The following is a 54,537-nucleotide window of genomic DNA, read 5'->3' on the forward strand; positions in this document are numbered from 1 at the left end:
CGTGGCAGGCAGGAGATCCCACGCGGGCAGCGCGCCGGCCAGCGCGTCGCGCGTATCGGCAGGCGCGGCGGCCGTCGCCGGGCCCGTGGCAGGCGCGTTAACCGGTTCAGCGGCAGGTACGGCGTCGGGCTCGAGCGTGGGGCCGGGAGAAATCTGGCGGATCATCATCATTCCTTATGCCTTGAGCATGACGCGGCGTACCGAATCATGGGAGGAGAGTACATGCTGTTCTGGGCTGATGCCCTCCAGCAGTTGGGTCACGCGAGCCGAAACGTCGTCCCGGATCGCAATATCGCGTCGCAGCTCAACGACCTCGGCCAAGCAGGCGCGTAGCGCATCGCCAGCCTGTTGACGCAATTTGGCGTAATGTGCTTTCACCTGCGCCCGTTTGGCCTCCATCTGCCGGTGAGAGAGGTAAGCCCACAGGAGGCCGGCGCCGCCCAGCAGCAGAGGCACAATACCCGCGCTGACGGCCCCCAAAATGAGCGCCGCGCTAAGCGCCACGCCCAACCAGTGTTTGGCGCTGAACTTAATGACCGCCAAATCCCGGGCTTGGCGTGCGGCAATTTCATCTTCCAGACTGCGCAGCAGATCGGCCTCGTTCGCGCCATCCTGCGTGACGCCTTGCCAGCCTTCGATCTCAAGGTGGACGTCCGCCGGTACCGCCATGCGCGCCTTGGCGGTTACATCCGCATGGCCGTCCAGAATCCAGTCTCGCGAGTGAGCCACGGCAAAGCGTTGGGTAGCGCGCGTCACGTGGGACACCTCCGGGTGCATGGCGGCGTTGGTCAGAAGCTGAGTGAAATCGACCTCTTCGTCCAACGCGGCGCTCTGCAGGTCAAAGCGATTCTGCGCCGCGCGGCGGTCGCCGCCTTCCTCGATAATCAGGCGGCACAGCTCTTCCTGGCGGCGCAGGGGCAACTCTTCGTCATCGAAGCGCGTGACCAGCTTGCTCAGCAGATCATCAACTGCCACGAGCACGCTGGCGGCGGGCCGGATTTCGCCCTGGAAGACGCCTTCAAAATGCGCCAGCACAGCCGCATGCATGGCTACACCATTGATTGCCTGGTTCAGCTCGGGCCAGGTGGGGCTCATGCGCTTGAGGTGTGAATAGCGGTTGCCGTGATCGTCATTCGGCGCCTTCGACAACAACGCGCGTCCCCATTGCGTGCGCTGCGCTTCCACGAAGCCAGCCTGGGCCGACAGCTCGTCAATCCAATCGGTGATGCGCTTGCTGCAATGCAGGGCAACATCGGCGCCGAACACGCCGTTGGCGAGCGCGTCCACCATGATCACCGTCTGACGATCGAGCTTGAACGGATTTTGCAGGCCGAAATAGCGGTCCAGCCACGTGCGATTGAGCTCGTTGCGACCGGCCCGGCGGGCGATCAGCGCAAAAAACAGTGATGTCTTTTCGTCGTCACGGCGTATGGCTTCGGCAAGCGCGCGTTCCGCGAGGGCACGGTTATCGCCCAGCCAGGCGGACAGGGCCACCAGCGCCGGAGCCAGCCAGTAGCGCGGCGCGGAAATCATGAGTTCTTCGGTGGCGCTGCGCAGCGTTTCCGTGCGCACAAGCTGGATATCGGAGGCCTGAAGAATGCCGGTTGCTTGGCGCCGCACGACCCCGTAATACTCATAGGTGGTGTCCAATTCCTGGCGCACTTTCACTTGGCGCGTCTCGGCCAGCGCAAGCTCCTTGGCCTTGAGGTCGGACGCCACGAAATCGGCGAACGCCTGCTCGAGTCGAGACAGCTCTTCCCGGGTCTGATTCAGTTCGCGGCCCACCGAACCCACCTGGTCCGACACCGTGCCAATATCGCCCTGCAAATTTCGCAGCGACCCGAGGATGTTGCTCAGGTCCGCGGTCTGGATAATGCGCTCTGCCATATGTCTTGATGCTCAGTTGTCGATGATGGCGGTCTGACCATTGCCGCCCACGGCGATCAACTTGTCGGTATAGACCTCTATAAAGGTGTAGTGGCCGCTACAAGCCAGCGACCGCGCGCGCTCCATGCCTTGCGGCAACGATTCGCCACGCTTGAAATGCTGGATGATGCTTCCGGTGGCGTCCAAGGTATGCACCTCGTACGGCGCACCCAAGAAACACTTGGCGATGATCCCCAGCGGCCAGGCGTCGATCTGCACATCCGGAAATTCCGCGCGGATCGCCTCCATGAGTGCCTCGGTGGCGGCCTTGCCGTGCACGTGGCCGCCGGCATCAAGCCGGGTCATTGCCTCGACATAGGCGGATGAGCGTTTTTTACGCAAGCGCGCCTGCAGCGCAAGAGGGCTCAGGCGGGAACGCGCTGCGGTATTAACGCTCACTTGGGTGTTGAGCGCGACTTTAGGGCTTGCCGCCCCAAGGATGGAACGCACCATTTCGACGAACAAGGCCAGAGCGGCCCCGATGCAAAAAATTGTGACGGATCGGATCTTATCCTGTTCTGGCGCACATTTTCATTGAGAACACGCGTCCAAACCTGCCTCAGCCAAGCAGAATGGATGGAGGCTTGCAGGGCGCTATTGAAGCGCGCAACAAAAAGCCCACCAAGACGGTGGGCTTTCGAAGCATTGCTGGTGATCAAAAGGGAATATCGTCGTCCATGTCCGCCAGATTGGCGCCGCTGCTGGCCGGGGCCGCTGCGGGAGCCGCCGGGCGCTGCTGGGGCGCGGGGCGCTGCGCCGGGGCGGCGCGTTGCTGGCGCGGGGCGTCATCGTAGCCGCCACCGCCGCCGTAGCTGCCGCCACCGCCGCCGCCGTCTTCGCGGCCGCCCAGCATTTGCATCTGGTCAGCGACGATTTCGGTGCTGTACCGGTCGGCGCCGGTGTCCTTATCTTGCCACTTGCGCGTCTTGAGGCGGCCTTCGATGTAGACCGAGCGGCCCTTCTTCAGGTATTCGCCGGCGATTTCAGCCAGGCGGTTGTACATGACGACGCGGTGCCATTCGGTTTCTTCGCGCTTTTCGCCGCTGGCCTTGTCCTTCCAGGACGAGGTCGTGGCGATCGACATGTTGCAGATTGCCGCCCCGTCGGGGCTGTAGCGGACTTCCGGGTCGCGACCCAGATTGCCCACGAGTATGACTTTGTTAACCGATGCCATGCCGATGTCCCTCTGTTGTTGACAGCCTGCGATTCGCGTTGCCGCGAGCGCGCCGGCAACAACATAAAAAAGCGATGTTGAAGACCGGCTTCATGAAAGTCGCCGGTCAGCGAAGCGATGACCGGCGATTGCTCAGGTGAAGCCTGTGTTGATGCGTATTATCGACGAAAGCGCTCGCCGCGCCAAACGGGTTCGGTGACAAATCGATCACCGTTGGCAAACCATTTCGGCGCTGTTGGACGCCGTTTGCGACCAGATCGGCGACTTTCCTCACGCTGCGGGAAAGTCCCAGCGATCACGCTAGAGGCCGCAGCGCCCAGGTGACCGCCAGCCAGATCGCCGACAACACCGCCGCGGCCACGAATACCGCGCTGGCGCCCGAATGCGCGGCCAGCCATCCGCCCAGGGCCCCGCCCGCAAACAGCCCCGCCGCCTGCGCCGTGTTGTAAAAGCCCAGCGCCAGCCCCTTGTAGGCCGCCGGCGCCACGCGCGACACGAGCGAGGGCTGCAAAGCCTCCAGCACGTTGAAGGCGACGAAAAAGCCGGTCAGGGCGATGGCCAGCGTGTAGAAGCCGTGACTGGCGGCCGGCAGCAGCGCGCACACCAGCACCAGCCCGGCCACCGACGCCCGCAGCGCGCCGCGGTGCGCGCGCCGCTTTTCCGCCACGAACACCACCGGCACCATCAGAACGAAAGACACCAGGATGACCGGCAGGTAGACCTTCCAGAGGTCGCGCGCGTCCAGCCCGCCGACCTTGGCCAGCAGCGCCGGCACCACGACAAAGAGCGACACCTGGATCAGATGCAGCACGAACACGCCGAAATTCAGCCGGAGCAGGTCACGATGGGTCAGGACCTCGCGCGGCCTGGCCGCCTGCATGGTGCGGGCCTGCGTGCGAGGCACCACCGGCACCACCCAGCGCGCCACGGCCAGGCAGACGACGCCCAGGCAGGCGATCGTCCAGAACAATCCCGACAGCCCCCACCAGCCTACCAGCACGGGCGAAAGCACCAGCGATACGGCGAACGACAGACCGATCGATCCGCCCACCATCGCCATGGCGCGCGTGCGCACCTCGTCGCGGGTGGCGTCGGCCAACCAGGCGGTGATGGCCGCGGAAATGGCCCCTGCCCCCTGAATGGCGCGGCCGATCGTGATCCAGAACACATCGGTCGCCTGCGCACAGACGACGCTGCCGATGACGAACAACAACAGGCCGAAAAGCACCACGGGGCGGCGCCCCCACCGGTCGGACGCGAGGCCAAAGGGAATCTGCATGAAAGCCTGGGTCAGCCCGTACATGCCCAGGGCGAGGCCGACGCGGGCGGGATCGTCGCCGCCCGGCATGCCGCTTGCGGCCACTGCAAAGACTGGCAGCAACAGGAACAGTCCCAGCATCCGCGCGGCAAACAGGCCGGCCAAGGCCACGCTGGCGCGGCGCTCGGAAGGGGTCAATTTCAGTTTGGTGTCTGCCGGCATGCGGAAATTTCAACGATGACTAGGGCGGCGCGCATGCATCTGACGTCATACGCTCACGGTCTGATTCTGGCGGTGCGGCGCCGGCCCCGGTTCCGTCCCACCAGATGGAGGACCTTGAACGCGAGGGGATTCGGCGCGCTATAGTACCAAGTTGGCCTTTGAAACCGCTTAAATGCGCCCAAAGGGTGCGCGGGATCAAAGGCGTCTTCGACGCAACTGGACGTTACCCATACAGACGTGAGCATACGCATCCGGGGTGCCCGCACCCACAATCTCAAGAACGTCTCGCTGGACCTGCCGCGCCACAAGCTGGTGGTGGTCACAGGTCTGTCCGGGTCCGGCAAATCCTCGCTGGCGTTCGACACGCTGTACGCGGAGGGCCAACGGCGCTATGTGGAAAGTCTTTCCGCCTACGCCCGCCAGTTCCTGCAACTGATGGACAAGCCTGACGTGGATCTCATCGAGGGGCTGTCGCCGGCCATCTCGATCGAGCAGAAGGCCGCGGGACACAATCCCCGCTCCACGGTCGGCACCATCACCGAGATCCACGACTACCTGCGCCTGCTCTACGCGCGGGTGGGCACGCCCTACTGCCCCGATCACGGCCTGCCGCTGCAGGCCCAGAGCGTCAGCCAGATGGTCGACGCGGTGCTGGGCTGGACGCCCGAGACGCGGCTGGCCGTGCTGGCCCCCATCGCGCGCGGCAAGAAGGGCAGCTTCGAGGACGAATGCGCCAGCCTGCAGGCGCAGGGCTATGTGCGCCTGCGCGTCGACGGCCAGATGATGGAAATCGACGGCATGGCGCCGCTGAAAAAAACCGAGAAGCACGACATCGACGTCGTCATCGACCGCCTGCGCATCCGGCCCGAGAGCAAGCAGCGCCTGGCCGAGAGCTTCGAAACCGCCCTGCAGCTTGCCGAAGGCCGCGCCCTGGCGCTGGACATGGACAACGAGCGCGAGCAGGTCTTCTCCAGCCGCTACGCCTGCCCGGTGTGCAGCCACAGCCTGCCCGAGCTGGAGCCACGCCTGTTCAGTTTCAACAATCCGATGGGCGCCTGCCCCAGCTGCGACGGCATCGGGCAGGTGGGCTTCTTCGATCCGAAGCGGGTCGTCGCCTTTCCGGAACTGAGCCTGGCCGCCGGCGCGATCCGCGGCTGGGACCGCCGCAATGCGTTCACGCACTCGCTGCTGACCAGCCTGGCCGCCCATTACGAATTCGACATCGAGGCGCCCTTCGAGGAGCTGCCCGAGGCGCTGCGCGACAAGGTCCTGTACGGGTCCGGCGAAGAAGAGATCTCGTTCCTGTACCTGAACGAAAAAGGCCGCAGCACCGTCAAGCGCCATACGTTCGAAGGCGTCATCCCGAACCTGGAGCGCCGGTGGCGCGAAACGGACTCGGCGACGGTGCGCGAGGAACTGGGCAAGTACCGCAACATCAAGACCTGCCCCGACTGCGCGGGCTCGCGGCTGCGCCCCGAAGCGCGCAACGTGCTCATCGGGCACGACCCGCGCGGCGGCGAGCGCCACGGCCAGGCCATCTATGAAGTCGAGTCCATGCCGCTGTCCAGCTGCCTGGACTGGTTCCGCAATCTGAACCTGACCGGCGCCAAGCAGGAGATCGCGCAGCGCATCGTGCGCGAGATCGAGGCGCGGCTCAGCTTCCTGAACAACGTGGGCCTGAACTATCTGTCGCTGGACCGCAGCGCGGATACGATCTCCGGCGGCGAAGCGCAGCGCATTCGTCTGGCCAGCCAGATCGGTTCGGGCTTGACGGGTGTGATGTACGTGCTGGACGAGCCCTCCATCGGCCTGCACCAGCGCGACAACGACCGCCTGATCGGCACGCTGCAGCACCTGCGCGATCTCGGCAACAGCGTCATCGTCGTCGAGCACGACGAGGACATGATCCGCATGGCCGACTGGGTGGTGGACATGGGCCCCGGCGCCGGCGAACACGGCGGCGAGGTCGTCGCCCAGGGCGACCCCGAGACCGTGCAGCGCGATCCGAATTCGCTGACGGGCCAGTACCTGAGCGGCGCGCGCGCCATCGCCATTCCGACGCGCCGTCCCGTCGACGACGAATTGCCGTGGCTGACGCTCACTGGCGCCACCGGCAACAACCTCAAGAACGTAGACCTGCACGTACCCGCCGGCCGTCTCGTGTGCGTGACGGGCGTTTCCGGTTCGGGCAAGTCCACGCTCATCAACGACACGCTGGCCGTGGCCGTATCGCGCCAGTTGCACCACGCGCAGAGCGAGCCCGCCCCCTACGTGTCGATGCAGGGGCTGGAGAACTTCGACAAGATCATCAGCGTCGATCAAAGCCCCATCGGGCGCACCCCGCGCAGCAACCCGGCCACCTACACGGGCTTGTTCACGCCCATCCGCGAGCTTTTCGCGGGCGTGCCGGAAGCGCGCACCCGCGGCTACGATCCGGGCCGCTTCAGCTTCAACGTGAAGGGCGGACGGTGCGAAGCGTGCCAGGGCGACGGCGTGGTCAAGGTCGAGATGCACTTCCTGCCGGACATGTATGTGCCCTGCGACGTCTGCCACGGCAAGCGCTACAACCGCGAGACGCTCGAAATCCGCTACCGCGGCCGCAACATCAGCGAGGTGCTGGATCTGACCGTCGAGCAGGCGCTCGAATACTTCGAATCGGTTCCCGCCATCTCGCGCAAGCTGCATACGCTGATCGACGTGGGCCTGTCGTACATCCGCCTGGGGCAAAGCGCGACCACGCTGTCCGGCGGCGAGGCGCAGCGCGTGAAGCTTTCACAAGAGCTGTCGCGCCGCAGCACCGGGCGCACGCTGTACATCCTGGATGAACCGACGACGGGCCTGCACTTTCGCGACATTGAATTGCTGCTTCAGGTGCTCAACCAGCTGGTGGACGCCGGCAACACGGTGCTCATCATCGAGCACAACCTGGACGTCATCAAGACGGCGGACTGGCTGGTCGACATGGGTCCCGAGGGCGGTGATGGCGGCGGCCGTGTCGTAGCGCAGGGCACGCCGGAAACCGTGGCGGCAACGAAGGCCAGCCACACCGGCCAGTACCTGGGTAAGCTGCTGCGCCGAAGCTCTGAAAGATGACGCAGCGCTTCGGCGCGGACAACCGGTCAGTCGTGCAGCCGCTGCGCCATGAATGCGCGCAGCAGCCCCATCGCGGGGGCTTCGGTCCGGCCCGTCAAGGTCACCAACGCGAACAGGGCATGGCTGAGCAGCGGGGGATCCGTGGGCAGTTCCATCAGTTCGCCGGCTGCGATGCCGGCCTGGGCTGCGCCCACGATCCCCAGGAATATCGCGTCGGATAGACGCACCGCTTCAAGCAGGCTGCCAATTTCGTCACAACGCAGGCGCAGCGACGTGCGCGGATCCGGCTCGAGGCCGAAGTGCTCGACCAGGATGCGCTCGGTGTCAGCCGCCAAAAAGGTGGATGCCAAGGGGTAAGCCACGATCTCGGCGAAACGCGGCGCCTGTGTCTGGCTGGCCAACGGATGCCCACAGCGGCAGATGAAGCCGGCACGCATCTGCGAGACCGATTCAATGCGCAGGTCTGCCGCAGGCACGATGCCCCGCGTATCGACCACCAGCGCGTCCAGGCGCCGCTCGCGCAACAGTTCCAGATGCGCCTCGAGCGATCCGCGCATGATTTCCAGGTGCAATTGCGGGTGGCGCTGAGCGACGTGCGTCAGCAACGGCGTCATCAACATCGCGGCGGGCCCCGAACCCAGGCCGATGACGAGCGTGCCCTGGTCCCCAAGAGTCAACAATTCCGCGCTGCGGCGCAGTTCGGCAGACTCGAACAGAATGCGCCGCGCGCGGCCGGCCACGGTCTGGCCCAGGGGCGTCAACTCCGTGCGCTTTCCCATGCGGTCCAGCAGCAATGCGCCCAGATCTTCCTCCAGCAGGCGTACGCTGCGGCTCAGCGCCGATTGCGTCAAATGCAGACGCTCGGCCGCGCGGCTGAATGAGCCCGCTTCGGCCACGGCCAGCAAGTGTTCCAGCTGCTTGAGATTCATACTCAACTATGAGTTTTTTTTCTAGCTTTCAGAATAATAATTCGTTAGACAACTAGCAAGGCCTGTCCCTAGCATGCGCATCACAACCACACCAAAAGGGGAAACTTGTGAGCATGCTTTCAGACCGGCTGCGCGTTGCGGCCTACACCCTGGCGCTGGGAGCGGCGATGCTGTGGGCGCCGGGCGCCCAGGCCGCCGACTATCCCAACCGCCCCGTCATGATGATGGTGCCCTACCCCGCCGGCGGCGCTTCCGATGCCATTGCCCGCCTGGTGGCGCCCCCGGTATCGAAGACGCTGGGGCAGCCCGTGCTGGTCGAGAACCTGGGCGGCGTCAGTGGTGCGCTGGGCGCGCAGAAAGTACTGGCCGCCAAGTCGGACGGCTACTACCTGTTCCAGGGGTCTCCCAACGAACTGATCCTGGCGCCCATCGCCAACCCCGCCGTCAAGCTCAAGAGTGAGGACTTCCGGCTGGTGCAGATGATCGGCATGGCGCCGCTGGTGATCGTGGCGCGCAGCGACTTGCCCGCCAACAGCGCCGACGAGCTGGCCGCACTGGCGCGCTCGCGCTCGGCGTCCCAGCCGCTGACCTTCGGCAGCGTCGGCGTCGGCTCCCTCTACCATGTGCTGGGCGAACACTTGGCCCTCACCCTGGGCGCCACCATGGTCCACGTGCCCTACAAGGGCGGCGCGCCGCTGATGCAGGATATCGGCGGCGGCCAGGTTGACCTGGCCATCCTGCCGTTGTCGCAGCAGCAGACGGCCTTGGCCGAACAGGGCCGTATCAAGCTGCTGGCCACGCTGGACCCGCAGCGCAGCCAACTCCCGTCCCTGGCCAGGGTGCCTTCAGTCAACGAAGGACAGCAATTGAAGGGCTTCAACTTCTCCACATGGACCGGCTATTTCGTCAAGCGCGACACGCCTGAAGAGGTCGTCCTGCGCCTGCACGCAGCCTTGAACGATGCCATGCAGGACCCGGCCGTGAAGCGCGGCCTGGAATTCCAGAACATCGCCGTATCGGCACCCATGGGCGCCGAAGAAGCAGAAGCGATGTACCGCGCCGAAACCGACCGCTTCCGCGAGATTTCCAGCCATGTGAAATGGACCGACAAACCCTGAGTGCCCCTGAATGCCGCGCTTGAAAACAAGGAGCCACCCGCCATGCATCCGATCCTGCAGACACTGACCGCCCAGGCCGACGAGTTCGTCGCCATCCGGCGCGATATCCATCGCCACCCCGAACTCGGTTTCCAGGAATTGCGCACCAGCGACCTGGTCGCCGAACGCCTGGCGCAATGGGGTTATGAGGTGGAACGCGGGTTGGGCGGCACCGGCGTCGTCGGGCAATTGCGCCGCGGCAATGGCGGCAAGCGCCTGGGGTTGCGTGCCGACATGGACGCGTTGCCCATCCAGGAGGCCACCGGCCTGCCGCACGCCAGCTGCAACGAGGGGGTCATGCACGCATGCGGCCACGACGGTCACACGGCGATGCTACTGGCGGCCGCGCACCACCTGGCCCGGCACGGCGAGTTCGATGGCACGCTCAACCTGATCTTCCAGCCTGCCGAAGAAGGCCTGGGCGGCGCCAAGCGCATGATGCAGGAAGGGCTGTTCACGAAGTACCCCTGCGATGCCATCTTCGCCATGCACAACATGCCGGGCCACCCGCAAGGTCGTCTGCTGCTGCGCGACGGCCCCACCATGGCGTCGTCCGACAACGTGACCATCGTGCTGGAAGGCGTGGGTGGACACGGCGCGGTGCCGCATCGCGCCGCCGACCCTGTCGTCGCAGGCGCCGCGATCGTGATGGGGCTGCAGAGCATCGTCGCACGCAACATCGATCCCTTGCACATGGCGGTGATCACCGTCGGCGCGTTCAACGCTGGCCGCGCCAACAACGTCATCCCGCAGACCGCGACACTCAAGCTCAGCGTGCGCGCGCTGGACCGAACGGTGCGCGACACGCTGCAGGCGCGCATCACCGAGCTTGTCCACAACCAGGCAGCCAGCTACCAGGTGCAGGCCACGATCGACTACGGCCGCGGCTATCCAGTGCTGGTGAACACCCAGGCGGAGACCGATTTCGCGCGGCAGGTGGCGGTGGAACTCGTCGGCGCCGACAATGTGGATCTCCAGACCAGGCCGCTGACCGGCAGCGAAGACTTTGCCTTCATGCTGGAGGACGTGCCCGGCTCCTACCTGCTGGTCGGCAACGGCGACGGCTCGGCGCAGGGCTTCAACAGCGGACACGGCGCCTGCATGGTCCACAATCCCGGCTACGATTTCAACGACCACAGCCTGCCCGTGGGAGCGGCGTACTGGGTGTTGCTGACCCAGCGCTATCTGGCGCGCTGACGCGCGCCCGCGCGCTTTACCCGCCCTATGCCATCTCAAACAGCCGCTTGTGTTCGCGGATGGCGTAGCGGTCGGTCATGCCGGCGATGTAATCCGAAATCGCGCGGGCCTGCTCGTTGAAGTCGGGCCGCCGATAATCGGGGGGCAACAGGCGCGGGTCATCCAGAAAGGCCGCAAACAGTTCACGCACGATGCGGCGCGCCTTGGCCGTCATGCGCAGCACCTGGTAGTGGCGGTACAGGTTGTCGAACAGGAACTTCTTCAACGCATCCGCTTCGCGGCGGATGTCGTCTGAAAAACCTGCCAGCGGCGGCGCGCGGCGCACATCATCGGCGCAGGCGGGCGCCGCGTCTCGAATGCGAGCCATCGAGGTCCGGGTCAGGTCCACGATCAGCGTGTTGATCATGCGGCGGATGGTTTCAGCGACTGCACGGCGCTGCGCCAGGCCCGGGTAACGATCCAGCACCTGGGCATGATGGCGCTCGAAGATGGACACGTCCTTCAACTGCTCCAGCGTAATAAGGCCAGAACGCAGGCCGTCATCGATGTCGTGGTTGTTGTAGGCGATTTCATCGGCCAGGTTGGCCAGTTGCGCCTCCAGCGACGGCTGGGTGCGGTTCAAAAAGCGTTCGCCCACGTCGCCCAACTGACGCGCGTGCGCGGCCGAGCAATGCTTCAGGATGCCTTCCCGCGTTTCAAAGCACAGGTTCAGGCCGTTGAAATCCGCATAGCGCTCTTCAAGCTCGTCCACCACGCGCAGGCTTTGCAGGTTGTGTTCGAAGCCGCCCGCCTGCGGCGCCAGTTCGCGCATGCAGGCATTGAGCTCGTCCTGCCCGGCGTGGCCGAACGGCGTGTGGCCCAGGTCATGCGCCAGCGAGATGGCTTCGGTCAGGTCTTCGGACAGCCCCATGCTGCGCGCCAGCGTGCGCGCGATCTGGGCCACTTCCAGACTATGCGTCAGGCGTGTGCGAAACAGGTCGCCTTCATGGTTGACGAAGACCTGCGTCTTGTATTCCAGCCGCCGGAAGGCGCTGGAATGCACGATGCGATCGCGGTCGCGCTGGAACTCCGTGCGGTTTTCCGGCGGCGGCTCGGCGTGGGTCCGGCCGCGCGATCGGGACGGGTGAGAAGCATAGGAAGCCAGTTCATTCATCTGCAACACCGTCCCTCACTGCGTTTACTGGGTGGTTCGGGCCAGCACGGCGCGCACCGCATCGTCGGGCGCCGGCCGCATCACGGCCTCGCCGATGCGCGGCATGAGCACGTAGCGGATCGAGCCCCCTTCCGTTTTCTTGTCCACCTGCATCAGGTCCAGCCAGCGGTCCGCACCCAGGTCGGGCGCGACGACCGGGCACCCGATGGCCTGCACCAGCGCACGCACACGCGCCACGTCGGCGCGATCGAAGCCCGCCACATCGGCCGAGAGCTCGGCTGCCTGCACCATGCCGCAACCCACTGCCTCGCCGTGCAGCCAGGCGCCGTAGCCCAGACCCGACTCGATGGCGTGGCCAAATGTGTGGCCCAGGTTCAGGATGGCGCGCAACCCGGATTCCCGCTCGTCCTTGCCCACCACCTGCGCCTTCAGTTCGCACGAGCGGCGGATCGCGTAGGCCACGGCGTCGCCGTCCAGCGCGCGTAGCTTCTGCGCGTTGTCCTCGCACCAGCTCCAGAACGCCGGATCCAGGATGAGGCCGTACTTGATGACTTCGGCCAGGCCGGCCGAGACCTCGCGCGCGGGCAAGGTGTTCAGCACATCGGTGTCGATTTCCACCGCGATCGGCTGATAGAACGCGCCGATCATGTTTTTGCCCAGCGGGTGGTTCACGGCGGTCTTGCCGCCCACCGACGAGTCCACCTGCGCCAGCAGCGTCGTGGGCACCTGCAGGAAGCGCACGCCGCGCATGTACACGGCCGCGGCAAAGCCGGTCATGTCGCCGATGACGCCGCCGCCCAGCGCAACCAGCACGCACCGGCGGTCCAGGCGGTTGCCGAGCAGCGCGTCGAAGATCAGGTTAAGAGACTGCCAGTCCTTGTAGGCTTCGCCGTCAGGCAGTTCGATGCGCAGCACGCGCTTGCCCGTGCGCGCCAGCGCCGCTTCGGCGCGCTCGCCGTACAGGGCGGCCACCGTGGGGTTGGTGACCACGGCGATCGCGGTCGCGTCCGCGGGAATGCATTGATCCAGGGAATCCAGGCGGCCGGGGCCGATGTGGATCGGATAGCTTCCACCCGGGGTGTCGACGTCAACAACGTTCATATGCGCTTCTCGAAAGCTTGTAATTGCGGCAGCAGCGCCTTGACCAGGGTGTGGATGGGCATTGACCCCGTTTCCACCACCAGGTCGGCCACTTCCTTGTATAGCGGCTCGCGCCGGGTCATCAGGTCGCGCAGCGTGCCGCGCGGATCGGCGGTGGCCAACAGGGGCCGGTTGCGGTCGCGGCAGGTCCGGCGGAACAATTCATCCACGCTGGCCCTCAGATAGACGACAATCCCGCGCTGACGCAAGAGCTGCCGGTTTTCGGGGGCCAGAATGGCGCCGCCGCCGGTGGCAAGAATTATGTTGCGCCGTTGGGTACACTCTTCCAAGGCGGCGGACTCTCGGCGACGAAAACCGGCTTCGCCCTCGATTTCGAAGATTACCGGCACCCGTACGCCGCAACGCGCCTCGAGCTCATGATCCAGATCCATAAAGTCGCGCCCCAGCGCACGCGCCAGGCTACGGCCTATGGTTGTCTTGCCCGCGCCCATCATTCCGACCAAGAATACCGGCAGGTCGTGCGGCAACGACACGGTCTTGCCCGTGCACTCGACGGCGCAGGGCTGGCTTTCAGGCGCTGCGTCGGCGCGCGCCGGGTCCGGGGCTGCCTCCGGACATGAGTTAGCGGCAAAGTTCATGCCGGCATTATCACATTTGCCGCAGTTGCCCGCGCACCACACTGACCTATTTTGTTACAGAAACCGATCCCCCGCGATAAGGCGGGACCGGAGATACCCGTAAAATCGCCGCGATGAGCAAGCCCCAGAATTCCTCCAAGAAAGACAAGCCCGCCAGCAGCGGCTCCCCGATACTGCGGTTCTTCGTAAAAACCGGCATTCTTTTCGCCGGCCTGTTCCTGTGCGGTGTGTTGCTCGCGGGCATGGCGCTGGCGCTCGCGTGGCCCAACCTGCCCGACCTGAACGCCATGACGGACTACCGGCCGCGGGTGCCGCTGCGCGTGTACACCGCAGACCGCGTCCTGATCGGCGAGTTCGGCGAAGAACGCCGCAACGTGCTGCGCTTTAACGAAATCCCGGACGTCATGAAGTCCGCGGTGCTGGCGGCCGAGGACGACCGCTTCTACCAGCACGGCGGCATCGACTGGATGGGTGTGGTGCGCGCCGGCCTGACCAACCTGATCAGCATGTCCAAGACGCAGGGGGCCAGCACGATCACGATGCAGGTCGCGCGTAACTTCTACCTGTCGTCCGAAAAGACCTATTCGCGCAAGTTCTACGAACTGCTGCTGACATTCAAGATTGAATCCGAGCTCACCAAGGACCAGATCCTCGAGCTCTACATGAACCAGATCTACCTGGGCCACCGCGCCTACGGCTTTGCGGCCGCCTCGCGCACGTACTTCGGCAAGCCGCTGTCGGAAGTCACGCCGGCCGAAGCCGCCATGCTGGCCGGCATTCCGAAGGCGCCCTCGCGCTTCAATCCCATCGCCAACCGCCCCCGCGCCGAACTGCGCCAGCGCTACGTGCTGGGCCGCATGCATTCGCTGGGCTACCTGACCGAACCGGAATACAAGCAGGCGATGGCGCAGCCGATCGTCATGAAGTCCGCGGAAGGCACGCCGGCTGGCGGCTATTCCATCCATGGCGAGTACGTGGCCGAGCTGGCGCGCCAGTTGCTCTACAACGTGTACCAGGACAACGTCTATTCGCGCGGCATCAACATCTACACGACCGTGCAGTCCAAGGACCAGGAAGCCGCCTACCGCGCCGTGCGCGAAGGCGTGCTGGAATACACGCGCCGCGCGCCCTATCCCGGTCCGGAAGAACAGCTCGACCTGCCCCCGGGCACCGAGAACAACCCCGCCGCGCTGGACGAATTCCTGGATGGCGTGTTCGACAAATTCTCCGACAGCGGCGACCTGCTGACCGCAGTGGTGCTGTCGGCCAGCCCCACCGAAGTGAAGCTGGCGCGCAGCTCGCGTGAAATCATCACCGTCACGGACAAGAAGGTGCTGGGCGTGGTGGCCCGCGCGCTGAACGACAAGGCCAAGCCTGAACAGCGCATCAAGCGCGGTTCCGTGGTCTACATCCGCAAGTTCGGCGACAACTGGGAAATCATCAACATGCCTTCGGTGCAGGCGGCCTTCGTGGCGTTGTCGCCGCAGGACGGCGCCATCCGCGCCATGGTCGGCGGCTTTGATTTCTACCGCGGCAACTTCAACCGTGTGACGCAGGCATGGCGCCAGCCGGGCTCGAACATCAAGCCCTTCATCTACGCCGCCTCGCTGGAACGCGGCTTGACGCCGGGCACGCAGATCTCGGACCAGCCGTTCGAGCTGACCGCCGCGCAAACGGGCTCCAAGGCCTGGAATCCCAAGAACTACGGCAACCAGTACGAGCCCATGCTGACGCTGCGTCAGGGCCTGTACAAGTCCAAGAACATGGTGTCGATCCGCATCCTGCAGGCCATCGGTCCGCAGTACGCGCAGGACTATCTCACCCGTTTCGGCTTTGACAAGGCGCGCCAGCCGGCCGTGCTGCCGCTGGCGCTGGGCGCCGGCTCGGTCACGCCGCTGCAGCTGGCAGGCGCCTTCTCGGTGTTCGCCAATGGCGGCTACCGCGTCACGCCCTACCTGATCGACCGCGTCACCGACAGCAGCGGCAAGGTCATCATGCAGTCCAAGCCGGTTGTCGCTGGCGACGCCGCAGCCCGCGCCATCGACCCGCGCACCGCCTGGGTCATGGACGACATCCTGCGCGGCGTCACCACGTACGGCACCGCGGCGCGTGCACGTGCATTGCTCAAGCGCGGCGACATCGCCGGCAAGACGGGCACGACCAACGAATCCGTGGACGCCTGGTTCTCGGGCTATACGCCCACGCTGGCCGCAACCGCCTGGCTGGGCTTTGACCAGCCCAAGTCGCTGGGTTCGCGTGAAACCGGCGGCGGCGTGGCCATGCCAATCTGGGTGGATTACATGCAGAGCGTGCTCAAGGGCGTGCCGGAAGAAAAGCAGCGCCCGCGTCCGGACGGCCTGCTCGTGGAAAACGGCGAGTTCTACTTCTCCGAGTTCCCGCCGGGACAGGCAGTGGCCCGTCTGGGACTGCCGGAAGCCGACACGCTGGGTGAATTCCTGAACGGCCTCACCAGCGGCTCCGGCGAAGATACCCGGATCAAGGTCGCGCCGGGCGTGGGCACGCAGACCGCCACGCCCTGGTCGCAGAAGATTCCCTTCTGATGCAGAAAGGCCGGCCCATCGGGCCGGCCTTTTTTTACAGCCGGATCGTCACGGGGACGCCGGCGGCAGCCGAGCAGATCTGGGACAGGGCGTCCGGCAACTGCGGTCCGCCCCGGGTATCGTTCCAGTGCTGGCCATCGTAGCGGTAGTGAAAGCCGCCGCTGCGCGCGGCGACCCACAGCTCCTGCATGGCAGCCTGGCTGTTCACCACGACGTGGGTGTTGTCCTCGAAAACCATGGTCAGCACATTGCCGCTGCGGCTGGTTTCCACATCGACGTCGAGCGAAGCCGCCCAGTCATCGGCCTGGCTTTCGATGCTGTCCAGCACCTGGTCGATCAACGCAAGAAATTCGGTTTCGGTCATAATCGAGCCTGCAAGAATTACGGAGTTCCCAGTGTTCCAATTGGCATACAGCCGCATGGCTCTTCGCATTGTAGCCACGCTCCTGGCGACCGGCATGGTAGCGGCCTGCGGGTACAAGGGGCCGCTCTTCATGCCCCCGCCCCCTGAAGGCAAGGCGCCGGCCCGCACGCAGCAAACGCCGCCGCCTGCGCAAATCCCTCCGGCCCCGTCCCTCCCATGACGCCCCCGTTCCCCACCCCGCCAGAATTGGCCGGCCATCCCTACTTCCAGTACCGCAATAATGCGTTGTACGCCGAGGATGTGCCGCTTGACCATCTGGCCGAACGGTTGGGAACGCCCCTTTACGTCTACTCCCGCGCGGCGCTGAAAGCCGCGTGGCAATCCTATTGCAGCGCCATCGGCCAGCGTCCGGTATTAGTCTGCTACGGCATGAAGGCCAATTCCAACCTGGCGGTGCTGGGCGAATTCGCCCGGTTGGGCGCCGGCTTTGACATCGTGTCGGGCGGTGAACTGCATCGCGCGCTCGCCGCGGGCGCGGACGCATCGCGAATCGTGTTCTCAGGCGTGGGCAAGCAGGCCTGGGAAATGCGCGACGCCCTCCTCGCCGGCGTGAAGTGCTTCAACGTCGAATCGGTGGACGAACTGCATCGCCTGTCGGACGTCGCGGCAAACATGGGCCTGCGCGCCCCGGTGTCGCTACGCGTGAATCCGGACGTGGACGCCCGCACACACCCTTATATCTCGACCGGCCTGAAAGAAAACAAGTTCGGCATCGCCATCGGGCAGGCGCTGGCTGCCTACCGCACCGCGCAGTCGCTGCCCGGCCTGCGTATCGTCGGCGTGGACTGCCATATCGGCTCGCAGCTGACCGATATCAGTCCCTACTTCGACGCGCTGGAAAAGCTGCTGGACCTGATCGAAAGCCTGGAACAGGCGGGCATCCGCATCGAACACCTGGACCTGGGCGGCGGACTGGGCATCCGCTACCAGGACGAAACGCCCCCATCGCCACGCGCCCTGCTGGACCGCGTCTTCGAGCGGCTGAACGCGCGCGGCCAGGGGCATCTGCATCTGGTCCTGGAACCGGGACGCTCGCTCGTCGGCAATGCCGGCATGCTGCTCACCACCGTCCAATACATCAAGCACGCCGAAGCCCGCAATTTCGCCATCGTCGACGCGGCCATGAACGACCTGCTGCGCCCGGCGCTCTACGAGGCCTTTCACGGCGTGCAGCCGCTGCACCCGCGCGCCGGCGACACCGCCGAATACGACATCGTCGGCCCCGTCTGCGAAAGCGCCGACTGGCTGGCAAAACAGCGCCTGCTGGCCATCCGCCAAGGCGACGTGCTGGCGGTGGAATCGGCCGGCGCCTACGGCATGACCATGGCCAGCAACTACAACTCGCGCGGCCGCCCGGCCGAGGTCATGGTCGACGGTGACAAATACTATGTCGTGCGCCAGCGCGAAACGCTGGCCGATCAGCTCCGCGGCGAATCGCTGCTTCCCTGAATCGGCCCGCTGCAAAACACAAAGGCCCCTGCATGCAGGGGCCTTTTTTGTACACCGCGCTGGCGCGGGCTTAGAGCTGGCCGTACGAGTGCAGGCCCGACAGGAACATATTCACACCCAGGAAGGCAAAGCCCGTGATCAGCAGGCCCAACAGCGCCCAGTAGGCCGCCATGGCGCCGCGCAGGCCCTTGATGAGGCGCATGTGCAGCCATGCCGCGTAGTTCAGCCAGACGATCAGCGCCCAGGTTTCCTTGGGGTCCCACTGCCAATACGCGCCCCACGCATCGGCCGCCCACAGCGCCCCCAGGATGGTGGCGACGGTAAAGAAGGCAAATCCGATCGCGATGGCGCGATACATGATGTCATCCAGCACCTCCAGCGAAGGCAGCGCGTCCGCAATACGGCGGCGGCCCAGCAGGATGGCGCCCACGATCACGGCCCCCACGCCGAAGTACAGCATCCAGGTCGCGGAAAGGCCATCGGTGCGAAACACCATGGGCTCGGCGCACAGCAACACGCCCAGGATGAACAGCGGCGCAAGCTTGGCCCACGAGGTCGTGTGGCCATGCTGCTTGACCAGATATGCGAAGCCCACCATCGCCGCCAGCGAGAACGTGCCGTAGCCGATGAAGTTGGCCGGCACGTGCAGTTTCATCCACCAGCTCTTGAGCGCAGGCACCAGCGGCTGGATCTGTCCGGCGTCGCGCGTGAACGAATACCAGAGCAGGAACACGACGGCCGAGGTCACCACCAGCATCACGAAGCCGCCGAGCGCGCGCGTGGCGTACTTACGTTCGTAGTACAGGTAGAAGAGCGCGGTGATGAGCGAAAACAGGACGAAGACTTCGTACAGGTTGCTGACCGGGATATGGCCCAGGTCCGGCCCCATCAGATGGCCCTCGCGCCAGCGCACGAGCAGGCCCGTGACGCCCGCGAACACCGCGCCCCAGCTCAGTGCCGTGCCCAGCCAGGCTGCGGTCGGGCTGAACAGGCCAATCCAGTAGCACACCATCGACAGCGCAAACAGCGCGCTCATCCACAGGATCGCGGACTGCGAGGAAAACAGGTACTTCAGGAAGAACACCTGCTCGGCGCGAGCCAGATCGTTGCCGTACAGCATCAGCGCGAAGCCCGCGGAGATCGCACAGGCGATCATCAAACGGCGCAGCGGACGCCACAGCCAGCCCAGCCAGGCCACCGCCGGCACCGTGCCGCACAGGATGATCTTCTCGTAATAGTCCATCGCGTGCCCGTAGCGGGTCAGCGCGAAACCTGCCCCCACCGCCAGCAGCAGGAAAAAGACGATGTCAGTCCAGTCGGGCTTTCCGCGTTGCGCGCGGCTGTCGCCGGTTTCGGACAAGGCGTCCTGCCAAAGCGATTCAGGCGACGGGGGTGGCGTGGTGGTCGTGGTGGACATAAATAACCTTAAGACCCTTTTTTCTGGCGCAGCAGCGCCTGCTTGAAGCGTTCGAACTCTTGATTGAAGTCAAGTGTACGCTTCTGTGACGTCATGGCCGCCAGGACGCTGCTGCCGCCGTCTTGCGGTTTGACCCAGATCCAGACGCGGCGGTCGCGAATATAGAACATCGAAAACACGCCCAGGACCAGCAACAGGCTGCCCAGATAGACGGTGTTCTTGCCCGGCGTGCGGCTGACCTGGAAGACGCTGGCCTGCACGTGATTGAAGTCGGCCAGCGACAGGAACACGGGTGCGGGATAGACGGTCAGGTCGGACAGCGCGGCCACGGCCAGGCGCGACCATACTGCCGCGCGCTCGCCTTCCGGGCCATCGACGGCCACCGGCTGCTGACCGGCGCGTTCGCGCGCGATGGCGCGCAATTCGTTCATGCTGGCGCCGATCAGGCGAATCACGACATCGGCGGCGCGCTCCAGATCGGCGGCGGGGGTATTGGCTTGCAGGAACGCCGCGACGGCCTGCAGGCCGCCGGCGGCAAAGGTGTCCAGCGCACGTTCGGCCGCGGTTTCCAGCGGCTGGCGATCGGTGCCCGATGGGCTGTTGCGCTCGGCGAACCGGCGGGCGGCTTCCTTGCGCGCGGCCGGATCGGCCAGCGTGGCGCGCAGACGCATGAATTCGGCGATGGAGCTGTCGTCGTCGGCCGGGATGCGCAGATAGCGGAAGGGCTCGCCGGCGTTGTTGCGCACGCCGGCCAGAAAGACGGCCGCGCCGTCCAGTTCGACGGGCAGCATGTAGTTCTGGAACTCATGCGCCTGACCCGCATCGTCGATCAGCTTGTATTCGACGCTGGGCCCCACGTTGCGCAGATTTTCGTTCTTCTTGCCGGCCGCGCTGCCCGCGACCGAGGCCACGTGTTCGGCAAAGCTCTGGTCGGCGCCCTTGGGGTCGCCGCGGGTCAGGTCTTCGACGTTGATCGGACGCATGGCCGTGACCTCGATGCCCATGCTTCGCGGGCCCTTGGCCGTTTGCGCCGTCAGCTCGCTGGTCTTGCCCACCGTACCGTCGACCGAGAACGTCGCGTCGTTGACGCCCACCAGCGGGTACCCCTTGAGCACGACTGTGCTGCCGCCGTCGTCAAAGCTCGACTGATACACCGTCATGCCCTTGAAGCGCAGCGGCTCGTTCACTTCGATGGTCGAATCGAAGGTCTTGCCCGTGTCCGGATCCGTGACCTCGACTTCGCTGGCAAAGCGGCTGGGCATGCCGGTGGAGTAGTAGTCGACGATGAACTTCTTGAGCTTGAGCGTGAAAGGCATGGGCTGCACCAGCGCGCCATCGCCCACCATCACGACCGCCGTGCTGGCCTGTCCGCCCTCGGGCACCAGGACGCTTGCGCGAAAGCTCGGGTTGTTGACCGACAGGCGCCCGCTTTCAGGCACCTCGGAAATCAGCATGTTTTCGACGATGGGCTGCTTGCCGCCGAACATGACCTGCAGGCGCACCGGCAGTTCGCTGTCGAGCAGGCCGCCGATACAGATGATGACCATGGCGGCGTGAGCAAACACATAGCCCAGCCGGTTGGCGCTGCCCTTCTTGGCGGCCAGCAGAACGCCATCCTGGACCTCGCGCACGCGCACCGCGTAACCCATGCGGCCCAGCAGCGCCTTCAGGCCGGTCACCGTCTGCGGCACGCCGGTGGGCTCGGTGGTCTCTACGCGATGCGGAAAGGCGCGCAGGCTGCCTTCGCGCACGTGCTCGCGAAACGATCGCGCGTCGCGAAGCATCTTGGGGGCATTTCGGATCAGACACACCGAGGTCGATACGACCAGAAAGCCCATGATCAGCAGGAACCACCAGCTGTTGTAGACGTGCCAGATGGAGAACTTGTCAAAGACCTCGAACCAGAACGGCCCGAACTGGTCGATGTAATTGTTGGACGATCGGTTCTGCTGCAGCACCGTACCCACCAGGCTGGCCACGCAGATGAACATCAGCAGGCTGACGGCAAAACGCATCGAACCCAGAAGTTCAAAGAGATCGCCTGGCAGGCTGCGCAGAGAGGGGCGGGAGTGGGTTCGGGTCGAATTCATGAAAAAAGGGGGGCCGCGCTATCGGCTACCCCCCTCATAGACAGTGCGAATCGGAACGAGGTTCCGGCGCGCGCAAGTTGCATCAACGCGGACCGGCCGCGCACGTTGCGGCCAATTGCTTACCGAAGGCCAGCCGCGTAATCCGACACCGCCTTGATGTCGGCATCCGACATGCGGTCCGCGATGGCGTGCATGACGTCGTTCTTGCGGTCGCCGCTGCGGAAAAGCTTCAGCTGCTCTTCGATATACACGGGGAACTGCCCCGACAAACGGGGGTACTGGCCAGGGATGCCCGCGCCATTGGCAGAATGGCACGCCGCGCAAGCCGGGACGTTGCGGTCAGGCAAACCGCCACGCCAGATCTTTTGACCTAGCTCAACCAAGTTCTCATGGCCGGCGGTGGCGGGTTCCTTCAGGGGCTGCTGCGCGAGATACAGAGCAATGTTCTGCATGTCTGCCGGCGTCAGGTTCTGCACCATGGCGGTCATGGGGCTGGGATTGCCGTCGGGACCATTGCGCACGGGGGTCTTGGCGCCTTCCTTCACCTTGAAGTCGGCAAGCTGCTTGGCCAGGTACTCGTGCGGCTGCGCGGCAAGGTTCGGGTTCACCGGAATGGTGCTGTTACCCGCCGCGCCGTGACAGGAAGCACAGGCAATGATGCCGCGGGACGCGTCGCCCTGGTCAAACAGCTGACCGCCCTTGGCGGCGTCTGGTTTGGCCGGGCCCGCAGCGCCATTGGCGGCGAAACTCGTAGCAGAGAAGGCGGAGGCGCCGAGCAACAGCCCGCTCGCAACCAACATCCGGGACAGCACACGCTTCATGAAGACCTCGACGATCACATCGATCAAGGCGCAAAAAGGCGCCCACGCCTGCCCGCACTTGCAGTAAACCGTATCGAACCTGTTTTGCTTGTCCTGCTTTGCGATCTTGCTGCGGTGCTGCATCCATCGGCCCAAGAAGGGCTACAAAACGTCTGGATGGCAGCTAAACAGTAAGCAAAAAAGACGGCTCCGCACACGCGGACCACTGTAGCAAACGCCGGATTATACAATAGGGCTCGAAACCAACCGTATCGAAAGCCATCCGTGTCCCTCCTACATCGCGCCTCCTTCCTCACCTCCGCGGCTCGCCTCGACCAGTTGCCGCCCGCCGGCGCTCCCGAGGTCTGCTTCGTTGGCCGCTCCAACGCCGGCAAATCCACGGCCATCAACGTGCTGTGCAACCAGCGCCGCCTTGCGTTCTCCAGCAAGACGCCGGGCCGCACGCGCCTGATCAACATGTTCAGCCTGCCCGACCCGCTGGACCCGGAAGCCCACATCGGCTATCTGGTCGACCTGCCCGGCTACGGCTATGCGTCCGTGGCCCGCAACGAAAAGGAAAAGTGGGCAGACATCCTGGGCGGCTATCTGCGCGACCGTGAATCGCTGGTCGGCATCGTGCTGCTCATCGACATCCGCCGCGGCGTGACCGAACTGGACCGGCGCCTGGCCAACTTCATCGCGCCCACCGGCCGCCCGGTGCTGGCCCTGCTGACCAAGGCCGACAAGCTGCCGTACGGCCAGCGCATGCGCACCGTCTTCTCGGTCCGCAAGGACCTCGCCGACATCGGCGCGCTGCATACGGTCCCCTTCTCGGCGCCCGAGCGCATCGGGCTCGAAGAGGCCGGCGCTCACATCGAAAATTGGATTTCCCCGAAGGTCGTACCATGAACCCGCAGATCATCACCCCTGAGTTTCCGGTTTCCCGCCCCCGCCGCCTGCGTCGCGACGACTTCACCCGCCGTCTGGTGCGCGAGAACGCCCTGACGGTCAATGACCTGATCTACCCGGTCTTCGTGGCCGAAGGCTCCGGCCTGCGCCAGCCGGTGGCGTCCCTGCCCGGCGTGGTCCGCTATTCGCTGGACACCCTGCTGCCCGTGGCCGAGGAATGCGTGGCGCTGGGCATTCCGGTGTTGTCGCTGTTTCCCGCCATCGACCCGGCGCTCAAGACCCCGGACGGCATCGAAGCCACCAATCCCGACGGCCTCATCCCGCGCGTGGTCCGCGAACTGAAGTCGCGTTTCCCGGAACTGGGCGTGCTGTGCGATGTGGCGCTGGACCCGTACACCAGCCACGGCCAGGACGGCGTCATCGACGCGGACGGCTACGTCGTCAACGAGCCCACCGTCGAAATCCTGGTCAAGCAGGCGCTCACGCAGGCCGAAGCCGGCGTGGACATGGTCGCTCCCAGCGACATGATGGACGGCCGCATCGGCGCGGTGCGCCGCGCGCTCGAAGCCAACGGTCACATCCACACGCGCATCATGGCCTATTCGGCCAAGTACGCCAGCGCGTTCTACGGTCCGTTCCGCGACGCCGTGGGCTCGGCCACCAACCTGGGCAAGTCCAACAAGATGGCGTACCAGATGGATCCGGGCAACCTCGACGAGGCGCTGCGCGAAGTGGCTGGCGATCTGCAGGAAGGCGCCGACATGGTCATGGTCAAGCCGGGCATGCCGTACCTGGACGTGCTGCGCCGGGTCAAGGATACGTTCCGCGTACCGACCTTCGCCTATCAGGTGAGCGGCGAATACGCCATGATCAAGGCCGCCGCCGCCAATGGCTGGCTCGACCACGACAAGGTCATGATGGAGGCGCTGCTCGCCTTCAAGCGCGCCGGCGCCGACGGCATCCTGACGTACTTCGCCATCGAAGCAGCAAAGCTGCTGAAAAGCCAGCGCTAAAGCCGGCGGGCGCGGCGGACTGCCGTCTGCGCCCTTTCCCCTGCTTTGCCGGCCTGCGCACCGGCAACCCCCATCGAATCAGGCCTTTGCAGCGGCAGCGCGTGCCGGCGGCGCGCCGCGGCGCAGGCCCAGCCACGTTCCGCCCAGCACACAACCCAGTCCGACGACATGGGTCAGGGTGACGTGCTCATCAAGGAACAGGGCCGCGAACAGCAGGCCGAAAATCGGCAACCAATTCACGAACAGCGCGGCGCGGCTGATCCCCAGCCGCGCGATGCCCGCGTTCCAGACGATGTTGCTGACACCCGAGGCGATCACCGCCGAAAACATCAGCACGACCCAGGGCCACCATGCCATCTGCCACGTGCCCGCCTGGTACGAAGACGGCGTCAGCGCGGCATGCCCGACCAGCATCAATCCGCCGGCCAGATACATGTACCAAAGCATGCCCAGCGGATCCATCATCCGCGACATCCGCTGAATCACCAGGCCGCCAAACACAAAGACGAGCACGGCCACGAACACCACCGCGTCGCCCCAGCCCGTCAGTCCGAGTTGCGCGCCGCTGCCCACCACCACCATGCCCACACCCAACAGGCCCAGCAGCGCGCCGGCGATGCGGGTGGTCGTGAGCTTTTCGCGGTAGAAGATGGCGGCCAGGAAGGCGGACAGCAACGGGCTCGTGGCCATGATCAGCGTGCCGTTGGCTGCCGATGAAAAGCGCAGTCCCGACACCAGTGCCACCTGGTGCGCGTACACCACCAGGAACCCGGCCAGCGCCACCCAGCCCAACTGCGCGCCACCCAGCTTCGGGATGCGGCCGCGGCGCGCCTTGATGATGAGTGTGACGGTGACAAACGCAATGACGATCCGAACGGCGGCCAGCGCCTGGATGTCCATGTGCTGCGTCAGATACTTGATGGAGACGATGTTCAGGCCCCAGGTGGCCATGACGAACATCAATTGAAGATAGATCAGACCATGCCGGTCCTGACTTGCATCAACGGTGGGGGACGTCACGGCGTGAGCCTGGAGGGAGATGGATGCGCCGCGCGGGCAGCGAAGCGATCATGGTATATCGCCCCTTCCCTCGATTCAATGCGCGGCCGGCTGCGTTGCGCGCATCAGACGATGGCGCGCCCAGCCCGGCCCCGTGCGCCGCGCCCTCAGCGGACCAGGACGCGGTCCAGCGACTCGGTAAAGCGCTTGGCGTCCTGGAATCCCACGACGCGAGCTTCCGCGATCTCCTTGCCGCCGGGCTCGAAGAACATGATGCCCGGCGGACCGAACAGACGGAATCGCTTGAGCAGCGCACGGTCGTCGGCATTGTTCGCCGTCACGTCGGCCTGCACCAGCACCATTCCAGCCATGCGCTGCGCGACCCCCGCATCGGTAAAGGTGAATCGCTCCATCTCGCGGCACGACACGCACCAGTCCGCATAGAAGTCCAGCATCACCGGCCGGGTGCTCTGCGCCAGCACCGCGTCCAGTTCGGCGTTGCTGCGAACCCGGGTGAACTGGACCTCGCCCGCCGCGGCCCCGCCAGCTGCCGGCGCTTCACCGCGCGCGGCCAGGTGCGAGAGCGGCTGCAGAACGTCGCGGCCCCCGCTGGCGGCCCCCACCAGCCACGCCGCGGCCGCCAGGGCGAGCAGCAGGCCCAGTCCCTTGCCAAACATGCGACCGGCGCCTGCGCCCGGCGGCAGGGCATCAAAGGCGCGCAGCATCACGGCCGACACGACGGCCAGGAATGCCCAGCCCGTCATCTGCACCCACGTCGGCACGACGGGGATGAGCATCCACCACGCCGTCGCCAGCAACAGCATGCCGAACAGCCGCTTGACGCCGTCCATCCAGGGACCGGCCTTGGGCAGCAATGCCGAAGACGACGCGCCGACGATCAGCAGCGGCACGCCCATGCCCCACGCCATTGCAAAGAGCGCCGATCCGCCCAAGACCACGTCGCCTGTCTGCGAGATGTACAGCAAGGCGCCAGCGAGCGGAGCTGCAACGCAGGGCCCGACGATCAGGGCCGACAGCGCGCCCATCACCAGCGCCCCGGTATATCGCCCGCCCGGCATGCGCGAGGACCGGTCCGACAGCATGGCCTGGATGCCGGAAGGCATCTGGAACGTGAACACGTCGAACATGGCCAGCGCCAGCACGGCCAGCAGGATGGCGAAAAGCGACAGGATCCAAGGCGTCTGCAGCCAGGCTGCGAGCCCCGCGCCGCTCAGCCCGGCCGCCACGCCCAGCGCGGTGTACACGACCGACATGCCCAGCACGTACGTCGCGGCCAGCGCCAGACCGCGACTGCGGCTCGGCCGGTGGTGCTGCGCCCCGCCCAGCACGATCGACGACAGGATGGGAATCATGGGCAGCACACATGGCGTGAAAGCCAGCAGCAGGCCCAGCACCAAAAAGACGCCCGCCGTCTTGATCCAGCCCAGACCGCCCAAGGCATCGGCCAGGCCCGTGTCGCCCGCGTTCACCAACGCGGACAATCCGCCGGAAGTTGCTGGCGCCGCAGACGCGGCCCCGCCAATTCCCGTGCCCGCCACCGCATAACCGCCGGCCACGGGCGTGAGTTTGACGGTGCTGTCCATCGGCGGATAGCACAGCCCGGCATCCGCGCAGCCTTGGCCCGTCAACGTCAGCGTGAAGGGCTGTCCTCCCGCGCCAACGGGGACGCGGATCGTCACGTCCTTGTGAAAGACCTCCATGTCTTTTTCGAAGGTCGGGTCGTATTTGACTTCGCCCTTGGGATAAACGGCTTGCCCGAGCGTGGTGGCGTCGGCCGGGGTGATCGCAATCCCGAAGCGCTCGCGGTACATGTAATAGCCGGGCGCCACGCGATAGTGCAATTCGAGCGTATCCAGCGACGCCATCTGCGCGCTGAACACAAAGGCCTTTTCCGGTTCGAGGAATTCGGCTTGCGCCCGCGCGGCGGTCTGCCATCCCAGCAGCAGAAGCATCACTGCCAGCAATGCCAGGCAGTGCCTCAGGATCGAAGGGGTCACGCTGAGGGCGCGCCCGCGCGCGCCAACCGTACCGGCAAGTTGCAACATCAGTTTCTCTTGTTCTGCGTAATGGCCGTCTGCTCGCGCACCCAGTCCAGGTATGGCGCCGCGCCGCCGATGACTGGCAGCACGATGATCTCGGGAACGTCGTAGGGGTGCATCTGCGACAGGGCCTGCACGACGGCGGCATGCCGCGCGTAGGTCGTCTTGATGTGGATGGGAATTTCCTCCGTCCCTTCGACCTCTCCGTTCCACAGGTAGATGGACAACCCCGGCGCGCCAAGGTTCACGCAGGCCGCCAGCCCGTCCTCGACGAGCACGTGCGCGATACGCTTGGCCAGAAGCAGATCCGGCGCATTGCTGATGACCAGCACGACGTCGTCATCGCGCAACATGGAACCTCCTTGGGATACCCGCGTGGGATGTAACTCGGGGTATTTTATCGATATTGCGGCCAACTCCCCGGCGCTGCCGGTCGCGCGGCCGCCGCGCCATCCCTTTTCACGCCGAGGCAAGCATGTCCGACAACTGCCTGTTCTGCCGCATCGCCCGTCACGAAATCCCCGCGCACGTCGTCCACGAAGACGACCGCCTCCTGGCCTTCCTGGATATCCACCCCGTGCGCGCCGGACACACGCTCATCATCCCCAAGCAGCACTATCCCTACTACGAGGACATGCCGGCCGACCTGGCGGCCAGCATCGTCAACCTGGGTCAGCGGCTTGGGCGCCAGATGAAGCGCCTGTACGGCGTTGAGCGCGTGGGTTTTGCCTTCACGGGGATCCACGTTGCGCACGCGCATGCGCACGTCATCCCGATGCACCACCCGCAGGACGTGACATCGACGCAGTACATCGAGCAGCAGGATCTGACTTTCAAGATGCCGCCTCAGTCGCCGCCGGAAGCGCTGGCGGCCACGGCGGCGCAATTGCGCGGGCAACTGCGCGGCGGCCCCGAACGTGGAGAATGACCGCGGCAAATGCGCGCAGTAAGCGAAGGCGGCGAATGTAGGCGAAAAAAACAAGGGCGGGTCCGAAGACCCGCCCTTATCGCTTATCTAGCTGCCGAAATTACTCGGCGCTGTCCTCAGCGGCTTCATCGACTTCCGGACGGTCAACCAGTTCCATGAAAGCCATGGGAGCGTTGTCGCCTTGACGGAAGCCCATCTTCAGCACGCGGGTGTAGCCGCCGTTACGGGCCGCGTAGCGCGGGCCGATTTCGGCAAACAGCTTCACAACCGCATCGCGATCGCGCAGACGGGCAAAGGCCAGACGCTTGTTCGCGAGGGTGGGCTCCTTGCCCAGCGTGATCAGGGGTTCGATGACGCGGCGCAATTCTTTCGCCTTCGGCAGCGTGGTCTTGATTGCTTCGTGAGTGATCAGCGAAACAGCCATGTTGCGGAACATGGCAAGACGGTGACTGCTGGTGCGGTTGAGCTTACGCAAGCCATTACCGTGACGCATGATAAGTTTCCTTTGAATCTAAAGACGGCGTTTCCGCCATCGGGTTGCCGGCTCTTCTATCAGCCTGCAATCAGGCTGCGGTCCGGTAGAAAACGGGGCATTTTACGACGATTTCGCAAATCGCCCGGCAACTAAGGCCGGGCGCTGCGGGAGACGCCCCTTCGCAGGGGCGGCACCCTTTCAAGACTTAGGGACGCTCCAGGCCCAGGGGCGGCCAGTTCTCGAGCTTCATGCCGAGGGTCAGGCCACGTGCAGCCAGCACTTCCTTGATCTCGTTGAGCGACTTGCGACCCAGGTTCGGCGTCTTGAGCAGCTCGTTTTCGGTACGCTGGATCAGGTCGCCGATGTAGTAGATGTTTTCGGCCTTCAGGCAGTTGGCCGAACGCACCGTCAGCTCCAGGTCGTCGACCGGGCGCAGCAGCACCGGATCGATCTGCGGCGTGCCGCGGACCGGGGCTTCGTACGAATCGCCAGCGCCTTCCAGGGCGGCGAACACCGAGATCTGGTCCATCAGGATGCGGGCCGATTGGCGCACCGCTTCCTCGGGCGAGATCACGCCGTTGGTTTCGATGTCCAGAACCAGCTTGTCCAGGTCGGTGCGCTGTTCCACGCGGGCGCTTTCGACGGCGTAGCTCACGCGGCGAACCGGGCTGAACGAGGCGTCCAGAACGATGCGGCCGATGGTGTGCGTGCGGTCTTCCGACAGCGCGCGCACGTTGCCCGGCACATAGCCGCGGCCCTTCTCGACCTTGATCTGCATTTCCAGCTTGCCCGCTTCCGTCAGGTTGCAGATGGCATGGCCGGGGTTGATGATCTCGACGTCGTGCGGCAGCTCGATGTCGCTGGCCAGCACGGTGCCGGCGCCAGACTTGCGCAGAACCAGCGTCACTTCGTCGCGGTTGTGCAGCTTGAAGACCACGCCCTTCAGGTTCAGCAGGATGTCGACGACATCTTCGCGAACGCCCGGGATGGTCGAGTATTCGTGCACCACACCGGTCATCTGGACTTCGGTCGGCGCGTAGCCGGTCATCGAAGACAAGAGGATGCGGCGCAGGGCGTTGCCCAGCGTGTGACCGTAGCCACGCTCGAACGGCTCCATCACGATCTTGGCATGGTGCGTGCCGACCGGTTCGACTTCAATGGAGCGCGGCTTCAGGAAACCTTGAGTGGACATGTACTGAATTCCTTTTCAATACCCTCGGCTCGTTACACCGATAAGGCTGATGGACAGGGTGAGACGGTAAAGCTTGAAACGCGGGCTGCGAAAAAGCCGCCCGATACTTACCGCAAAGCCCGCCCCACCAAAACGGCGAAAGCGGGCTGCTGCGGGACGTGCAAACGGGTCGACCGGGTCGCGGGACCAGCTTGCCAGCACCTTGCGAAGGAGGCGCCGGCAGCGTGATTAACGCGAGTACAGTTCGACGACCATCGATTCGTTGATGTCGCGAGCGACGTCAGCGCGATCGGGGGCCGACTTGAACGTGCCGGTCAGCTTGGCCGCGTCGACTTCCACCCACTGGGGGATGCCGATGCTGGTGGCCAGGTCGAGCGATTCCTTGATACGGCCTTGCTTCTTGGCCTTTTCGCGAACCGAGATGACGTCGCCAGCCTTGACCAGCATCGAAGCGATGTCAGCCGTGTGGCCGTTCAGCTCGATGGCGCGGTGGCTCACCAGCTGGCGAGCTTCGGCGCGCGTCGAGCCGAAGCCCATGCGGTAGACGACGTTGTCCAGGCGCGATTCCAGCAGCTGGATCAGCGTTTCGCCGGTGTTGCCACGGCGACGCTCGGCTTCAGCGAAGTACTTGCGGAATTGCTTTTCCAGCACGCCGTACATGCGCTTGAGCTTTTGCTTTTCGCGCAGCTGCAGGCCGTAGTCGGAAGTGCGGGCACCCGAAGTGCGGCCGTGTTGGCCAGGCTTGGAATCCAGCTTGCACTTGGAATCCAGCGAGCGGCGGGCGCTCTTCAGGAACAGGTCAGTACCCTCGCGGCGCGAGAGCTTGCATTTGGGTCCAATATAACGTGCCATGTGGATTCCCTTTAGATACGACGACGCTTCGGCGGACGGCAGCCGTTGTGCGGAACGGGCGTGATGTCGGCGATGGACGAGATCTTGATGCCCAGCGCGTTCAGTGCGCGAACCGACGACTCGCGGCCAGGACCGGGGCCCTTGATGCGGACTTCCAGCGTCTTGATGCCGTACTCGAGCGCAACGCGGCCGGCCGTTTCAGCGGCAACCTGCGCGGCAAACGGGGTCGACTTACGCGAACCCTTGAAGCCAGCACCGCCCGACGTGGCCCACGACAGCGCGTTGCCCTGACGGTCGGTGATGGTGATGATGGTGTTGTTGAACGAAGCGTGAACGTGCGCGATGCCGTCCGAGACGTTCTTCTTGACCTTTTTGCGCACGCGCGAAGCGCCGCTGGTGGAAGCTTTCGCCATAATCCTGTTCCTCGATTATTTCTTCAGGGACGCAGCAGCACGACGCGGGCCCTTGCGGGTCCGGGCGTTGGTGCGAGTGCGCTGGCCGCGCACGGGCAAACCGCGCTTGTGACGCATACCGCGGTAGGTTCCCAGGTCGATCAAACGCTTGATCGAGAGCTGTACTTCACGACGCAGGTCGCCTTCAACCGTGAACAAACCAACATGTTCGCGGACGCGTTCCAATTCAGCGTCGCTCAGATCCTTGACCTTTTTGTCAAAGGGTACGTTTGCCGCTTCGCAAATCTTGCGAGCGCGCGTACGACCGATGCCAAAAATGGCGGTCAGGCCGATCTCGGCGTGCTGTTGCGGCGGAATGTTAATGCCAGCAATACGGGCCATGACTGTTCCTTGAATAAATCCGTTGCGTAGTCGCTAACCCGAGTTAGCCTTGACGCTGCTTGTGACGCGGGTCGGTGCAGATAACGCGCACCACGCCGTGACGTTTGATAACTTTGCAGTTGCGGCAGATCCGCTTAACCGATGCCATTACTTTCATGGTTGACTCCTAATTTTCCGTAATCCGGTTTCGCTCACTTGGAGCGGAAAACAATCCTGGCTCGCGTCAGATCATAGGGCGTGAGCTCCACTGTGACCTTGTCACCCGGCAGGATCCGGATGTAATGCATACGCATCTTGCCGGAAATATGGCCCAACACCACGTGGCCGTTTTCGAGCTTGACGCGAAATGTCGCGTTCGGGAGGTTCTCAAGAACCTCACCTTGCATCTGAATGACGTCGTCCTTGGACATTCTTTTGCTTACCGCATCGGCAAACCCGCGCCCTTGAAGTTGGCCTTCTTGAGCAACGAGTCGTACTGGTGAGACATCATGTAGGCCTGAACCTGCGCCATGAAATCCATCGTCACCACCACAATGATCAACAGAGACGTACCACCGAAGTAGAAAGGAACGTTCCAGCGCATCACCAAGAATTCCGGCAACAGGCACACCAACGTGATGTAGATGGCACCTGCGAGCGTCAAACGCATCAGGATCTTGTCGATGTAGCGCGCCGTTTGCTCGCCCGGACGGATGCCCGGAACAAACGCACCACTCTTCTTCAGGTTGTCCGCCGTTTCGCGGCTGTTGAAAACCAGAGCCGTGTAGAAAAAGCAGAAGAAAATAATCGCGACCGAGTACAGCGTGATGTAGAGCGGTTGACGAGGCGACAGGGCCGCAGCCAGGTCGCTAAGCCAGCGCATGTTCTCGCTGCTGGAGAACCAGCTCGTGATCGTGGCCGGGAACAGAATGATCGACGACGCGAAGATCGGCGGAATCACCCCTGCCATGTTCAGCTTCAGCGGCAGATGCGAGCTCTGACCACCGTAGACCTTGTTGCCGACCTGACGCTTGGCGTAGTTCACCGTGATCTTGCGCTGTCCGCGTTCCACGAACACCACAAAAGCGGTAACCAGCACCACCAGAGCCACGATGAACAGCGCCGAAAGCACAGACATCGCGTTGGTGCGGACCAGGTCCAGCAGTGCAGCCAGCGCCGCGGGCAGACCCGCAACGATACCTGCGAAGATCAGGATGGAGATCCCGTTGCCCAGACCGCGCTCCGTGATTTGCTCACCCAGCCACATGACGAACATGGTGCCGGTGACCAAGGTCACGACGGTCGTGAAGCGGAACAGCATGCCCGGATCGATCACCAGTCCCTGTTGGGACTCCAACGCCACCGAAATGCCCACTGCTTGCACCAGCGCCAGCACGACCGTGCCGTAGCGGGTGTATTGGGTAATCTTCCGACGACCGGATTCGCCCTCTTTCTTGAGCGCTTCCAGCGACGGCACCACCACCGACATCAACTGCATGATGATGGATGCCGAAATGTACGGCATGATCCCCAGGGCAAAAATCGAGAAACGCGAGAGCGCCCCGCCCGAGAACATGTTGAACAGGCCCAGGATCCCGCCCTGGTTCTGACGGAACAAGTCCGCCAGCGCGTCCGGGTTGATACCCGGAACCGGGATGTGTGTACCCAAACGGTAAACCACCAGGGCGAGCACCAGGAACACCAGACGGCGCTTCAAATCGCCGTATCGTGCTCCGGATTTGCCCAATGCCTGCGCGTTAGCCACTCGTCACCTCTGATCAAGCAAGCGAGCCGCCCGCGGCTTCGATGGCGGCGCGAGCGCCGGCCGTCGCGGTAATGCCCTTGAGCACGACCTTGCGCGAGAGTTCACCAGACTTGATGACCTTGGCGTAACGAACCGCCTGGCCAATCACGCCGGCCGCCTTCAGCGCTTGCACATCGATTTCGTCGATGGGCAGGGCTTCGAGGTCCGACAAGAGAACTTGTGCATACAGGTGTTGACCCAGCGGGGTGAAACCACGCTTGGGCAGGCGACGTTGCAGCGGCATTTGACCGCCTTCGAAGCCAACCTTGTGGAAACCGCCCGAGCGCGACTTCTGACCCTTGTGACCACGGCCGGCGGTCTTACCCAGACCCGAACCGATGCCACGGCCGACACGGCGCTTGGCGTGCTTGCTGCCCTCGGCGGGCTTCAGCGTATTAAGTTGCATATCCGACATGGTGATTCCTTAGGCTTCCGAGACGGAAACGAGATAATCCACCTTACGGATCATCCCACGCACCTCGGGCGTATCGACCAGCACGCGGCTGCTGTTGATGCGACCCAAGCCCAAACCGCGAACCGTATCACGGTGCGATTGCTTGGTACCGATCACCGAGCGCACGAGGGTCACTTTGATCTGCTTCTGAGCCATGATTTACCCCAGGATTTCTTCGACCGTCTTGCCGCGCTTGGCAGCAACATCGGCCGGGGTCAGGGAGGCGCGCAGGCCGTTCAACGTGGCGCGAACCATGTTGTAGGGGTTGCTCGAGCCCAGGCTCTTGGCAACCACGTTACGCACACCCATCACTTCGAAAATAGCGCGCATCGGGCCGCCGGCGATAACGCCAGTACCTTCAGCAGCGGGCGAAATCAGCACGGTAGCGGCGCCATGCTTGCCAACCACGGTGTGGTGCAGCGTGCCGTTCTTCAGAGCGACCTTGAACATGCCGCGACGGGCTTGTTCCATGGCCTTCTGAACGGACACCGGCACTTCACGCGCCTTGCCCTTACCCATGCCGATGCGGCCATCGCCATCGCCAACCACGGTCAGCGCGGCAAAGCTCATGGTGCGACCACCCTTGACCACTTTGCTCACGCGGTTGACCGCGATCATCTTTTCGCGGAGGCCGTCATCGTTCTCTTTTTCCGCGGCGTTCTTGCCTTGTACTTTAGCCATTTGACAGATCCTCGCTTAGAACTTCAGGCCGGCTTCACGCGCGGCATCGGCCAGCGCCTTGACGCGGCCATGGTAACGAAAGCCCGAGCGATCGAAAGCGACCAGTTCGATACCGGCAGCCTTGGCCTTTTCGGCCACGCGCTTGCCAACCAGCGTCGCAGCGGCTTTGTTGCCACCCTGACCGGTTTGGCCGGCCAGTTGCGCACGCACTTCGGCTTCCACCGTCGAGGCGCTGACCAGAACGCGATCGCCTTCCGGCGAAATGATGTTGGCGTAGATGTGCTGGTTCGAGCGGAAAATCGAGAGGCGATGAACGCGCAGCTCGTTGATCTTCCGGCGAGTCGGAACCGCACGACGCAAACGGGAAACTTTTTTGTCCATGATTCGTCCTTGCGTGCGCCGTTATTTCTTCTTGGTTTCTTTGATGACGACGCGTTCGTCCGAGTAACGCACGCCCTTGCCCTTGTAGGGTTCGGGTTCGCGGTACGCGCGGATTTCAGCGGCCACCTGACCGACGACTTGCTTGTTGGAGCCCTTGATGACGATTTCCGTCTGGGTGGGGCATTCGGCCTTGATACCGGCCGGCAACTGATGCAAAACGTCGTGCGAGAAACCGAGCTGCAGCTTAACGGCGTCGCCTTGAACCGAGGCGCGGTAACCCACGCCAACCAGGTTCAGCTTGCGCTCGAATCCCTTGCTCACACCGTTGACCATGTTGGCCACCAGCGCGCGCACGGTGCCCGACATGGCATTGGCGTGACGGGAATCGTTGGCAGCGGCAAACGTGAGCTTGCCACCGTCCAGCGAAATCGTGACGTCGCCAGTCAGGGGTTGGGTCAAGGAACCCAGCGGGCCCTTGACGGTGATCTGATCCTGCTTGATGTCAGCTTCGACACCCTTGGGCAGTTCGACCGGATACTTAGCGATACGTGACATTCGAATTTCTCCTTAGGCCACGTAGCACAGCACTTCGCCGCCGACGCCGTTGGCGCGAGCCTTACGGTCGGTCATGACGCCGCGCGAGGTCGAAACGATAGCCACGCCCAGGCCGTTCATGACCTGAGGAATGCTGGTACGGCCCTTGTAGATACGCAGACCAGGACGCGAGACGCGTTCGATGCGCTCGATGACCGGACGGCCAGCGTAGTACTTCAGGGTGATCTCGAGCTCAGGCTTGGCCTGGGTGCCCTTGATTTCAAAGCTGTCGATGTAGCCTTCGTCTTTCAGCACAGCGGCAATAGCCGCCTTCAGCTTCGAGGAGGGCATGCTCACCGTAACTTTGTCCACTTGCTGCGCATTGCGAATGCGGGTCAGCATATCGGCGATGGGATCGCTCATGCTCATATTGTTTCTCCTACCAGCTGGCCTTGGTGATGCCGGGGATTTCACCCTTCATCGCCATTTCACGCAGTTTGTGGCGCGTCAGACCGAACTTGCGGAACACACCGCGAGGACGACCGGTGACCACGCAACGGTTGCGTTGACGCGTCGGGTTGGCATTGCGCGGCAGCTGTTGCAGCTTGAGCCGAGCTTGGTAACGTTCTTCGTCGGTCTTCGACTGGTCGTCGATGATCGCCTTCAACTCAGCGCGCTTGGCAGCGAACTTGTCAGCCAGCTTGGCGCGCTTGATGTCGCGATTGATGAGGGAAAGTTTAGCCACGTCATCAGCCCCTTAGTTACGGAACGGGAAGCTGAAGGCCGTCAACAGCGCCTTGGCTTCTTCGTCGGTCTTCGCGGAGGTGGTGATGCTGATGTTCAGCCCACGCAGCGCGTCGATCTTGTCGTACTCGATTTCGGGGAAAATGATTTGCTCTTTCACCCCGATGTTGTAGTTGCCACGGCCGTCGAACGCACGACCCGAGATACCGCGGAAGTCGCGCACGCGAGGCAGCGCAACCGCCACCAGGCGATCCAGGAATTCGTACATGCGTTGACCACGCAGCGTGACCATGCAACCAATCGGGTAGTTTTCGCGGATCTTGAAACCGGCGATAGCCTTCTTGGTCTTCGTCACGACAGGCTTCTGGCCGGCGATCTTGGTCAGATCCGACACAGCGTGTTCAATGACCTTCTTGTCGGAGACCGCTTCCGAGACACCCATGTTCAGGGTGATCTTGGTGATGCGCGGCACTTCCATGACGCTCTTGTAGCCAAACTTGGCCTGCAGGTCGCCAGCGACCTTGCTCTTGTAGAAATCTTGCAAACGAGACATGTCTATCGCCCCTTACGCCTTGGCGCCGACAACGGCACCATTGGAACGGAACACGCGGACCTTGCGACCTTCGACTTCTTGAACGCCCACGCGGTCGCCACGACCGGTTGCGGGGTTGAAGAGCGCCACATTCGAGATGTGGATCGGCATGGTCTTTTCGACAATCCCGCCCGGGTTGTTAGCCATCGGGTTGGCTTTCACGTGCTTCTTGGCAACGTTGACGCCTTCGACCAGGACGTGGTCGGCGCCAACGCGGGCCAGCACGGTACCGCGACGCTTCTTGTCGCGGCCGGTCAGGACGATGACTTCGTCGCCTTTACGAATGTTGTTCATCGTAGGGCTCCTTACAGCACTTCCGGGGCCAGCGACACGATCTTCATGAACTTCTCGGTACGCAGTTCACGCGTAACGGGTCCGAAGATGCGGGTGCCGATAGGCTCCAGCTTGGCGTTGAGCAACACGGCGGCATTGCCACCGAAACGAATCAGCGAACCGTCTTTACGGCGCACGCCCTTGGCGGTACGAACCACCACGGCATTGTAAATTTCGCCTTTCTTGACGCGTCCGCGCGGAGCCGCATCTTTGACGCTCACCTTGATGATGTCGCCGATACCGGCATAACGGCGCTTGGAGCCACCGAGCACCTTAATGCACATGACATGACGCGCACCAGTGTTATCGGCCACGTCCAGCGTGGTCTGCATTTGGATCATGATTTTTCCTGTTCCAACTTAACTGGAAATACGGTTTTCCCAACAAGGGAACACTGCAATTCCTGCCAGTTTTGGTCCCGTCAGGTCAGCCGCCCTGCTTTTATGTCGGCAAGTCCGTAACTACTTGGACCAGCAACCGGTTGGCAACGCAACGACCCTGGGTTGAAATCCTGCGGGTATTCCCCCCGACGCGCTCATCTAGCCTTCGGCTTCGATGAATCGACAATCTGGGAAAGCTGATAATTCTAACGTGGTTAATTTTTGAGCGCAAGCACTTTGTTGGGATTGCGCACAAAAGACCACGCCCCCTGTCAAGGGGGTCGGTTTGGCGGGCCATCCGCCCCTATTTCTGGCGGTAGTAGCCCTTCTCCCAGGCGTCATGATTTGCCTTGCCGCGACGGATTTCGTCCGTGAACGGCGCAGCCATGAGCACCAGGCGATTCAACCATTTTACAGGAGCGCGGCAAGGACGCTCGAAGTCCACGAAAAGCACGGCCCGCAGGCCATCGGTGTCGTTGTGCACCTGATGGGGATACAGGTCGTCGAAGACGACAGCCTGGCCTTCGCGCCAGCTATAGCGTTGGCCGCCCACCTCGATCCAGCACTGCTCGGGCGGCTCGGGGACGACCAGGCCCAGGTGCAGGCGCAACACGCCGTTGTACGGCCCAGTGTGCAGCGGAATGCGCTTGCCGGCCTCGAGGATGGAGAAGAAGGCGGTGCGGATGCCCGGAATGTCCTGCAGCGCGCGGGCAGTATCCGGACAGCGCGCAAGATTGCGTTCGGAGCGCAGGCCGTAGCCCATGAAGACGAAGGTCTTCCATTGGTCGTCGGACGTGATCATGCCCACGTCCGGTGAAATCTGATGGAAGGCAGGCAAGGCCTGGCGGTCGGCCAAGAGGCCGGTCAGTTCGGCGCGGATGGCGGGCGCCCGCGCTTCGAGGGCGGCAATCCAGGGGAACTGGCTGTTCTGGAATATGGGTTTGTCGCCAACCAGCGAGGCCTGCGCGATGCGCTGGCGCAGCCAGTCGATGAAACCGAAAAACACCCGGGAGTACAGGCTGGGATGGGTGGCCGGGCGCGCATCGACGGGTTGCACCATAGGTAAACGAAAAGACAGCCGAAGATTCCCTATTTTTGCCCCTGGCGATGCGCGCGCGCAAGCGTGCGATGAGCCCAATGGCCCCAAGCTCACATCGGGGATTGGCTCCGTTTGACCAGGACAAGCTGGTTTAGACTGCCGTGGGCAGCAGCAGCCGCTGCTCCTTTCCGCTACCCATTCCTATTTCGCAAGGAACGACAGGCATGTATGAACAGTTGGCGCTGTATATCGACGGCGAATTCGTCGCCGGCGAGGGCAGGCGCACCCAGGACGTCATCAACCCGGCCACGCTCGAGGTGCTCGGTCAGCTGCCCCACGCCACGCAAGCGGATCTGGATCGCGCCCTTGCCGCCGCCCAGCGCGCTTTCGAATCGTGGAAGAAATCCTCGCCCATGGACCGCTCGGCGATCCTGCGCAAGGTCGCCACGCTGTCGCGAGAGCGCGCCCAGGAGATCGGCCGCAACATGACGCTGGATCAGGGCAAGCCGCTGGCCGAAGCCGTGGGAGAAGTCACCTCCTGCGCCGAACACGCCGATTGGCACGCCGAGGAATGCCGGCGTATCTACGGCCGCGTTATCCAGCCGCGCAATCCCGACGTCCGCCAGATCGTGGTGCGCGAGCCCATCGGCGTCTGCGCCGCCTTCACGCCCTGGAACTTCCCGTACAACCAGGCCATCCGCAAGATCGCCGCCGCCATCGGCGCCGGCTGCACGGTCGTGCTCAAGGGGCCCGAGGATTCGCCCAGCGCGGTCATGGCCATTGCGCGCATGTTCCACGACGCCGGGCTGCCCAAGGGCTGCCTGAACATCGTCTGGGGCGAGCCCGCCATGATCTCGGACTACCTGATCCGTTCGCCGATCGTGCGCAAGGTGTCGTTCACGGGCTCCGTGCCGGTGGGCAAGCAGCTTGCGGCGCTGGCCGGCGCACACATGAAGCGCGTCACCATGGAACTGGGCGGCCATTCGCCCGTGCTCGTGTTCGACGACGCCGACATCGACCGCGCGGCCGAGATGCTGGCCAAGTTCAAGGTGCGCAACGCCGGCCAGGTCTGCGTGTCGCCGACCCGCTTCTATGTGCAGGACGGCGCGTACGAGCAGTTCCTTGCACGGTTCTCGGAAGTGCTCAAGAACATCAAGGTGGGCGACGGCCTGGAAGCCGGCACCGAGATGGGGCCGCTCGCCCATGAGCGCCGCGTGCCCGCCATGAGCGCCTTCATCGACGACGCCAAGAAGCATGGCGCGAAGGTGGTGGTCGGCGGCGGTCCGCTGGATCGCAAGGGTTTCTTCTTTGCGCCCACCGTGGTCACCGACCTGCCCGACAACGCCATGCTGATGACCGAGGAGCCCTTCGGTCCGGTCGCACCCGTGGTTCGTTTCAGCGACACCGATGAGGTGCTGCGCCGCGCCAACAGCCTGCCGTTCGGCCTGTCTTCGTACGTGTTCACGAACTCGCTGAAGACCGCGACCAAGGTCTCCAACGGCCTGGAAGCCGGCATGGTCAACATCAACCACTTCGGCAGCGCCCTGGCCGAGACGCCCTTCGGCGGCATCAAGGACAGCGGCATCGGCAGCGAAGGCGGCACGGAAACCTTCGAAGGCTACCTGGTCACGAAGTTCATCACGCACGTCTGATCCTGCGACCGTCGCATCGCAAAGCCCCGCACCTGACGTGCGGGGCTTTTTTTTGCCTGTCGCGTGGCGCGGACCGGTTCGGCATTCATGACGCTGTCATGCGGGTCAGTGAGCATTGGGCCCGCTTACAAGTCGCTGACCCAAAAAACTGACCCAGGCAGCTGACCCGCGGCTGCCGGCTCGGCATGGCCAACACCCCTGCCAGAACGCCGCCGCACCGAACTATCCAGGATATCCACGCCCGATGACGCTTCGCCCTTACCGCCCCGTCCGCGCCGCAGCCTCGATGCTGCTCGTTGCCCTACTCGCCGCATGCGGCGGCGACAAGGACGACGACAACACGACGCCGCCCGTTGCCGAGACGCCGCCCCCGACCGAAACGCCCGCGCAGCCGCCCGCCCCCGTGCAGGTTGCATTCATGCCCGACATCCACTTCCATGACGTCTACGCGGACTTCAAGGATGGCTCGTTCCCCGGCATTCCAAACCCGAAGGCCGGCGACAACGCGACCATCCGCACGATGTACGCGCAACTGACGTCCACACGTCTGTTCAACGAGAACTACTTTGCGTTCCTGGCCGCGCTGGACGATGCCGCAAAGCGCGGCGTGAAGTACATCGCGCTGCCGGGCGACTTCTCGGACGACGGCCAGCCTGTGCACATGCGCGGCCTGGTCAAGATCATGGATGACTATTCGAAGAAGCACGGCATTCAGTTCTTCGCCGCACCGGGCAACCACGATCCCAACCGCCCCTTCAACCAGCCGGCCGGCAAGAGCGACTATCTTGGCCTGGATCCCGTGACGGGCGCGATCGGTTTCTCGCAACCGATCTACAGCCGCGGCGCCAATGTGTGCAACACGGCCTACAGCGGCGACTGGACGCGGATCGGCAATACGTACTGCACCGAGGAAGTGCTGCACATGGGCTACTCGGGCATCACGGCCGCGCTCGAGCAGCACGGCTTCATGCCCCAGCCGCAGAACGTGTACTACGAGACGCCTTACAGCACCTACAAGTACGAAGACTACGACTACGCGACCGCGGCGGCGCAAGCCAACTGGATCAACCGCCAGTACGAGATCTGCGCCGAAGGCACTGGCGGACCGAACAAGCCGCAGAACTATACGCTGTGCAAGATGGTGCCCGACACGTCCTACGTGGTCGAACCCGTCAAGGGCGTGTGGCTGGTGGGCCTGGACGCCAACGTCTATGTGCCCACGGGCCCGGGCGCAAACGACTTCACCGGTTCGGGCGACCAGGGCTACAACAAGATGCTGACCCACAAGGCCCACGTCATCAAGTGGCTGGCCGACGTGGTCGCGCGCGGCAAGGCGCAGGGCAAGCAGGTCATCGCCTTCAGCCACTTCCCGATGTCCGAGTTCTTCAATGGCGCGTCAGACGACATCGAGGCGCTGCTGGGCGCCAACAAGATGCAGATGATCCGCCGCCCCGCGGAGAACACCACCCGCGCGCTGGCCGAGACCGGCCTGAAGGTGCACGTGGGCGGCCACATGCACTTCAATGACATGGCCTTGCGCAACTACGGCGGCGAACACGCGCTCTTCAACATCCAGGCGCCCTCCATGGCGGCCTACGTGCCCGCGTACAAACTCATGACGCTGCAGAGCGCCGACGAAATCGAAGTGCAGACCATCCGTCTGGACAAGGTGCCGCGCTTTGATGAACTGTTCGACCTCTACCGCGCCGAGAACGCCTACACCGTGCCGCCGCGGTGGGACGTGTCGATCCTGGACGCCAAGGACTACGGCGACTTCACGTATCGCTACATGAGCGAGCTGGTGCGCCTGCGTCTGCTCAACGACGACTGGCGCTGCGAAATGCGCGAACTGGTCAAGAGCCCGTTGACGGGCGCGGACCTGCTGGCGTTGTCCCAGTTGCAGACGGCGGTGACACTGAAGGAACTGGCAAACACCGGCAACCAGAACAACCTGACGCCCGCGTTCTTCGCGTGCCTGTCTGATGGCGGCGGTAGCGGCGCGAGCAATGCGGCCTATGCCGCGGATGCGGCCAACGCCCAGACGCGCGCACAAGCCCTGGCCCAGGCCAACGGCATGCAGCTGTCGGACTTCGCGCAGTGGACGGCGCTGGAAATGGCGGGCGACTTCGTGCGCCTTGCCAATGCGGGCGACCTCGCGTTCACGGATATTCCGGCGCAGCGCGCCAGCCAGTACAAACTGCTGGCCCAGGCGCTTAACCAGACCAACGCCGCCGTGCAGATGAACGGCAACAGCGTCAGCAACGCCAACACGCCGGCCGATCTGTTCAAGGCGCGCTTCAAGCCGTTGATGGCGATCATGCTGAAGCTGGCAAACGGCGCGCCGTCCGAGCACATCCGCCTGCACCTGACCACCAACAGCATCGTCAACCTGTCCAACCAGCCTTCGCCGTTCTAAGCGGGTTTCACCTGCCCTGAAAGGCCAACGGCCCGCTGATCCAGCGGGCCGTTGTGCATTGGCGATTCGTGCTCAATCCTGGGAGGCACGGCCGCCTGCCCGCAGATCCCGGGGCGTCACGCCAAAGCGCTGCTTGAACAGCCGGCTGAAATGCGAAGGGTGGGAAAATCCCACCTGATACGCCAGCTCGGCGATGCCGCGATGACGATGCCGCGCGTCCAGGAGCAGTTCGCGGCATCGGTCCAGCCGCTGCTCGAAGATGAATGACTCCACGGACAGTCCACCCGCGCGCAGGATGCGGTGCAGATAGGCGACGGAAACGCCGCAGCCCTGCGCCACCCGCGAGGGCGACAGATCCGGATCGGCGAGGTGCTGGCGGATGTAAGCCAGCACGCGCGCGCGATGCGCCACCGTGACGCTGCTGTCCGCCTCCGACACCTGCCCGTGTCCGGGCTGCACCAGAAAGAGCACGATGAGATCGATCAACCGCTCGCCCAGTTCGGCCGCTTCGGTATCGGACCAGCCTTCCATGCCCTTGAACAGGTGATCCATGTAGCCGGCCAGGAGCGCACCGCGCGGCGATCCGTCGTCGGTGCGCAGCTTGTAGAAGGCGCCGATGCGCGAATCCCGCTGCGACAACGCGCTACGGGGAAACGAGACGCTCAGGCTTCGATAGCCCGTCGCGCCGTTGGCGGTGGCCTGGTAGGGCAGGCTCTGGTTCATCAGGTACACGCAACCCGGTTCCACCTGGAATTCCCGGCCCTGCTGACGCACCGCCAGCGGACCGGCCAGCGGCAGGCCAAACGTGTAGAACTCCTGGTCCAGCCGCGACACATTGCCCGCGGTGCGTTCCAACCGCTGGCCCTGGTAATGCAGGTCGTTGAATTGCAGGCTGGCGCGGCGCGCGTAGCGGACGTGGCCCGCAAACTGACCGGCTTTGCCGCCGTGCACCTCGAACGGCCCGAAGGCATCGGCCAGCGCGGCGCGCCACTGATCGCGCCGGTCGGCGCCGGCGCTGGCCGAAATGGCGAATTCCGTATCTGGCATGGCACGTCTCCTGGTGCACGGGCGCGCAAATTGATCTTGCGTCTACATATTGTTGACTCACCCTGCTGTGGGGTGGACGGCGCATTGTGGGCGCGCGTGTCGCAAGTCTATATTCAGCCCGATAAGCACACAACCTGGCCAACCCGGGAGGAGACCCATGGACGAGGCAGGGACGGCGGGCGCGCCCCCCACGCCGGCGTCGCGCTATCTGCGCTGCGCGGGGCGCGAGCTGCACTACACCGAATGGGGCCATGCCGAAGCGCCCCCCATCATCATGTGGCATGGCCTGGCCCGCACGGGCCGCGACTTCGACGAACTGGCGCGGGCCCTTGCCGGCGACTACCGCGTTATCTGTCCCGATGCGATCGGCCGAGGCCTGTCGCAATGGAGTCCCGATCCGGTGGCCGAATACCGGCTTGACTTCTACGCCACGCTGGCGCGCGCATTGGTGGACGGTCTGTCGCTCACGCGTGTGCGCTGGGTGGGAACCTCCATGGGCGGCGCCACGGGCATGCACGCCGCGGCAACCACGTTGCGCGATCGCATTTCGCACCTGGTCGTCAACGACATCGGACCGGAACTGCCACAGCCAGCCATCGAGCGCATCCTGGCGTATGCCGGCAACCCGCCCGCCTTCGACACGGTGACGGAACTGGAAGCCTGGCTGCGCGCCGCCTACAAGCCCTACGGCTGGCAGAGCGACGAACAATGGCGCCGCATGACCGAGACCTCCGTGCGCCGTCTGCCCGATGGCAAGGTCACCGCCCACTACGACCCGGCCATCGTCGGCCAATTCAGCCATCATCCCCATGACTACGACCGGTGGGCGGGATACGACACGCTGCGCATGCCGACCCTGCTGCTGCGCGGCGTCGATTCGGACCTGCTGCTGCCGGAGGTCGCACACGCCATGACGCAGCGCGGTCCCCGCGCGCACCGCATCGACTTTCCCGGCTGCGGTCACGCCCCCGCCCTGAATGTGGCATCCCAGATAGACCCCATCCGCCAATTCCTTGCCGCACCGGACGACACCGCCACGCGCGCCCACTGATACCAGGAGACTTCCATGAAACGCATTTTGCTCGCCGCAATGGCCAGCCTGTGCATGAGTTCCGCGCTGGCGGCAAAGGACTTCGTTGTCGCGCATGTCTATGACAAGACCGGCCCGCTGGAGGCCTACGCCAAGCAGACGCAGAACGGGCTGATGCTGGGACTCGAGTACGCCACGCAGGGCACCATGACGGTGGCCGGGCGCAAGATCCGCGTCATCGAGAAGGACAACCAGGGCAAGCCAGACGTCGCCCGCGCGCAGCTGGCGTCCGCCTATGCCGACGACAACGCCGACATCGCCGTGGGTCCCACGTCGTCAGGCGTGGCGCTGGCCATGCTGCCCATTGCCGAGGAGTACGAAAAGATCCTGCTCGTGGAGCCGGCGGTGGCGGACTCGATCACCGGCGAAAAATGGAACAAGTACATCTTCCGCACCGGCCGCAATTCCTCGCAGGACGCCATCGCGAACGCCGTGGCATTCGACCAGGAAGGCACGTCGATCGCGATGCTGGCGCAGGACTACGCCTTTGGCCGCGACGGTGTGAAGGCATTCAAGGGCGCGCTCAAGAATGCCAAGATCGTGCACGAGGAATACCTGCCCGCCAACGCGACGGACTTCACCGCAGGCGCGCAGCGGCTGTTCGATGCGCTCAAGGACAAGCCCGGCCGCAAGATCATCTTCATCCTGTGGGCCGGCGCCGGCAACCCGTTCAAGATCGCCGATCTGGATCCCAAGCGTTACGGCATCGAGATCGCGACGGGCGGCAACACGCTGACGGCCATGACGCCGCTCAAGTCGCTGGCGGGCATGGAAGGCGCCACCTATTACTACTACGGCATCCCCAAGAACCCGGTCAACGACTGGCTAGTGGCCGAGCACCAGAAACGATTCGGCCAGCCGCCCGACTTCTTCACGGCCGGCGGCATGGCATCGGGCATCGCCATCGTCGCCGCCTTGAACAAGACGGGGGGCAAATCGGACACCGACACGCTGATCAAGGCGATGGAGGGCATGAGCTTTGACACGCCCAAGGGCAAGATGACCTTCCGGCCGGAAGATCACCAGGCCATGCAGTCGATGTACCACTTCCGGATCAAGAACGACCCGTCGGTGCCGTGGGCGGTACAGGACCTGGTCAAGGAAATCACGCCGGAGCAGATGGCCGTTCCCATCCAGAACAAGCGCTGATGCCCCGCACTCATGCTTGAGACCCAATCGCTAACGGTGCGGTTCGGCGGCCACGTGGCGGTCAGCGATGTCAGCTGCGCCTACGCGCCCGGCACCTTGACCGCCATCGTCGGCCCGAACGGCGCTGGCAAGACGACGTACTTCAACCTGATCTCGGGCCAGCTGCGCGCCAGCGCCGGAACCGTAGCATTGAACGGACGAGACCTGACCACGCTGTCGGCCCCGGCGCGCATGCACGCGGGGCTGGGACGCGCGTTTCAACTCACGCAGCTCTTCCCCCGGCTGAGCGTTCACGAGAACGTGCGGCTGGCGCTGCAGTCGCGGCAGCAGGGCATGGGGTGGCGCCACATCCGGTTCTGGCGCACATGGCGCGACGATCGCGGCCTCATGGACCGCGCCGACGCGCTGCTCGAGCGAACGCGGCTCGCGGCGCGCCGCGACCAACCCGCCGCCGACCTGCCGCATGGCGATCAGCGCAAGCTTGAAATCGCCATGCTCATCGCACTGGAACCGGCGGTGTTCATGTTCGACGAACCCACCGCCGGCATGAGCGTGGATGATGTGCCCATCGTGCTGGACCTCATCCGCGAACTGAAGGCTGACGCGTCCAAGACGATCCTGCTCGTCGAACACAAGATGGACGTCGTGCGCGAACTGGCCGACCGGATCGTCGTGCTGCACAACGGCCGGCTGATGGCCGATGGCGATCCGGGCACCGTGATCGCTTCGCCCATCGTGCAGCAGGCCTACCTGGGCGTCAGCGCGCCGGAGGCATCATGACCGTGCAGCCGCTTCTGGAACTGAAGGACGTCCATACGCACATCGGCGCGTATCACATCCTGCACGGCGTAAACCTGTCGGTGCCGGCGTCTGCCGTGACGATGCTGCTTGGGCGCAATGGAGCGGGCAAGACAACGACGCTGCGCACCATCATGGGACTGTGGCGCGCGACGCAGGGCCAGGTCTGCCTGGACGGCACACCAATCGGCGGAGCCGGCACGCGCACCTCTCCGCCCGACATGGCTCGCATGGGCATGGCGTACGTGCCCGAGAACATGGGCATTTTCGGCGACCTCTCCGTGAAGGAGAACATCCTTCTGGCCGCGCGCATGGCCAGGAATGCCGCGCAACTGGACACCGCGCGGCTGGAATGGATCTTCGGGTTCTTCCCCGCGCTCAAGAAGTTCTGGCTGCATCCGGCGGGCAAGCTGTCGGGCGGGCAAAAGCAGATGCTGGCAATGGCGCGCGCGATCATCGAACCGCGGCGCCTGCTGTTGGTCGATGAACCCAGCAAGGGCCTGGCGCCCGCCATCATCCAGAACATGATCGACGCGTTCATCGAACTCAAGCAGTCCAGCACCACCATCCTGCTGGTCGAACAGAACTTCAACTTCGCCCGCCGCGTTGGCGACTTCGCGGCGATCATGGACAACGGCCAGGTCGTGCACGCGGGCACGATGGCCGAGTTGGCCGAGGACGAGGCGCTGCAGACGCGCCTCTTGGGCCTGTCATTGGGAAGCCATCAATGAGCACGCTGGACATCGAAGCTCCCCTGCCCCGCGCGCGCGCGGATCTCATGCCCGTGCTGCTGGTGCTGGCGCTGGCCGCGATCGCGCTGCCGCTGGTCGGGTCGTTTTCCACCTGGGTGACGCTCACCTTCGCCGGCCTGGCGATGGGCATGATCATCTTCATCGTGGCGTCGGGCATGACGCTCGTCTTCGGGCTGATGGACGTGCTGAACTTCGGGCATGGCCTGTTCATCGCGATCGGCGCCTACATGGCGGCCACCGTGCTGGGTTCCATGGCGGACTGGACGCAGTCGGGCAGCCTGTGGACCAATCTGGCCGCGGTGCTGCCGGCCATGATCGTGGGCATGCTGGTGGCGGGCGCGGTCGGCCTTGCCTTCGAGCGCGTAATCGTGCGCCCGGTGTACGGTCAGCACCTCAAGCAGATCCTCATCACCATGGGCGGCATGATCATCGGCGAAGAGATCATCAAGATGATGTGGGGACCGCAGGCGATCACGCTGCCCTTGCCGGAATCGTTGCGCGGCGCATTCCTGCTGGGCGACGCCGCCATCGAGAAATACCGCGTCGTCGCGCTGGCGGTGGGCCTCATCGTGCTGGGCGGCATGCTGTGGGTGCTTAACCGCACCAAGCTTGGCCTGCTGATCCGCGCCGGCGTCGAGGACCGCGAAATGGTCGAAAGCCTGGGCTACCGGATCCGGCATCTGTTTGTCGGCGTGTTCGTCGCCGGCTCGATGCTGGCCGGCCTGGGCGGCGTGCTGTGGGGGATGTATCAGCAGTCGATCGTGCCGCAGCTGGGCGCACAGGTGAACGTGCTGATCTTCATCGTCATCATGATCGGCGGCCTGGGTTCCACCGTGGGTTGCCTGATCGGCGCATTGCTGGTCGGGTTGATGGCCAACTACACCGGCTTTCTGATGCCCAAGGCCGCCCTGTTCTCGAACATCGCGCTGATGGTCGCCATTTTGTTGTGGCGACCGCAAGGCGTGTATCCCGTCACCAACCGCTAGGAGCCGCCGACATGTCGTTTCGTCTGCTTTCCGGCGATCCTCCGCGCAGCGCGATCCTGGCGCTGCTGCTTGTCGCAATCGTGGCCGCGCTGGCCGCAGCGCCCTTCCTGTTCCCCGGTCCCAAAGCGTTGGCGGTCGCGGCAAAGGTCCTGGTCTTCATCGTGCTGGTTGCGAGCTACGACCTGTTATTGGGTTACACAGGCATCGTCAGCTTCGCGCACACCATGTTCTTCGGCATCGGCGCCTACGGCGTGGCGATTGCCAGCATCCGCATAGAACCGGGATGGACCGCGGTGCTTGCCGGCACCGCCGCCGGCCTGGCGGTGTCACTCGCCTTCGCGCTGGTGATCGGTCTGGCCAGCCTGCGCGTGCGGGCCATCTTTTACGCGATGATCACCCTGGCGGTTGCCGCGGCGTTTCAGACGCTGGTATCGCAGCTATCCGAACTGACGGGCGGCGAGGACGGCTTGAACTTCAAGGTCCCGCAGATGCTGCGGCCCGCGTTTCGCCCGTTGTCCGAGCCCCTGTTCGGCGTCACCGTGGACGGGCGGATCATCACCTACTACCTGATTGCAGCGGTCTGCCTGGTGCTGTTCCTGATGTTGCTGCGCATCGTGAACTCGCCCTTTGGCCGCGTGCTGCAAGCCATCCGCGAAAACCCCTTTCGGGCCGAGGCGATCGGCTATCGCACCGTGCTCTACCGCAGCCTCTCGAACCTGCTTGCCGCCGCGTTCGCGACGCTGGCCGGCGCGCTGTACGCGCTCTGGCTGCGCTACAACGGCCCTGATACGACGCTGTCGTTCGAGATCATGCTCAACATTCTGTTGATGGTGGTGATTGGCGGGATGGGCACGATGTACGGCGCGGTGGTCGGCGCCACCCTGTTCGTGTTCGCCCAGAGCTACCTGCAGGACGGCCTGCACGCCGTGCACGAGGTCGTCTCCGGCATCCCGCCGCTGGCGCTTTTGTTCGAGCCGGATCGCTGGCTGCTGTGGCTTGGGATTCTGTTCGTGCTGTCCGTGTACTACTTTCCGACGGGTGTCGCCGGACGGCTCAGGGAGCTTGCAAGACGCACGTAGCGCACAGGCGATCGCGCGCTTGCGGCATGACTTACTTGCGGTACCCCGGCGCTTGTCCTGACCCAGGCCCAGGCTATTTGCCGCCCTGCCTCAGCGCATCGGCCTCCCGTCTCAGTCCGTCGACGCGCCGCTGCATGTCGTCGACGCTGCGCCGGGTCTCGCTGCGCTGCTGATCCAGTTGCGAACCAGAAGGCGCGGGCAGCAACTGCGGCACATTCATGGGACGCCCGGAAGTCAGGGGAATCATCGCGGGCGGGCGGGAATCGGCGCCCGGCGGCGGCGCGTTCAGCACGCGTTCCAGAACCTTGAGCTGGTCGCGCTGCGCCTGCAGCGCGCGTTCCTGATCCAGCAAGGCCCGCTCATCAGGGTCATCGGTGCCAAAGATGGCAGCATGGTCGCGGGATCTGCCGTCCAGTTCCACCCGAGGGTCCGGTCCGGCGTTCAGCAGCTGCTGGCCGAGCGTCGTGGCGTCCGTCGGGGATGGCGACGGCTTCGGAGACGGAGCCGGCGGCGGCAGGTCGGCCTGCACGGGCGCGGCGCGCTCCTGCGCCATCGCCGCGCCGGCGGTCATGACCATCCAGCACAGGGCCGCACCGGCAAGCCGGGCTGATTTGCTGACGCTGAGCATGCTTACTTTCAGGTTTCCCAAGTGCGAGACAAAAAAAACGGCAAGGGTTTTGGCCCTTGCCGTTTTATATCAGAACGGCGAACCGTTCCGAGGTGCAGCTCTCACTTAGATGATACGTGCGGCTTCAACCAGACGCACCACGCGCCACGACTTCGAGCGCGAGATGGGACGGCCTTCAGCGATTTCAACCGTATCGCCTTCGTTGTACTGGTTCGATTCATCGTGCGCCTTGTACTTCGCGGAACGCATGATGATCTTGCCGAAGATGGGGTGCTTGACGCGGCGCTCAACCAGAACGACGACAGTCTTGTCCATCTTGTTGCTGACGACCTTGCCAACCAGCGTGCGCTGGCGCTTGGCCACTTGGGTGTTTTGAGTTTCGCTCATCTTTATTTCCCTGCCTTCTCGGTCAGCAAGGTGCGGACGCGAGCGATGTCGCGGCGCACGTTGCGCAGCTGGCTGGTGTTGGCCAGTTGCTGCGTGGCTTTCTGCATGCGCAGACCGAATTGTGCCTTCAGCAGGCTTTCGAGCTCTTTGCCGAGCTCGGCGGCGTCTTTCGAACGGAGTTCGCTAGCTTTCATGTTAGTACTCCTTAAGCACCGATATGACGCGCGACGAACGTGGTCGAAATCGGCAGCTTGGCAGCGGCCAGGCGGAAAGCTTCACGCGCGAGCTCTTCGCTAACCCCTTCCATTTCGTAGAGCACCTTGCCGGGCTGGATTTCAGCAACCCAGTACTCCGGGTTGCCCTTACCGTTACCCATACGGACTTCGGCAGGCTTCTGCGAGATGGGCTTATCCGGGAAAATGCGAATCCAGATACGGCCGCCACGCTTGATGTGACGATTGATGGCGCGACGAGCAGCTTCGATCTGACGAGCGGTCAGACGGCCACGGCCGGTAGCCTTCAGGCCGAACTCGCCGAACGACACGTGGGTACCACGGGTCGCCAGACCGGTGTTGCGGCCCTTCTGCTCTTTGCGATACTTTCTGCGGGAGGGTTGCAGCATGGTTATTCTCCTTCAGGCGCCGGAGCAGCATCCGCCTTGCGGGGAGCGCGGCCACGACCACCCGGACGACCGGTGCGAGCACCGTCCGGACGATCGCCACGCGGAGCGCGGCGCGGACGACGTTCTTCTTCACGCGGGGCTGCGGTTTCCGGCGGCAATTCGCCGTTAGCCAGCATGTCGCCCTTGTAGACCCAGACCTTGATGCCGATCACGCCGTACGTGGTGTGGGCTTCGGAGGTGCCGTAGTCGATGTTGGCCTTGAGGGTGTGCAGCGGCACACGGCCTTCGCGATACCACTCGGTGCGAGCAATTTCGATACCGTTCAGACGGCCCGAGCTCATGATCTTGATGCCTTGGGCACCCAGACGCATGGCGTTCTGCATCGCGCGCTTCATGGCGCGGCGGAACATGATGCGCTTCTCGAGCTGTTGCGAGATCGAGTCGGCGATCAGTTGAGCATCGGTTTCCGGCTTGCGGATTTCTTCGATGTTGACGTGCACGGGCACGCCCATCAGACGCTGCAGATCAGCCTTCAGGCTTTCGATGTCTTCGCCGCGCTTGCCGATCACCACGCCCGGACGAGCCGAGTAGACGGTGATGCGGGCATTCTTGGCGGGACGCTCGATGATCACGCGACCAACGGAGGCGCTCTTGAGCTTTTTCTTCAGGTACTCGCGAACGCGAATGTCTTCGGCCAGCATCGAGCCGAAGGCCTTGTCGTCGGCGAACCAACGCGAGGACCAATTACGGGTGACCGCGAGACGGAACCCAGTGGGGTGAATTTTCTGACCCATCGTGACTCCTTAAGCTCCGACCTTGACCGTGATGTGGCAGGTCTGCTTCTCGATACGGTTGCCGCGGCCCTTGGCGCGAGCGGAGAAGCGCTTCATCGACTGAGCCTTGTCCACAAAAATCGTGGTGACTTTCAGTTCGTCGATGTCGGCGCCGTCGTTGTGCTCGGCGTTGGCGATGGCGGACTCGACAGCCTTCTTCAGGATGACGGCAGCCTTCTTCGGCGAGAAGGTGAGGATTTCCAGGGCACGGCCGACCTTCTGGCCACGGATCAGGTCCGCAACCAAACGGGTCTTCTGTGCGGAGATGTGAACCCCACGGATAATGGCAGTAGTTTCCATCGCTTACCTCTTCGCCTTCTTGTCCGCGGCGTGACCCTTGAACGTACGGGTCAGCGCGAACTCGCCCAGCTTGTGACCGACCATGTTCTCGTTGATGTACACGGGAACATGCTGCTTGCCGTTGTGCACAGCGATCGTCAGACCGATGAACTCGGGCAGGATCGTGGAACGACGCGACCAGGTCTTGATCGGCTTCTTGTCTTTGCCCGCGACGGCCGTGTCCACCTTTTTGATCAGGTGAGCATCGACAAACGGGCCTTTCTTGATCGAACGTGACATAGTGTTCGCCTCTTACTTGCGCTTGCGCCGTTGGACGATCATATTGTTCGTCCGCTTGTTGCGACGGGTCTTGTAACCCTTCGACGGAGTGCCCCACGGGCTGACCGGCTCGCGTGCTTCACCGGTACGGCCTTCACCGCCACCGTGCGGGTGATCCACCGGGTTCATGGCAACGCCACGAACGGTCGGGCGGACACCGCGCCAACGCATTGCACCGGCCTTGCCGATTTGGCGCAGGCTGTGTTCTTCGTTACCGACTTCACCGATGGTGGCGCGGCATTCGATGTGCACACGGCGGACTTCACCCGAGCGCAGACGCACCTGAGCGTAGATGCCTTCGCGAGCCAGCAGGACGGCGGAAGCGCCGGCCGAGCGGACCATCTGGGCACCCTTGCCGGGGAGCATTTCGACGCAGTGGATCGTCGTACCGACCGGGATATTGCGGATCGGCAGCGTGTTGCCAGCGCGGATCGGAGCATCGGTGCCCGACAGCACGGTTGCACCGACTTCCAGGCCACGGGGAGCGATGATGTAACGACGTTCGCCGTCGGCGTAGCACAGCAGAGCGATGTGCGCCGTACGGTTGGGGTCATATTCCAGACGCTCGACCTTTGCCGGGATGCCGTCCTTATCGCGACGGAAGTCGACGATACGGTAGTGCTGCTTGTGACCACCGCCACGATGACGGATCGTGATGTGACCGTTGTTGTTACGGCCAGAACCACGGGTCTTCTTTTCGAGCAGCGGCGCGTAGGGCTCACCCTTGTGCAGGTTCGGGCTGACAACCTTCACCATGCCACGGCGGCCAGCCGAAGTCGGCTTAACTTTTACGAGGGCCATTTACTTCACCTCCGCAAAGTCGATTTCCTGGCCGTCCTTGAGCGAGACGTAGGCCTTGCGCTCATTGCGGCGGCGGCCAACGAATCGGCCAAAGCGCTTGACTTTGCCCTTACGGTTGAGGACCTGCACGGACTCGACCTGCACCTTGAAGAGCAGTTCGACGGCAGCCTTGATTTCCGGCTTGGTAGCGTCAGCCACGACACGGAAAGCGACTTGCTGATTCTTCTCAGCGACGAACGTGGCCTTTTCGGTCACGATCGGAGCCAGAATGACTTGCATCAAGCGTTCAGCGTTCATCCCAGCATCTCCTCGAGTTGAGCGATGGCCGGCTTGGTGATCAGCACTTTCTTGTAGTGGACCAGCGACAACGGATCGGCATAACGGGGCTCGACAACGGCAACGTGCGGCAGGTTGCGGGTGGCGAGGTAAACATTTTCATCGACGCTGTCGGTGATGATCAGGACCGAGTCCAGGCCCAGGCTCTTCAGCTTTGCAGCGGCTGCCTTGGTCTTGGGCGATTCCAGATCAAACGATTCAACGACGGCGATGCGGTCTTCGCGAGCGAGCTGCGACAGGATCGAACGGATCCCGGCGCGGTACATCTTCTTGTTGACCTTCTGGCTGAAGTTCTCTTCGGGCGAGTTCGGGAAAGTCCGACCACCGCCACGCCACAGCGGCGACGAAGTCATACCGGCGCGAGCGCGGCCGGTACCCTTTTGACGCCAGGGCTTCTTGGTGGAGTGCTTGACTTCCGTACGGTCCTTCTGAGCACGATTGCCGGAGCGCGCGTTGGCTTGGAAAGCCACGACGATCTGGTGAATCAGCGCTTCGTTGAAGTCACGGCCGAAGATCGTGTCGGGCGCGCTGAACGTAGCAGCGGCCTGACCTTGGTCGTTCAGGAGCTTGAGATCCATTTACTTACGCTCCCTTCTTGGCCGGGGCCTTGA

General features: G+C 64.0%; 64 protein-coding genes (2 of these 64 only partly in view). 17 read left to right on the forward strand and 47 right to left on the reverse strand.

All coding sequences use genetic code 11. From position 1 onward, the window contains the following. From LN047_RS28000 to LN047_RS28020, 5 genes are all read right to left on the reverse strand, one after another. Positions 1 to 171, reverse strand: the 5' portion of a protein-coding gene (locus LN047_RS28000) for a hypothetical protein (RefSeq protein WP_373980809.1). The gene continues 24 nt to the left of window position 1, outside the view; the window shows 171 of its 195 coding nt (coding positions 1–171); the start codon lies at positions 169 to 171; its stop codon lies off the left edge, out of view. A gap of 3 nt (positions 172 to 174) precedes the next feature. Then, positions 175 to 1,887: a hypothetical protein gene (locus LN047_RS28005; protein ID WP_373980810.1), complete on the reverse strand. Its 1,713-nt coding sequence runs from the start codon at positions 1,885 to 1,887 to the stop codon at positions 175 to 177. 12 nt (positions 1,888 to 1,899) lie between these two features. Further along, positions 1,900 to 2,391 (reverse strand): hypothetical protein, encoded by a 492-nt coding sequence (locus LN047_RS28010; RefSeq protein ID WP_373980811.1) that lies wholly within the window; start codon positions 2,389 to 2,391, stop codon positions 1,900 to 1,902. 190 nt (positions 2,392 to 2,581) lie between these two features. Next, positions 2,582 to 3,100 carry a single-stranded DNA-binding protein gene (gene ssb / locus LN047_RS28015; protein WP_062838810.1) on the reverse strand — a complete coding sequence of 173 codons (519 nt, stop codon included), beginning with the start codon at positions 3,098 to 3,100 and terminating at the stop codon, positions 2,582 to 2,584. A 295-nt stretch (positions 3,101 to 3,395) separates the two neighbouring features. After that, positions 3,396 to 4,580 (reverse strand): MFS transporter, encoded by a 1,185-nt coding sequence (locus LN047_RS28020; RefSeq protein ID WP_373980812.1) that lies wholly within the window; start codon positions 4,578 to 4,580, stop codon positions 3,396 to 3,398. A 237-nt stretch (positions 4,581 to 4,817) separates the two neighbouring features. Here LN047_RS28020 and uvrA point away from each other — a divergent pair, with 237 nt between their 5' ends. After that, positions 4,818 to 7,673, forward strand: coding sequence for an excinuclease ABC subunit UvrA (gene uvrA, locus LN047_RS28025; RefSeq protein ID WP_373980813.1), 2,856 nt, complete (start codon positions 4,818 to 4,820; stop codon positions 7,671 to 7,673). Between the two features lie 26 nt (positions 7,674 to 7,699). On the opposite strand, the gene LN047_RS28030 is transcribed toward uvrA, so the two are convergent. Beyond that, positions 7,700 to 8,602 carry a LysR family transcriptional regulator gene (locus LN047_RS28030; RefSeq protein WP_312538292.1) on the reverse strand — a complete coding sequence of 301 codons (903 nt, stop codon included), beginning with the start codon at positions 8,600 to 8,602 and terminating at the stop codon, positions 7,700 to 7,702. A 113-nt stretch (positions 8,603 to 8,715) separates the two neighbouring features. Between LN047_RS28030 and LN047_RS28035 the strand changes: the two genes are divergently transcribed. Together LN047_RS28035 and LN047_RS28040 are read left to right on the forward strand one after the other, a co-directional pair. Next, a complete protein-coding gene (locus LN047_RS28035; protein WP_108696292.1) occupies positions 8,716 to 9,720 on the forward strand; it encodes a tripartite tricarboxylate transporter substrate binding protein in 1,005 nt (334 codons plus the stop codon). Positions 9,721 to 9,762: 42 nt separating this feature from the next. Next, positions 9,763 to 10,956, forward strand: a complete 1,194-nt coding sequence (locus LN047_RS28040; protein ID WP_373980814.1) for a M20 aminoacylase family protein — start codon at positions 9,763 to 9,765, stop codon at positions 10,954 to 10,956. Positions 10,957 to 10,981: 25 nt separating this feature from the next. Here the strand turns inward: LN047_RS28040 and LN047_RS28045 are convergent, their stop codons facing one another. The 3 genes from LN047_RS28045 to LN047_RS28055 are packed head-to-tail and all read right to left on the reverse strand — an operon-like array spanning position 10,982 to position 13,848. Next, positions 10,982 to 12,109, reverse strand: a complete 1,128-nt coding sequence (locus LN047_RS28045) for a deoxyguanosinetriphosphate triphosphohydrolase (protein WP_373980815.1) — start codon at positions 12,107 to 12,109, stop codon at positions 10,982 to 10,984. A gap of 24 nt (positions 12,110 to 12,133) precedes the next feature. Further along, on the reverse strand, positions 12,134 to 13,210 hold the full coding sequence (aroB, locus tag LN047_RS28050) for a 3-dehydroquinate synthase (protein WP_152382996.1): 1,077 nt from the start codon (positions 13,208 to 13,210) through the stop codon (positions 12,134 to 12,136). Then, positions 13,207 to 13,848, reverse strand: coding sequence for a shikimate kinase (locus LN047_RS28055; RefSeq protein WP_056327087.1), 642 nt, complete (start codon positions 13,846 to 13,848; stop codon positions 13,207 to 13,209). Before LN047_RS28055 ends, aroB begins: the two co-directional genes overlap by 4 nt. A 113-nt stretch (positions 13,849 to 13,961) precedes the next feature. Here LN047_RS28055 and LN047_RS28060 point away from each other — a divergent pair, with 113 nt between their 5' ends. Further along, entirely contained in the window at positions 13,962 to 16,409 is a 2,448-nt protein-coding gene (locus LN047_RS28060) for a penicillin-binding protein 1A (RefSeq protein ID WP_056327085.1), read from the forward strand. Between the two features lie 34 nt (positions 16,410 to 16,443). On the opposite strand, the gene cyaY is transcribed toward LN047_RS28060, so the two are convergent. Next, a complete protein-coding gene (gene cyaY / locus LN047_RS28065) occupies positions 16,444 to 16,773 on the reverse strand; it encodes an iron donor protein CyaY (protein WP_056327082.1) in 330 nt (109 codons plus the stop codon). 94 nt (positions 16,774 to 16,867) lie between these two features. Here cyaY and LN047_RS28070 point away from each other — a divergent pair, with 94 nt between their 5' ends. Further along, a complete protein-coding gene (locus LN047_RS28070) occupies positions 16,868 to 16,993 on the forward strand; it encodes a lipoprotein (protein WP_230964903.1) in 126 nt (41 codons plus the stop codon). Continuing rightward, entirely contained in the window at positions 16,990 to 18,282 is a 1,293-nt protein-coding gene (lysA, locus tag LN047_RS28075) for a diaminopimelate decarboxylase (protein ID WP_056327080.1), read from the forward strand. Before LN047_RS28070 ends, lysA begins: the two co-directional genes overlap by 4 nt. Before the next feature lie 70 nt (positions 18,283 to 18,352). Here the strand turns inward: lysA and ccsB are convergent, their stop codons facing one another. The 3 genes from ccsB to LN047_RS28090 all read right to left on the reverse strand — a co-directional run bounded on the left by ccsB (position 18,353) and on the right by LN047_RS28090 (position 22,610). Continuing rightward, the gene (gene ccsB, locus LN047_RS28080) at positions 18,353 to 19,699 is read right to left on the reverse strand and encodes a c-type cytochrome biogenesis protein CcsB (protein ID WP_056327078.1); all 1,347 of its coding nucleotides are present in this window, start codon (positions 19,697 to 19,699) and stop codon (positions 18,353 to 18,355) included. 8 nt (positions 19,700 to 19,707) lie between these two features. Then, positions 19,708 to 21,789, reverse strand: coding sequence for a cytochrome c biogenesis protein ResB (locus LN047_RS28085; RefSeq protein WP_373980816.1), 2,082 nt, complete (start codon positions 21,787 to 21,789; stop codon positions 19,708 to 19,710). Positions 21,790 to 21,908: 119 nt separating this feature from the next. Beyond that, a complete protein-coding gene (locus tag LN047_RS28090) occupies positions 21,909 to 22,610 on the reverse strand; it encodes a cytochrome c (RefSeq protein ID WP_108006863.1) in 702 nt (233 codons plus the stop codon). A 264-nt stretch (positions 22,611 to 22,874) separates the two neighbouring features. On the opposite strand from LN047_RS28090, the gene yihA reads away from it, so the two are divergent. Beyond that, entirely contained in the window at positions 22,875 to 23,498 is a 624-nt protein-coding gene (yihA, locus tag LN047_RS28095) for a ribosome biogenesis GTP-binding protein YihA/YsxC (RefSeq protein ID WP_056327074.1), read from the forward strand. Then, entirely contained in the window at positions 23,495 to 24,511 is a 1,017-nt protein-coding gene (hemB, locus tag LN047_RS28100; RefSeq protein ID WP_056327072.1) for a porphobilinogen synthase, read from the forward strand. The genes yihA and hemB overlap by 4 nt, the downstream gene beginning before the upstream one ends. Positions 24,512 to 24,589: 78 nt before the next feature. On the opposite strand, the gene LN047_RS28105 is transcribed toward hemB, so the two are convergent. The 3 genes from LN047_RS28105 to cutA all read right to left on the reverse strand — a co-directional run bounded on the left by LN047_RS28105 (position 24,590) and on the right by cutA (position 27,923). Further along, positions 24,590 to 25,471 carry a DMT family transporter gene (locus LN047_RS28105; RefSeq protein ID WP_180098174.1) on the reverse strand — a complete coding sequence of 294 codons (882 nt, stop codon included), beginning with the start codon at positions 25,469 to 25,471 and terminating at the stop codon, positions 24,590 to 24,592. 206 nt (positions 25,472 to 25,677) lie between these two features. Beyond that, positions 25,678 to 27,576: a protein-disulfide reductase DsbD gene (dsbD, locus tag LN047_RS28110; RefSeq protein WP_373980817.1), complete on the reverse strand. Its 1,899-nt coding sequence runs from the start codon at positions 27,574 to 27,576 to the stop codon at positions 25,678 to 25,680. Further along, positions 27,576 to 27,923, reverse strand: a complete 348-nt coding sequence (cutA, locus tag LN047_RS28115; RefSeq protein ID WP_056327070.1) for a divalent-cation tolerance protein CutA — start codon at positions 27,921 to 27,923, stop codon at positions 27,576 to 27,578. The genes dsbD and cutA overlap by 1 nt, the downstream gene beginning before the upstream one ends. Before the next feature lie 122 nt (positions 27,924 to 28,045). Between cutA and LN047_RS28120 the strand changes: the two genes are divergently transcribed. Then, on the forward strand, positions 28,046 to 28,498 hold the full coding sequence (locus LN047_RS28120) for an HIT family protein (protein ID WP_056327068.1): 453 nt from the start codon (positions 28,046 to 28,048) through the stop codon (positions 28,496 to 28,498). 100 nt (positions 28,499 to 28,598) lie between these two features. Here LN047_RS28120 and rplQ read toward each other — a convergent pair whose 3' ends face one another. From rplQ to LN047_RS28215, 19 genes are all read right to left on the reverse strand, one after another. Beyond that, positions 28,599 to 28,991 (reverse strand): 50S ribosomal protein L17, encoded by a 393-nt coding sequence (gene rplQ / locus LN047_RS28125; RefSeq protein WP_006389635.1) that lies wholly within the window; start codon positions 28,989 to 28,991, stop codon positions 28,599 to 28,601. Positions 28,992 to 29,178: 187 nt separating this feature from the next. After that, positions 29,179 to 30,165 (reverse strand): DNA-directed RNA polymerase subunit alpha, encoded by a 987-nt coding sequence (locus LN047_RS28130; RefSeq protein WP_008169002.1) that lies wholly within the window; start codon positions 30,163 to 30,165, stop codon positions 29,179 to 29,181. A gap of 228 nt (positions 30,166 to 30,393) precedes the next feature. After that, a complete protein-coding gene (gene rpsD / locus LN047_RS28135) occupies positions 30,394 to 31,017 on the reverse strand; it encodes a 30S ribosomal protein S4 (protein WP_056327065.1) in 624 nt (207 codons plus the stop codon). 11 nt (positions 31,018 to 31,028) lie between these two features. After that, entirely contained in the window at positions 31,029 to 31,430 is a 402-nt protein-coding gene (gene rpsK / locus LN047_RS28140) for a 30S ribosomal protein S11 (protein WP_006216516.1), read from the reverse strand. Between the two features lie 15 nt (positions 31,431 to 31,445). Then, on the reverse strand, positions 31,446 to 31,811 hold the full coding sequence (rpsM, locus tag LN047_RS28145) for a 30S ribosomal protein S13 (protein WP_008168996.1): 366 nt from the start codon (positions 31,809 to 31,811) through the stop codon (positions 31,446 to 31,448). A gap of 43 nt (positions 31,812 to 31,854) precedes the next feature. Continuing rightward, positions 31,855 to 31,968 carry a 50S ribosomal protein L36 gene (rpmJ, locus tag LN047_RS28150; RefSeq protein WP_003806928.1) on the reverse strand — a complete coding sequence of 38 codons (114 nt, stop codon included), beginning with the start codon at positions 31,966 to 31,968 and terminating at the stop codon, positions 31,855 to 31,857. Between the two features lie 34 nt (positions 31,969 to 32,002). Next, on the reverse strand, positions 32,003 to 32,221 hold the full coding sequence (gene infA / locus LN047_RS28155) for a translation initiation factor IF-1 (protein WP_003806927.1): 219 nt from the start codon (positions 32,219 to 32,221) through the stop codon (positions 32,003 to 32,005). Positions 32,222 to 32,229: 8 nt separating this feature from the next. Continuing rightward, positions 32,230 to 33,555, reverse strand: coding sequence for a preprotein translocase subunit SecY (gene secY, locus LN047_RS28160; protein WP_056327063.1), 1,326 nt, complete (start codon positions 33,553 to 33,555; stop codon positions 32,230 to 32,232). A gap of 13 nt (positions 33,556 to 33,568) precedes the next feature. Continuing rightward, on the reverse strand, positions 33,569 to 34,009 hold the full coding sequence (rplO, locus tag LN047_RS28165; RefSeq protein ID WP_056327061.1) for a 50S ribosomal protein L15: 441 nt from the start codon (positions 34,007 to 34,009) through the stop codon (positions 33,569 to 33,571). 9 nt (positions 34,010 to 34,018) lie between these two features. Then, on the reverse strand, positions 34,019 to 34,204 hold the full coding sequence (rpmD, locus tag LN047_RS28170; protein ID WP_006216520.1) for a 50S ribosomal protein L30: 186 nt from the start codon (positions 34,202 to 34,204) through the stop codon (positions 34,019 to 34,021). Positions 34,205 to 34,207: 3 nt separating this feature from the next. Continuing rightward, entirely contained in the window at positions 34,208 to 34,729 is a 522-nt protein-coding gene (gene rpsE, locus LN047_RS28175; RefSeq protein ID WP_008168987.1) for a 30S ribosomal protein S5, read from the reverse strand. A gap of 15 nt (positions 34,730 to 34,744) precedes the next feature. Further along, on the reverse strand, positions 34,745 to 35,110 hold the full coding sequence (rplR, locus tag LN047_RS28180) for a 50S ribosomal protein L18 (RefSeq protein ID WP_008168985.1): 366 nt from the start codon (positions 35,108 to 35,110) through the stop codon (positions 34,745 to 34,747). Positions 35,111 to 35,131: 21 nt separating this feature from the next. After that, on the reverse strand, positions 35,132 to 35,665 hold the full coding sequence (rplF, locus tag LN047_RS28185; RefSeq protein WP_062838799.1) for a 50S ribosomal protein L6: 534 nt from the start codon (positions 35,663 to 35,665) through the stop codon (positions 35,132 to 35,134). A 12-nt stretch (positions 35,666 to 35,677) separates the two neighbouring features. Next, positions 35,678 to 36,073 (reverse strand): 30S ribosomal protein S8, encoded by a 396-nt coding sequence (gene rpsH, locus LN047_RS28190; RefSeq protein ID WP_006216525.1) that lies wholly within the window; start codon positions 36,071 to 36,073, stop codon positions 35,678 to 35,680. Positions 36,074 to 36,083: 10 nt separating this feature from the next. Next, positions 36,084 to 36,389 (reverse strand): 30S ribosomal protein S14, encoded by a 306-nt coding sequence (rpsN, locus tag LN047_RS28195; RefSeq protein ID WP_006216527.1) that lies wholly within the window; start codon positions 36,387 to 36,389, stop codon positions 36,084 to 36,086. Between the two features lie 12 nt (positions 36,390 to 36,401). Continuing rightward, on the reverse strand, positions 36,402 to 36,941 hold the full coding sequence (gene rplE, locus LN047_RS28200; protein ID WP_006216529.1) for a 50S ribosomal protein L5: 540 nt from the start codon (positions 36,939 to 36,941) through the stop codon (positions 36,402 to 36,404). Between the two features lie 12 nt (positions 36,942 to 36,953). Continuing rightward, on the reverse strand, positions 36,954 to 37,274 hold the full coding sequence (rplX, locus tag LN047_RS28205; RefSeq protein ID WP_008168975.1) for a 50S ribosomal protein L24: 321 nt from the start codon (positions 37,272 to 37,274) through the stop codon (positions 36,954 to 36,956). 11 nt (positions 37,275 to 37,285) lie between these two features. Beyond that, positions 37,286 to 37,654: a 50S ribosomal protein L14 gene (gene rplN / locus LN047_RS28210; RefSeq protein WP_006216531.1), complete on the reverse strand. Its 369-nt coding sequence runs from the start codon at positions 37,652 to 37,654 to the stop codon at positions 37,286 to 37,288. Between the two features lie 343 nt (positions 37,655 to 37,997). After that, a complete protein-coding gene (locus LN047_RS28215; RefSeq protein ID WP_373980818.1) occupies positions 37,998 to 38,753 on the reverse strand; it encodes an aspartyl/asparaginyl beta-hydroxylase domain-containing protein in 756 nt (251 codons plus the stop codon). Positions 38,754 to 38,956: 203 nt separating this feature from the next. Between LN047_RS28215 and LN047_RS28220 the strand changes: the two genes are divergently transcribed. Then, entirely contained in the window at positions 38,957 to 40,384 is a 1,428-nt protein-coding gene (locus tag LN047_RS28220) for an NAD-dependent succinate-semialdehyde dehydrogenase (RefSeq protein ID WP_056327056.1), read from the forward strand. Between the two features lie 244 nt (positions 40,385 to 40,628). Further along, positions 40,629 to 42,800 (forward strand): metallophosphoesterase, encoded by a 2,172-nt coding sequence (locus LN047_RS28225; RefSeq protein WP_373980819.1) that lies wholly within the window; start codon positions 40,629 to 40,631, stop codon positions 42,798 to 42,800. A gap of 72 nt (positions 42,801 to 42,872) precedes the next feature. Here the strand turns inward: LN047_RS28225 and LN047_RS28230 are convergent, their stop codons facing one another. Further along, entirely contained in the window at positions 42,873 to 43,847 is a 975-nt protein-coding gene (locus LN047_RS28230; RefSeq protein ID WP_063953643.1) for a helix-turn-helix domain-containing protein, read from the reverse strand. 157 nt (positions 43,848 to 44,004) lie between these two features. Here LN047_RS28230 and LN047_RS28235 point away from each other — a divergent pair, with 157 nt between their 5' ends. From LN047_RS28235 to LN047_RS28260, 6 genes are read left to right on the forward strand one after another with little or no spacing between them, the layout of a single operon-like run. Further along, positions 44,005 to 44,898 carry an alpha/beta fold hydrolase gene (locus LN047_RS28235; protein ID WP_373980820.1) on the forward strand — a complete coding sequence of 298 codons (894 nt, stop codon included), beginning with the start codon at positions 44,005 to 44,007 and terminating at the stop codon, positions 44,896 to 44,898. Positions 44,899 to 44,913: 15 nt separating this feature from the next. Beyond that, positions 44,914 to 46,086: a substrate-binding domain-containing protein gene (locus LN047_RS28240; RefSeq protein WP_373980821.1), complete on the forward strand. Its 1,173-nt coding sequence runs from the start codon at positions 44,914 to 44,916 to the stop codon at positions 46,084 to 46,086. Between the two features lie 12 nt (positions 46,087 to 46,098). Continuing rightward, entirely contained in the window at positions 46,099 to 46,866 is a 768-nt protein-coding gene (locus LN047_RS28245; protein WP_373980822.1) for an ABC transporter ATP-binding protein, read from the forward strand. Beyond that, positions 46,863 to 47,615: an ABC transporter ATP-binding protein gene (locus LN047_RS28250; RefSeq protein ID WP_056327043.1), complete on the forward strand. Its 753-nt coding sequence runs from the start codon at positions 46,863 to 46,865 to the stop codon at positions 47,613 to 47,615. Before LN047_RS28245 ends, LN047_RS28250 begins: the two co-directional genes overlap by 4 nt. After that, the gene (locus LN047_RS28255; protein WP_128829643.1) at positions 47,612 to 48,622 is read left to right on the forward strand and encodes a branched-chain amino acid ABC transporter permease; all 1,011 of its coding nucleotides are present in this window, start codon (positions 47,612 to 47,614) and stop codon (positions 48,620 to 48,622) included. Before LN047_RS28250 ends, LN047_RS28255 begins: the two co-directional genes overlap by 4 nt. Before the next feature lie 11 nt (positions 48,623 to 48,633). Continuing rightward, a complete protein-coding gene (locus LN047_RS28260) occupies positions 48,634 to 49,701 on the forward strand; it encodes a branched-chain amino acid ABC transporter permease (protein ID WP_373980823.1) in 1,068 nt (355 codons plus the stop codon). A 73-nt stretch (positions 49,702 to 49,774) separates the two neighbouring features. On the opposite strand, the gene LN047_RS28265 is transcribed toward LN047_RS28260, so the two are convergent. The 11 genes from LN047_RS28265 to rplC all read right to left on the reverse strand — a co-directional run. After that, positions 49,775 to 50,329: a hypothetical protein gene (locus tag LN047_RS28265; protein WP_373980824.1), complete on the reverse strand. Its 555-nt coding sequence runs from the start codon at positions 50,327 to 50,329 to the stop codon at positions 49,775 to 49,777. A 105-nt stretch (positions 50,330 to 50,434) separates the two neighbouring features. Further along, positions 50,435 to 50,716: a 30S ribosomal protein S17 gene (gene rpsQ / locus LN047_RS28270; protein WP_006216549.1), complete on the reverse strand. Its 282-nt coding sequence runs from the start codon at positions 50,714 to 50,716 to the stop codon at positions 50,435 to 50,437. A gap of 2 nt (positions 50,717 to 50,718) precedes the next feature. After that, positions 50,719 to 50,910: a 50S ribosomal protein L29 gene (gene rpmC / locus LN047_RS28275; RefSeq protein ID WP_003806912.1), complete on the reverse strand. Its 192-nt coding sequence runs from the start codon at positions 50,908 to 50,910 to the stop codon at positions 50,719 to 50,721. An 11-nt stretch (positions 50,911 to 50,921) separates the two neighbouring features. Beyond that, positions 50,922 to 51,338, reverse strand: a complete 417-nt coding sequence (gene rplP / locus LN047_RS28280) for a 50S ribosomal protein L16 (protein ID WP_006389610.1) — start codon at positions 51,336 to 51,338, stop codon at positions 50,922 to 50,924. 2 nt (positions 51,339 to 51,340) lie between these two features. Continuing rightward, entirely contained in the window at positions 51,341 to 52,132 is a 792-nt protein-coding gene (rpsC, locus tag LN047_RS28285; protein WP_008168950.1) for a 30S ribosomal protein S3, read from the reverse strand. Positions 52,133 to 52,141: 9 nt separating this feature from the next. Continuing rightward, on the reverse strand, positions 52,142 to 52,471 hold the full coding sequence (rplV, locus tag LN047_RS28290; RefSeq protein WP_006227021.1) for a 50S ribosomal protein L22: 330 nt from the start codon (positions 52,469 to 52,471) through the stop codon (positions 52,142 to 52,144). Positions 52,472 to 52,474: 3 nt separating this feature from the next. Further along, positions 52,475 to 52,750: a 30S ribosomal protein S19 gene (gene rpsS / locus LN047_RS28295; RefSeq protein ID WP_006216555.1), complete on the reverse strand. Its 276-nt coding sequence runs from the start codon at positions 52,748 to 52,750 to the stop codon at positions 52,475 to 52,477. A 12-nt stretch (positions 52,751 to 52,762) separates the two neighbouring features. Beyond that, positions 52,763 to 53,590, reverse strand: coding sequence for a 50S ribosomal protein L2 (gene rplB, locus LN047_RS28300; protein ID WP_056327037.1), 828 nt, complete (start codon positions 53,588 to 53,590; stop codon positions 52,763 to 52,765). Further along, positions 53,591 to 53,887 carry a 50S ribosomal protein L23 gene (gene rplW, locus LN047_RS28305; RefSeq protein ID WP_006216557.1) on the reverse strand — a complete coding sequence of 99 codons (297 nt, stop codon included), beginning with the start codon at positions 53,885 to 53,887 and terminating at the stop codon, positions 53,591 to 53,593. Then, entirely contained in the window at positions 53,884 to 54,504 is a 621-nt protein-coding gene (rplD, locus tag LN047_RS28310) for a 50S ribosomal protein L4 (protein ID WP_008168948.1), read from the reverse strand. Before rplD ends, rplW begins: the two co-directional genes overlap by 4 nt. Before the next feature lie 4 nt (positions 54,505 to 54,508). Continuing rightward, positions 54,509 to 54,537 carry the 3' portion of a 50S ribosomal protein L3 gene (gene rplC, locus LN047_RS28315; protein WP_056327035.1) on the reverse strand. The gene runs 661 nt beyond the window's last position, so 29 of the gene's 690 nt are visible here — the last part of the coding sequence; the start codon falls outside the window, past its right edge — the gene reads right to left on this strand; the stop codon is at positions 54,509 to 54,511.

Origin of the sequence: Achromobacter sp. JD417 (assembly GCF_041879325.1) — a bacterium.
Taxonomy (GTDB): domain Bacteria; phylum Pseudomonadota; class Gammaproteobacteria; order Burkholderiales; family Burkholderiaceae_B; genus Achromobacter; species Achromobacter mucicolens.

Coding starts and splice junctions, on each gene's coding strand:
- LN047_RS28005 (WP_373980810.1), bottom strand. CDS start 1,887: ATGGCAGAGCGCATTATCCAGACCGCGGACCTGAGCAACATCCTCGGG.
- ssb (WP_062838810.1), bottom strand. CDS start 3,100: ATGGCATCGGTTAACAAAGTCATACTCGTGGGCAATCTGGGTCGCGAC.
- LN047_RS28020 (WP_373980812.1), bottom strand. CDS start 4,580: ATGCCGGCAGACACCAAACTGAAATTGACCCCTTCCGAGCGCCGCGCC.
- LN047_RS28030 (WP_312538292.1), bottom strand. CDS start 8,602: ATGAATCTCAAGCAGCTGGAACACTTGCTGGCCGTGGCCGAAGCGGGC.
- LN047_RS28035 (WP_108696292.1), top strand. CDS start 8,716: ATGCTTTCAGACCGGCTGCGCGTTGCGGCCTACACCCTGGCGCTGGGA.
- LN047_RS28040 (WP_373980814.1), top strand. CDS start 9,763: ATGCATCCGATCCTGCAGACACTGACCGCCCAGGCCGACGAGTTCGTC.
- LN047_RS28045 (WP_373980815.1), bottom strand. CDS start 12,109: ATGAATGAACTGGCTTCCTATGCTTCTCACCCGTCCCGATCGCGCGGC.
- aroB (WP_152382996.1), bottom strand. CDS start 13,210: ATGAACGTTGTTGACGTCGACACCCCGGGTGGAAGCTATCCGATCCAC.
- LN047_RS28055 (WP_056327087.1), bottom strand. CDS start 13,848: ATGAACTTTGCCGCTAACTCATGTCCGGAGGCAGCCCCGGACCCGGCG.
- LN047_RS28060 (WP_056327085.1), top strand. CDS start 13,962: ATGAGCAAGCCCCAGAATTCCTCCAAGAAAGACAAGCCCGCCAGCAGC.
- cyaY (WP_056327082.1), bottom strand. CDS start 16,773: ATGACCGAAACCGAATTTCTTGCGTTGATCGACCAGGTGCTGGACAGC.
- LN047_RS28070 (WP_230964903.1), top strand. CDS start 16,868: ATGGTAGCGGCCTGCGGGTACAAGGGGCCGCTCTTCATGCCCCCGCCC.
- lysA (WP_056327080.1), top strand. CDS start 16,990: ATGACGCCCCCGTTCCCCACCCCGCCAGAATTGGCCGGCCATCCCTAC.
- ccsB (WP_056327078.1), bottom strand. CDS start 19,699: ATGTCCACCACGACCACCACGCCACCCCCGTCGCCTGAATCGCTTTGG.
- LN047_RS28085 (WP_373980816.1), bottom strand. CDS start 21,789: ATGAATTCGACCCGAACCCACTCCCGCCCCTCTCTGCGCAGCCTGCCA.
- LN047_RS28090 (WP_108006863.1), bottom strand. CDS start 22,610: ATGAAGCGTGTGCTGTCCCGGATGTTGGTTGCGAGCGGGCTGTTGCTC.
- hemB (WP_056327072.1), top strand. CDS start 23,495: ATGAACCCGCAGATCATCACCCCTGAGTTTCCGGTTTCCCGCCCCCGC.
- LN047_RS28105 (WP_180098174.1), bottom strand. CDS start 25,471: ATGTTCGTCATGGCCACCTGGGGCCTGAACATCGTCTCCATCAAGTAT.
- dsbD (WP_373980817.1), bottom strand. CDS start 27,576: ATGTTGCAACTTGCCGGTACGGTTGGCGCGCGCGGGCGCGCCCTCAGC.
- cutA (WP_056327070.1), bottom strand. CDS start 27,923: ATGTTGCGCGATGACGACGTCGTGCTGGTCATCAGCAATGCGCCGGAT.
- LN047_RS28120 (WP_056327068.1), top strand. CDS start 28,046: ATGTCCGACAACTGCCTGTTCTGCCGCATCGCCCGTCACGAAATCCCC.
- rplQ (WP_006389635.1), bottom strand. CDS start 28,991: ATGCGTCACGGTAATGGCTTGCGTAAGCTCAACCGCACCAGCAGTCAC.
- LN047_RS28130 (WP_008169002.1), bottom strand. CDS start 30,165: ATGTCCACTCAAGGTTTCCTGAAGCCGCGCTCCATTGAAGTCGAACCG.
- rpsD (WP_056327065.1), bottom strand. CDS start 31,017: ATGGCACGTTATATTGGACCCAAATGCAAGCTCTCGCGCCGCGAGGGT.
- rpsK (WP_006216516.1), bottom strand. CDS start 31,430: ATGGCGAAAGCTTCCACCAGCGGCGCTTCGCGCGTGCGCAAAAAGGTC.
- rpsM (WP_008168996.1), bottom strand. CDS start 31,811: ATGGCCCGTATTGCTGGCATTAACATTCCGCCGCAACAGCACGCCGAG.
- rpmJ (WP_003806928.1), bottom strand. CDS start 31,968: ATGAAAGTAATGGCATCGGTTAAGCGGATCTGCCGCAACTGCAAAGTT.
- infA (WP_003806927.1), bottom strand. CDS start 32,221: ATGTCCAAGGACGACGTCATTCAGATGCAAGGTGAGGTTCTTGAGAAC.
- rplO (WP_056327061.1), bottom strand. CDS start 34,009: ATGTCGGATATGCAACTTAATACGCTGAAGCCCGCCGAGGGCAGCAAG.
- rpmD (WP_006216520.1), bottom strand. CDS start 34,204: ATGGCTCAGAAGCAGATCAAAGTGACCCTCGTGCGCTCGGTGATCGGT.
- rpsE (WP_008168987.1), bottom strand. CDS start 34,729: ATGGCTAAAGTACAAGGCAAGAACGCCGCGGAAAAAGAGAACGATGAC.
- rplR (WP_008168985.1), bottom strand. CDS start 35,110: ATGGACAAAAAAGTTTCCCGTTTGCGTCGTGCGGTTCCGACTCGCCGG.
- rplF (WP_062838799.1), bottom strand. CDS start 35,665: ATGTCACGTATCGCTAAGTATCCGGTCGAACTGCCCAAGGGTGTCGAA.
- rpsH (WP_006216525.1), bottom strand. CDS start 36,073: ATGAGCATGAGCGATCCCATCGCCGATATGCTGACCCGCATTCGCAAT.
- rplE (WP_006216529.1), bottom strand. CDS start 36,941: ATGTCTCGTTTGCAAGATTTCTACAAGAGCAAGGTCGCTGGCGACCTG.
- rplX (WP_008168975.1), bottom strand. CDS start 37,274: ATGAACAACATTCGTAAAGGCGACGAAGTCATCGTCCTGACCGGCCGC.
- rplN (WP_006216531.1), bottom strand. CDS start 37,654: ATGATCCAAATGCAGACCACGCTGGACGTGGCCGATAACACTGGTGCG.
- LN047_RS28215 (WP_373980818.1), bottom strand. CDS start 38,753: ATGGTGCAACCCGTCGATGCGCGCCCGGCCACCCATCCCAGCCTGTAC.
- LN047_RS28220 (WP_056327056.1), top strand. CDS start 38,957: ATGTATGAACAGTTGGCGCTGTATATCGACGGCGAATTCGTCGCCGGC.
- LN047_RS28225 (WP_373980819.1), top strand. CDS start 40,629: ATGACGCTTCGCCCTTACCGCCCCGTCCGCGCCGCAGCCTCGATGCTG.
- LN047_RS28230 (WP_063953643.1), bottom strand. CDS start 43,847: ATGCCAGATACGGAATTCGCCATTTCGGCCAGCGCCGGCGCCGACCGG.
- LN047_RS28235 (WP_373980820.1), top strand. CDS start 44,005: ATGGACGAGGCAGGGACGGCGGGCGCGCCCCCCACGCCGGCGTCGCGC.
- LN047_RS28240 (WP_373980821.1), top strand. CDS start 44,914: ATGAAACGCATTTTGCTCGCCGCAATGGCCAGCCTGTGCATGAGTTCC.
- LN047_RS28245 (WP_373980822.1), top strand. CDS start 46,099: ATGCTTGAGACCCAATCGCTAACGGTGCGGTTCGGCGGCCACGTGGCG.
- LN047_RS28250 (WP_056327043.1), top strand. CDS start 46,863: ATGACCGTGCAGCCGCTTCTGGAACTGAAGGACGTCCATACGCACATC.
- LN047_RS28255 (WP_128829643.1), top strand. CDS start 47,612: ATGAGCACGCTGGACATCGAAGCTCCCCTGCCCCGCGCGCGCGCGGAT.
- LN047_RS28260 (WP_373980823.1), top strand. CDS start 48,634: ATGTCGTTTCGTCTGCTTTCCGGCGATCCTCCGCGCAGCGCGATCCTG.
- LN047_RS28265 (WP_373980824.1), bottom strand. CDS start 50,329: ATGCTCAGCGTCAGCAAATCAGCCCGGCTTGCCGGTGCGGCCCTGTGC.
- rpsQ (WP_006216549.1), bottom strand. CDS start 50,716: ATGAGCGAAACTCAAAACACCCAAGTGGCCAAGCGCCAGCGCACGCTG.
- rpmC (WP_003806912.1), bottom strand. CDS start 50,910: ATGAAAGCTAGCGAACTCCGTTCGAAAGACGCCGCCGAGCTCGGCAAA.
- rplP (WP_006389610.1), bottom strand. CDS start 51,338: ATGCTGCAACCCTCCCGCAGAAAGTATCGCAAAGAGCAGAAGGGCCGC.
- rpsC (WP_008168950.1), bottom strand. CDS start 52,132: ATGGGTCAGAAAATTCACCCCACTGGGTTCCGTCTCGCGGTCACCCGT.
- rplV (WP_006227021.1), bottom strand. CDS start 52,471: ATGGAAACTACTGCCATTATCCGTGGGGTTCACATCTCCGCACAGAAG.
- rpsS (WP_006216555.1), bottom strand. CDS start 52,750: ATGTCACGTTCGATCAAGAAAGGCCCGTTTGTCGATGCTCACCTGATC.
- rplB (WP_056327037.1), bottom strand. CDS start 53,590: ATGGCCCTCGTAAAAGTTAAGCCGACTTCGGCTGGCCGCCGTGGCATG.
- rplW (WP_006216557.1), bottom strand. CDS start 53,887: ATGAACGCTGAACGCTTGATGCAAGTCATTCTGGCTCCGATCGTGACC.
- rplD (WP_008168948.1), bottom strand. CDS start 54,504: ATGGATCTCAAGCTCCTGAACGACCAAGGTCAGGCCGCTGCTACGTTC.